The sequence below is a fragment of the Trichocoleus sp. AS-A1 genome (assembly GCF_039962015.1).
GTDB lineage: Bacteria > Cyanobacteriota > Cyanobacteriia > Cyanobacteriales > FACHB-T130 > FACHB-T130.
This window is the reverse complement of record NZ_JAMPKG010000021.1, coordinates 57672-109272: the sequence shown is the minus strand read 5'-3', so window position 1 is coordinate 109272 and position 51601 is coordinate 57672. Positions and strand designations below refer to the sequence as shown.

Genomic DNA, 51601 nt, shown 5'->3' with positions numbered 1-51601 from the left:
CTCAATCCAGGTGATGTCGCTGTTACCAACATCGACAACGACGCCGCCGGATTCACCATCACCCCGATTAGCGGCAACACTACCGAAGCCGGAGGCACTGCCAACTTCACCGTCAAACTCAATAGTCAACCTACAGCTAACGTCACCCTTGGTTTAGGAAGTTCCGACACCACCGAGGGCATTGTCTTCACCTCTAGCCTCACGTTCACCCCCAATAACTGGAATGTTGCTCAGAGTGTCACTGTTAAGGGTGTCAATGACCCAGATGTGGATGGCAACATCGCCTACAAAATTATCACTGCCCCAGCCGTCAGTGCCGACCTCAAATACAACGGGCTGAAACCAAATGATGTTGCTGTTGTCAACATTGATGACGACACTGCATTGATGCCGATTCTCAACGGCACATCAATTTCCGACTCCTTGGTGGCAACCTCTTTAAACGAACGCATCCTTGGCTTCGGCGGTCATGACACAATTATTGGGGGACTCGGAAGAGACCACATCTATGGCAGCGATGGCAACGATACCCTGATTGGCGACCTCAACAATAATCTCTTGACTGGGGGTTCGATGGGGATGGATGACCTGATTTACGGTGGCACAGGCAACGATCGCATCAACGGTTGTGGTGGCAATGATTATCTGTACGGTGAGTCTGGAGATGACCAAATCTGGGGAGATGGAGGCGATGACCGACTCTACGGAGGCTTGGGGAATGACATCCTCACCGGAGGTCTAGGGCGCGATATCTTCGCCGTTTCCAAAGGGGAAGGTACTGACACTATCCGCGACTTCCAGATTGGTCAAGACTACATAGGGTTAGGCGGGGGTTTGAAATTGAACCAGTTGTCGATTATTCAGCAAGGAAGCAATACCAGTATTATTGACAATTCCAACAACCAGACTTTGGCAATATTGGCTGGGGTGAATGCTGCTACGTTTATGAGTAATGCAGCTTCTACTTTTGTAAGTATCTAGTAAGATAAAGCAGCTTTAATTAATATTTAAAGCTGCGGATTTGGCAACTCTTGACAATGGGTTGCTGTGGATACGAGCCTGAAGCCAAGACAGAATTTAGTGGGGAGAAAAATGCTTTTAAAAATATCAACGCTGTACCTCTACACATTTTTACTGCTGTTAGGAACGTTAACCTCAACTGCCGCCGCCCAAACAATTGAACCCAAAACCAATCCATCAACCGAGACAACAGACTTTACAGGCGTTACAATCCTCCAGCTACCTGATGGCATTTCTGAATTAAATAATAAGACTCTAGGAGTATCTCTTGCCAATACCCTTGATGTAGCAGAACACCCACCAGGCGCGTTGGAACCCCCAGCCTTAAGCTTTGAGGACCAGAAATCTTTAGCCAAACCGTCTTTTTACACGCTAAAAGAAGGGCGTTTTCTTGCCCAAATATCTAATGTGGAAACTGCACTCCCCACACCAGAATCTAGCCCCAAAATCATACCTTCTCCAGAAACATTGGAGGTCGAAGTTCCTCAACCTTTAGCAGAAGTAAAAACACCTCCCCGCACTTTGCACGAAGCAGGATTACTCCAAGAAGCAATAATTCCAGAAAACGCATCTCCTATAACAGAGATAAGCGCTGACACCAAACAGACGACACAATCAGAACGAGTCCGTTTCCAGCGATTTTTGCCTCGTATTGGTGCTGAGTTTACCACTGGCCCAGGCGTGGGGTACGAAAGTTCTTTTGGTAGCATTGAAGGCTTTGTTCCTTTATGGCAAAATTCTAGCAACCTCACTTTCTTAGAAGGTCGGCTGCTGTTATCAACAGAAGACTCTCATACAAGCAGCAATATTGTTTTAGGACATCGCTTTTATAGTGCTAAAGATAACCGAATTTTGGGCGGCTATGTCGCCTTCGATACCCGCGACACGGGTAATAGCAACTTTAATCAAGTGGGTGCTGGATTTGAAAGTTTAGGAGAAAACTGGGATGTTCGCGCGAATGCTTACATTCCGGTTGGAGATACCCGCCAACTGACCCAAGAGAGGGTTTTTTCTACAGGTTTATCGTTTTCAGACCCTTTCTTTCAGGGTAATTTCTTGGGTCAAACTAGAAATCAACAACTTCAACGCGATCGCAATTTTGAAGCAGCGATGGCAGGATTTGATGTTGAAGCTGGCGTGAAAATCGCCCAGCTAGGTCAAACCGGCGACCTCCGAGGTTATGCCGGACTGTATTATTATGATGCCCCAGGCAGTTCGGAGATTTTAGGCTGGCGCACTCGGTTGGAAGCGCGTCCTACTGACACTTTTAGGCTGGGACTCTTGCTCTCAAATGATGCCACTTTTGGTACGAATTTGGTGCTGAATGTCGGGGCGAATTTTCCCGGCACTCGTCCCAGAGAGATAAGAAAAGAAGATCGAGTTCTGGCGCGTCTGGGGGAATCTGTGACCCGAAACGCGAATATCGTAGTCGATGAACAATCCGAATCTGAGTCTTTCAGCGTGCAGGATACGGTATTTGTTACGAATCCCGCGACGGGTCAACCGTGGAGATTTCGGCACGTCAATTTGGGAATTGGAACCGGGAACGGCACGTTCGAGAATCCGACTGCAACGGTTGCGGAAGCTTTGGCTGTGGCTCAATCCAATGATATTGTCTACGTGCAACCAGGGACAAATCTTGGGGTTCCTGCTTTCAAGATTCCCGACCAAGTGCAGGTGCTTTCAACTGGCCCTGTGCAGCGTATAGATACCGTGGAACTCGGCAATCTACAATTACCCTTATCTAATGCAGGGGTACTGCCAGACGTGACAGGAACAGTCACGATGGGGAATATGACAACGCTTTCGGGTTTCGCCATTAGCGCAACCACTGGTTCTGGCATCGCTGGAAGCAACATCAGCAATGCAATTATTCGAGACAATGCGATCGCGAATTCTGCCAGTGAGGGCATCTTACTTGAGAACGTGACTGGGCAGATACTAATTCAAGACAACGCGATCGCAAATTCTGCTTTGGAAGGCTTTTCCCTCAGCAATAATCAGGGGCAAGTTAACCTAATTCTTGTCAAAAACACGATCGCCAACAATGGTGCTTTAGCTAACGAAGGGGACGGCATCAATCTTGAACTTCGCAATACTGCAACTGGAACCTTTAATATCTCAGAGAATACGATTACTGGCAGTAACAGCTTCGGGAGCATCGCCGACGGAGTCGAGGTAAAACTGTTCGAGAGTGCTTCCGGAACCTTTACTCTGACTAATAACCAAATAACCGCAAATCAATTTAGTGGCATTAATATTGAACTTGAATCCAATACTTTGGGGACATTTGAGATTGCCAACAGCACAATCTCAGGCAATCAATTTGATGGAATTTCTATCAAGCTAAACGATAGCGCGACTGGAACGTTTAATATCACTAATACTCAAATTTCTAAAAACGGGTTTTATGGGATTGGGATACTTCTCTCAAATAACACCTCTGGAACCTTCAACATTACCAATAGCACCATTGCTGAAAATCAAGATAATGGAGTGAATATCGCACTTTCCGATGCAGCGATAGGAACAGTCAATATTTCTAACAATCAGCAAATTTCTAAAAATGGATTTTACGGAATTTTTACCAGCATCAATGGAAACGCCCAACTTCAATTCCTCAGTGAATCAAATCAAATTATAGATAATGCTTTTACCGGGCTTTCCCTCAACAGCTACGATACTGCTAAAATCTTTGCCGGAGTCCGGCTTAACACCATAACAGGCAGCGCAATCGGCGATTTCGAAGCAATAACCAGCGGTTCTGGCGATACAATTTGTCTCCAACCCCGCAATAATACGATTGGAAACTTTTTCTTAAATGACAGTTTTGGAGGAGCGATCCAGATAGAAACGGGAACGCTGTCTACAAATAATATCTCTGTCAGCGATCTTAACAATTGGTCTGGAACCACTGTATCGGCTGGAACTTGTGGTTTCCCTTAATCGGTAAACGATACCAGTTCACTTTTGTCGGATCTCACGTGTAATCCCCCAGATCCCCATTTTCAGGTGGGATTCGAGAATTGAAGTGCCTGTAGAGACGCGATTAATCGCGTCTCTACAGGAGTTCGCGAATTATTTAGGCGTAGCAATCCTACATGATTCGTGAAGGAGAGATCCCCAACTTCGAGAAAGAAGCCGGGGATCTGAACCACTGTATTCGCCAGTAGATGATTTGTAGGGAGAAGTTGTGTAACAAGATACAGAATGACTTTACATAAGATAATGCCTCAGATAGGTATATCGAGGAGCCATAACTACATCCTAGGACGAGGAATTTGTACCTCTGGCTTTCTAATATTGATCTCAAGCAAAAATAATAGGAGTAGTTTATGACCGAACAACCAGATCAACAAGTTAATAACTTACCTTCAGAAGTCCAAGAACTGCCTGAGGCTGCTCAGCAGATTTTCCAGGCTGCATTTAAGAGTGCTCATGAAGACGGGATGGACGAAGAAGCTGCCCGCAAGGTTGCGTGGAACACCATCAACAGCGAATACCGTCAAGGTGAAGATGGCAACTGGGAGCGGACTCCTGAAATGATAAACGAAGACAATTCAAATCCCGTAACCCGCGCTGCGGTTCAGTCTGGCGGCAATTAAACGCTTTTAAGTAGCAATCGTTTAGATTGATTGACAATAGAAGGCGGTCTGTGACTTGCACAGACCGCCTTTTGCCTATAGGTCTACGTTTAGCTTAATTTGCAGTAAAATGAACCGTTTCAAGTGCAGCGAACGATATATAGATAAATACCCTCAGATAGAACCTCACCCCTAGCCCCTCTCCCTCTGGGTTCACAAGGTAGGGTTACACCAGAGTGCATTCAATAAAGAATTTCCATCGTGGCGTCTGAAAGCAAATTGTTCGCGTCGCCAGTTGACTAAAGCAACTGCGCCCAAAAGATAAATTTGAATAAATTATGATAATTTATGGTTGTAGCTAGCTCAACCTTGCTAATTGTCTCAACTCCATGGTTGATCAATTAACCAGGTAAAAAAATAAAAGGAGGTAGAACATAATGAAAAAAACATTCAATAACCTATTGTTAACAGGTCTTGTAGTGTTTTCAATGGCGCTGGTCAGTGGTTGTGGTGGAGGCGAAAACTCTACTACTTCTCAGGCTTCTCCTTCCCCAAAATCTCCTACATCCCAGACTGCAACTACCTCTAAACCGACTTCTTCTCAACTGAAGTTTGAAAAATCTTTTTTGGTCAGAAAAACTCCCGATAAAAAAGTTGTGCCGGTTAATGATGGAGTTTATAAAAGGGGAGAAGATGTTCAGCTAGTCTTGCTCAATGTTGGCAAATTTAAGAAAGGTCAGGATGGGAAAAACTGGCTAGATATGGATATGGAAGTTAAAAATGCCAAGGGCGAAGTTATTTTGGTGAAAAAGAGCTTAATTGGAGAAAAAGGACATACAGCTTTAAAAGATGATGTAGCAGCCTCTCCCAATGGCACTGTTAATACAACTCCTAAAATTCAACCGGGAACTTACCAAATTCAGCTAACGATTTATGACAAGGTGGGTGGTGGTAGGGTAACAGAAACTAAAGCTTTTACTTTGAAATAAGGGCGGCGCAAACAAAAATCATCTACTGGATACGATACGGTAGATGATTTGTAATTCCCTTTAACACATTGCACCCCTCCCCGCAGGCAGGGAGGGGTGCCGGAGCCTCAGAAAATGGCAGGGAGGGGTTGGGAACGGTAGAAAATCAGACAAATTTTATCCCTAATTAAAGTTTGCACTTATACAAGCAAATTCATCTAAAGGATAACGCTAGTTATTTTTGAAATAGCCGAGTTTCCAAATTGGAGATTAAACCCAAAAATTCAAGCTTCGATGTTTTATCCCTGCTTGATAAACGCGCCCTCATTTTCGGATGAATAGCGGATATTGGCTTCTTTGAAACGCCGCAAAGCTTCAGCTAAGCGATCGCATTCAGCAATCAAACTCACCCGCACATATCCCTCACCAGCAGCTCCAAAGGCATTTCCGGGAGTCACGACCACGCCCGTCTGCTGCAAGACAGAGAGGGCAAAATCTGTTGAGGTCATTCCTACCGGACACGGAACCCACAGGTACATGGTGGCTTTTGGTTTGGGAACCGTCCAACCCAACTCAGCAAATCCCTCGATCAGAAAATCGCGGCGACGGCGATAGCGATCGCAGACCTGATTGACATAAACATCTGGAAGCTGTAAGGCGGTTTCGGCGGCAGATTGCAAGGCGGCAAAGATGCCATAATCCAGATTGGTTTTGAGTGTCCGCAACCCTTGAATGATGTGTTGGTTGCCTACGACAAAGCCGACGCGCCAGCCTGCCATGTTGTAAGTTTTAGACAGGGTATGAAACTCGACGCCGATTTCCTTCGCCCCTGGAATTTCTAACAAGCTGGTTGGTTGATAACCATCAAAAGCTAATTCTGCGTAGCACAAATCATGTACGAGTAAGATTTCGTGCTTCTTGGCAAAAGCAACGATATCTTTGAAGAACTCGCGGGGTGCGGTTGCGCCAGTAGGATTGCTGGGATAGTTGAAATAGAGAATCTTTGCTTGTTGGGCTACATCATCGGGAATGTCACCGAGATCGATCAACCAGTCATTTTCGGGTTTGAGAATCAGCGGGTAAATTTTGCCCCCAGCGATCGCTGGCCCGCGAAAATGTGGGGGATAAGAGGGACTGGGTACCAGAATCACATCGCCTGGGTTGATATAGGCAAAGGCGAGGTGAGTCAGCCCTTCCTTGGAACCGAGTAGCGGCAAGGCTTCGCTATCTGGATCGAGGTCAACATTATAGCGACGCCCGTACCAATTAGTGATGGCGCGGCGGAAGCTGAGAGTCCCTTCAAAGGGGGGATAGCCGTGATTTGTCGGATTTTGCAACGCTGCGATCGCAGCGTCTATCACTGGCTGAGGCGCTGGGCCATCTGGATTCCCCATTCCCAAGTCAATTAAATCCAGCCCTTGTTCGCGTGCCCTGGCTTTGAGTTCATCCAGACGGGCAAATACATAAGGGGGCAGTGATTGCAGGCGTTCCGCTGGGCTAATCCAATCTAACGTCATTGGTTAAGGCAGGAAAGTTGGCAGGTTGGCAGGCAGGATTGCAGGTTGGAGATTGGCAGGTTGATTAAAACTTTCAACTTTTGAGTTGCTTCAACCTTCAATGCGTTTAAACCTGCAATTTTTGAAATTCAAACATCGTTATGATTCGCCGCTGAGGTCAGCCCCAGATTTGGACGCCCTACCTCAACGGGTGCGGTTGTGGACACCATTGCCGCCATCAGCTGTTCGGGCACCACTCGGAAGGGTAGCCGGTGGATATCCGAGTTAGGGGCACAGGCAATTTCAGCGGCTTGTCGAAATTCTCCCAGTGTAATATTTCCCAAACCCAAATCATCCAAAGTTTGAGGCAGTCCAATTTCGGCGTAAAACTTCAATAACTGTTGCCTTGCGGTTGCTGCAAGTTGGTTGCTTTGCAGCATTTCTTCTAACCGCAACTGGACGAGAATGCCATAGGCGACTTTCTCACCATGTATGGCACCGTGGGCGGCGGGGATATGGGTCAAACCATTATGGACGGCGTGGGCGGCGACGGTACGGCACTGGGCACCACCTAAACCACCAATGACCCCGGCAAGTAAAACTGAGGCATCTACGACTTCTCGCCAAACTTCACTGCCCGGTTCTTTCAGCGCTGCTGCGGCTTTTTGGAAGAGAATATCCCGTAGCACTCGCGCTTGTTGCACGGCGGCGATCATCAAAGTTTGGTCGGAGTGACCGCTGCTGACAGAAGCTTCGTACCACTTCGCCAAGGCGTCGCCAATCCCAGCAATTAAGGTGCGTTGCGGTGCAGTCTGGATTAACTCGTAATCCAGCACTAGCAAATCCGGGCACCGATCGAGGCTGACATCATAGAGAAATGCCCCTTCGTCGGAATAGACGTTAGAAAGGGCTGTCCAAGCAGCGCAGGTCGCCCCTGAGGTGGGAATTGTGACGACTGGCAACTGGCATTGATGAGCCAGTAGTTTTGCGGTGTCTAATGCTTTGCCACCGCCGATGCCAATAATTACGTCGGCTTGATGGTCGGTGACAGCTTTCCGCAGAGATTCAAGCGATCGCGTACTGCAATCTGGGCTGTAAGATGCCTGGGCAACGTCTGTCTTTTGCTGTTTTAGGGCAAGCTGCAATCGCGGTAGCGTGACGGACAGCGTGCGATCGCCCCCTACAACCAAGGGACGCCGCCCAAAAGTCGCGATCGCGTCTCCCGCTTGTTCCAGCGCCCTCTGACCGCGCAGCACCCGACCGGGAGCCACCATCAGCGAAAATAACGAAGGAGCGGTTTGAGTAGACAACTCTGGTAAGGATTGATTGGGCATAGAATCAACCATTTTAGTTTAAAGAAGGGAATTGCTCAATACTGCTTATGAAAGAATTTATAACAAATTTCTCTAATAACTTTACTTTAGTAATTGAGGGAGGCAGCAGCCTATTTAACACTCGTTTCTAGGCACTCGTTTCTAGGCTCCGCCTCGCTTTGACTCTGAAAGACCCAATCTAGAGAAAATAGAGAAAGATCCGTAATTACGCGGTAGACTTTGGCAATTGTGCCAGGTTTTCTGGAAAGACTTGGATGTTAAGCTGTTCATCATCCCGGATGGCTAGCGATCGCTTCACCTCACCCAAGTAAAGCGGTTTAGAAGCGCCAGGGGAGGGATGAATAACGGTACGTACCCGAATGGTCAGTAAATTGTCTTTTGCCCGACCTAAACGACCATAAGAGTACAAATCGCTAGCAGCTTGACGCATCGTTGCATCTAATTGGGCGTTGGAAATCGTCGGCGGTACGGAAATCACCGTTTGCGCCCCGCCGGTGTCATAAACCAACTTATAGCGAACCGAACCTGGAACTGCTGTATGGGTAAGCGGTACCAAACTCAAAGAAAATAAACCGGCTGTTAGCACACCCATAAATCCAGTGCTACCCACCAGCCTAAACCGAATACCCCATTGGAAAATAAACCCCAGCACGGTTACAACTGCACTGGCGATGGTAAGAGCCGCCGACCATTTGGCTAGTTCTAGAAAAAAAGTAGTCGTTAACATGGCAACTTAAGCGTCTTCCTTTTCATTACTGACGAACCCATTTGGCTGATTGCCATTGGGTGATTCTAAGGCAGCTTTTAAAGTATGCCAGGTGAGGTTAGCACATTTGATCCGAACTGGAAATTGAGAAACGCCTTGCATCACATTGAGCTTGCGTTGCTCTTTGGGGAACTCGGCTTCCCCTTTCATCATGTTTTGGAAGCGTTCCACCATTTCCAAGGCTACATCTACTTTCTTTCCCCGCAAAGCATCCGCCATCAAGTCAGCAGAAGCCATTGCGATCGCGCAGCCTTCTCCTTCAAATTTCACATCTTCTATGACGTCGCCTGCTGCATTCATCTGCAATGTCAGCTCAATGGTATCGCCACAAGAAGGATTGTGCCCCCTCTGAGACCGATGCACGGGATTGGTTTGACCCTTGTGCCGTGGCTTCTTGTAGTGTTCTAAAATGACCTGTTGATAAAGGTCGCGTAGATTGCCCAAAGTCATGGCGAGATTGATAAGACGATATTCATCCATCTCGATCCTATCAGTGTCGCTTGATTTCCGGAGGGCTGAAAGCCGAGCATTGACTTCCTAACGCTGAATTTAGATAAAATTTCTAGCCGCGCAGTTCAGGCTAGAGTGCCCTTATAGCCTGCAATCGTTCGGCTGTTGGCACTCTTGATAAAGTAGTCGTCAAGCCAGTTTGGCAAGGGCAGCTTCATAACTTTCCTCAATATCAAACATTTCCTCAAGCTGAGCCACTTCAAAAAGTGTTTTGACTGGAGATTGCAAGTTACAAATTACAATATGGCACTGCTGTTTCCGGGCGGCTTTGAGTCCTGCCACTAAAGAAAATAGCCCCGAACTATCCACCCCGTTGATATGGGTCATATCTAGCACGCATAAAGCCGGAGCATCCAGTACGACGTTGTTCACAATCCATTGCTGTAAGAAAGCGCCATTACAGCGATTTAGAACCCCTTGTGGCTGAATCACAATTCGGGAGCTGGCTTTTAGGTTTTTTTGGACTTCAGTAAATTCACAGCAAGACTTTTGCCGCTTAATTACTGAGGAAAAAATCAATTCAGGAAGAAGTATGGTCGATTGCCAAAACTTGATAAGTCTAGAAACACCCATAGTTGTGGCTGAGGTAGACTAATTGGTTCTTTACAAAGATTAGTCCTCAGCTCAGTAATTTTTCGTATGAAGTTGATGAAGACAGCACAAGTTACGTAAAGGTAATGCAAAGTTTCGCCTTGCCCTTACGATCGGTCAGTCGGTAATATTGTCAGGGCTTACGCAGATATCTCCTAAATCCCTGCGAAGAGAGCGCCGCGATCGCGCATCCCTAACGCAAGTAAAAAGGGGGAGTGATTACTGTGCTTCTCCAATGAGGGTAAAAGCTGCCCAGTTGAGTGGCTCTGGATGTTGTTTCATCGTGACTAGCATTGCGCTTCGCAATGCCTGGGCTTTATTCGGGTTTTTTTGCACAGTTCGGTAAAACTCTGTCATGAGAAGGGTTGTCGGCTCGTCAGGAACCGCCCACAGGGACACGATCGCGCTGGGTACTCCCGATGAAATGAGCGATCGCGACAAACCGATGACGCCATCGCCGGTAATTTTGCCGCGTCCCGTGTGACAAGCACTCAACACTACAAGTTCAGCATTTAGCTTCAGGTCAAAGATTTCTCCAGCAGTGAGGAATCCATTATCGTTCTTGGATGGAGCCAGCGCGATCGCGCCAGGAATGCCTAATTCTTGAATATCATCCAGTAAGCCGTGCGTCGCTAGATGAATTACCCGCGCCTGGGGCATCTGTTGCACAATCTCAACTTTGGTTGCTTTGTCACCCACAATCGCTTGAGTGTTCAAGAGTTTAGCAATCGTCAGCGCTTCCCGTTCGGCACCCGGTAACGGTGCTAGTGGCTGAGGCGTCTGTCCAGCTTTAGTAGTAGGCATCTTGGGCATCGTCGGATTTCCCACCACTAGGACGTTTTTACTATCTAGAGATGTTCTATGCAACCCTTCTACACGTTGCTGTTGTTGCTGAGTGAGGTCTAGCACCTCAATGGCTGGAGCGGTTAGGATTGTGTGTTGCTCGATTAAGTATTTGCCATTCGGAGCTTTTAGCGCCGGGAAAGGCAACAAAAATAGCCCACCTTGCGGGATAAATATTACGTGGGAATTTGCGTCTTTCGGCAGAAAATCAGCAATTGGCTCAATCAACACTTGATGAAGTTGCGCTCTAGCAGTTTCTCCTTTGTGAATATTGGGACCGTATACAATGCGACTATTCGCTAGCAATTCTTCAAAGGAATTATTTTGCTGTCGCAGCGGTTTCAAGTCAACTCGGCGAAACGCTACTTTACCTGTAGGCTGAACGACCCAAATAAAGAGTTCTGATGCCTGACCTCTGAGTTTACCTTGAACTTTGAATTCTTCTTCAGGGACAATTGAATATTCAACTAGCGTGGCATTTTGTTCTTTGGCAATTTTTTTAATTTGTGCGATTGTCGGAGGATTTAAATTAGTTTGGGATCGAGCCGAAGCTTCAGGGGATAATCGTTGTTGTAGTAACGCTACAAAGGCACGGGCACGTCCCCGTTCGGAAATTTCCAGAGCCAATTCTGCTTTGTTCTGGGCAATCAGAATTTGTTGCAATAAGTTGTAAGTCAGAACTTGCGTATCGAAAACTGAGACATTTTGGATATCATTTAATCCTGGTCGCAGAGATTCCATAACCTCAACGGCATCGCGGAGTTTTTTCTCGGCTTCTGGAAGTTTGCCGGAAGCAAATAGCGTATGTCCCAGGTTATTGAGAGCCGCTCCCTCTCCTCGTTTGTCACCCAGCGATCGCGCAATCTCTAAACTTTTCTGGTGATGTTCAATCGCTTTGGGATAATCGCCTAAATCCCCATAAGCAATTCCTAAATTTCCGAGTGCCTTGTGCTGTAACTCGCGATTGCTAATTTCTTTTGCGATCGCTAAACTCTGCTGATAATAATCGAGAGCCTTAGTAAATTCGCCCTGAACATGATAAGCAGATCCGAGATTGGCTAGGGTGCTTCCTTGTCCTTCCTTGTCACTAATTTGTCGCGCGATCGCTAAACTCTGTTCGTAAGACTGAACGGCTTCCTTAGACTTGCCCAAATTAGCGTTAATTGCTCCCAAATTTCCTAATGCTCTCCCTTCGGCTGAGGGATCTTTAATTTCTCGCGCAATCGTTAAACTTTGTTGATAAGATTTTATTGCTTTGTCATATTCACCCAAAGCTTCGTAAGTGTTGCCTAAATTTACTGAAACCTGACCCTCTCCCTGACGGTCTTTGGTTTCCTGCATAATGGTCAAAGCTTGCTGATGAGATGCGATCGCGCTTGCATAGTTGCCTACGGCTTTGTAAGCAATTCCCAGATTTGAAAGTGCTTGTGCTTTAGCTGTAGGATTGCTATTTCCTGCTTCCATCGTCAAGAATGGCTCTAAGAGCGCGATCGCATCCTGATAGTTTTCCTGAACCAGAGAAGCCGCACCCAGAACCCCTCTAGCTGCAACTTCCCCCGGAACGTCTTTGAGTTCCTGGTAAATTCTTAATGCCTGTTGCCAAGACTGGACAGCCGATTCAACCTTATTCGGCTGATACTGTTCAAAGCCTTGCTGTAACAGTTGATCTGCCGCGACTTTACGGCTATCTTGCGCTGATGCTAATGCGACTGGCTGTTCTTGCAAGCAACGCGGATCTCGTAGTTGCGGATCTCGTAGTTGCAGATTTCGCGATCGCTGTTGCAGTTGTGCAGCGCAGACAGCAGATGTTTCAGCCGTTGACAATTTTAGCGTTCCATCGCTGTTGCGCGTCACCTTGTCAGCATGACGTAAACTTGAGCTGTTCTTGAGGCTATCATCGACAACAAGAATATCATTACCATCAGATTCCCGCGAGGCAGAAACACCATCCCTTAGTGCCATCAACTGTATATCTGTTGTTGTTGGTCTGTCAGCTTTATCCGTAGCCGTATCAGTGACACCAGTATTAGTAGTAACAGTAACAGGGGTAGTGACGGTACCCGGATTAGTCACAGGAACAGGGGTAGTGACAGTACCCGGATTAGTCACAGGAACAGGATTAGCCACAATAACAGGGTTAGTGACTGGTTTTGGTTCGGGAATTGTGGGTATAAAGGGTCTATTTTGAACCGATGTAGCTAAGTTTGAATTATTCCCAGCTCCGACAATGATAGCTCCACGGGTACCGCTAACAAAATTGGGGAACTCATCGGGAATATTCAAGAGGCGGTAACTTTCATTTCTTACCAGATAAAAACTAGAATTTGGATCGAAATTGCTTAAATTCTGGCCACCCGGTAGTACAAATGGATCGCCCACGCTAGTAGCGATTGGCCCTGCTACAAAAGGCTGATCTCCTCCTTTAATCAGGATGCGAGGGCCGTTGATTTCATCAGGGGTTTTGGTTGCACCTGCATACCGGATAATGATGCGTCCAGTATCTGGGCTATTAGGTCTAGCAATAATACTGACTGGAAGATTTCTTGTATCTACTCTACCGTTTGCTTGAGAATTGACTAATTGATCTCTGGGAATACCCTTGCTTTCAAGGAAGTCAATTAATCCGGGAATATTTTGGATTAGACCATATTCTTCAAAAGATCCTCCATTAAAGAACCGTGAACCTACAGCCCGGAAAAGTCCTCCAGCTGTAATATCAATACCGCCTGCTCCTGAACCAATAGTTTCAACTACAATGTTGCCTGCTGTAGCAGACAAAGTTACAGAGCTATCATTCTGGGAATTTGTATTGATGACTTCAATGTTTCCAGATGCAATGCTGCCATTAGTAGCTGTCAAGATTAGAGAATTCTTGGTGAACGTATCTCCCGTTATAATGTTGCCTGCTTTTAAATTTACAAAATCACCCCCAGAGATATTTTCTGTTTTGATGTTGCCCGTTGCATTCAAAGTTACAGAATTGCCAGGGTTGTAGGAGGTAATTAAGTTGCCTTTGAGGGTAATGTTACTGCTAGTAATGTTGATGCTATCAGCAGCGATCGCATCTTTAGCAGTTAAATTTCCCGCGCTGGTAGCGGTAATACTCAGGGTATCTAAAATAACTGAACTGGCTATACCGTTGCTTTGCCACAGTTGCGTCCCATTAATCCCATCATTAGCTGTAAAAAACAGCTTACCGTTGACATTGGTGATATTAGACACAAATGAAGTAGCAGCACCAGGATTAATATTCTGTACCAGTTGCGTCCCCGCCGCTGTGCCGTCACTGCGCCAGAGTTCTCCTCCCGACGTACCGTTATCGGCTTTAAAGAACAGCGTACCGTTTACATCAGTGAAAACTTTATCCCCTGAAGAAGTATAACCAAAAGCACTACCAGCACCAGGATTGATATCTTTTACCAGCTGAGTTCCCGTTGCAGTGCCGTCGCTTCTCCACAATTCTGTGCCAGAAGTGCCGTCATAGGCGCTGAAGAACAGCGTACCGCTGACATTAATCAGATTTTCTGGATCTGAATCTCCGAAAAAGCCACCAGGATTAATATCCTTGACTAATATTGTGCCAGATGTTGTACCGTCGCTCCTCCACAGTTCTGTGCCGCTGCCAGAAGCAGACCTGTCAGTAGCACTAAAGAATAAGGTGCCATTCACATTGGTAAGATAGGACGGCCATGAAGAAACAGCGCCAGGATTAATATCCCGCACCAGTTGAGTTCCCGCTGCTGTGCCGTCACTTTTCCACAGTTCTCTGCCATAGCTAACAGGATCTCCGAAGTCGCCGACATCAGCGGTAAAGAAAAGTGTTCCATTTACATCGGTTAAATTGAGTGGACCAGAGTTTCCAGAACCCGGCTCGATATCCCGCACCAGTTGAGTTCCCCCTGCTGTGCCATCGCTCTTCCACAGCTCATTCCCAGTGTTGCCGTCGTTAGCTGCGAAAAATAGCGTGTTGTTGACTGCGGTAAGCTGCGACGGGGACGAACCGTTAGAACCAGGATTGATATCTCTTACCAGCTGAGTTCCTGCTGCTGTGCCGTTGCTCTGCCACAATTCTGTTCCACTGATGCCGTCATTAGCGCTGAAGAATAGCGCGTTGTTCAAAAGCGCCAAATTAGATGGGGATGAGCTGGCAGCACCAGGATTGATATCGCGTACTAGCTGCGTCCCGCCTGCTGTACCGTCGCTCTTCCACAGTTCTACCCCCCTGCTGCCGTCATTGGCGCTGAAGAACAGCGTACCGTTGACGTTGGTGAGAGTGTCTGAAGAGAAATCGAAGGCAGAGGCAGCGCCAGGATTAATATCGCTTACCAATTGCGTTCCGCCTGCGCTGCCATCGCTTTTCCACAGTTCTCTACCAGAAATGCCGTCATTGGCGCTGAAATACAGCGTACCGTTGACATTGACGAGTCCGCCGGGAGAGGAATTACCCGCCGGGTCGATTTTTTTTACCTGAAATGTTAGCGACGTGCTACCTGGTAGCGTAATGTTAGAAGCGCCGACTGCGGCACCGAAAGTAATGTTACCTGTACCTGCGCTCAGAGTTAGCTCCTGGGGCGTATTAACTGCATTCAGAGTGCTTTTAAATACAATGTCACCTGAACCATTGCCTGTGCTAATGGTTTCGCTACTGCCAAGGAGAACCGGAGCTTCAAAGGTAATATTCCCGCCATTTAAGGTGATGGAGGCGTTTAAATTGATGGTGCCGGAAGTGAACGTAAGATCGGAGGAATTGGCATTGCTGCTGGCATCAATGTCGCTGTCAATGGTGATGTTATTTGTGGCGACAATTGAGACATCTCCTGTAGCCAGAATGTTCTCAATTTTGTCAGCAGAAATGAAAAATGTGTCGCCTGGATCGCTAGCCAGGATTTGTCCGTCGTCTAGCTGTGCATTATCTTGCCCAGTATCGCTAATAACAACGTTGGCTGGATCTAATAATAACTCACCCGCTTTTCCAGCAGTTGCCCCTACGTCTACAACGCCGTCAAAAGCTAGATTTTCCTTCCCAGATACTTCAACGAATCCGCCGTTACCGGAATTGGTGCCGCCTTTGTTACTAATATTTCCGGAGAAATCAGTTGTCTCATCTGCCCAAACAATAACTCTACCACCATTGCCATTGTTAATAGCATCAGCTTTAATCGTTGCGTTTTTACCTACATACGTTTGAGTGGCGTTCGGTACTTTTCCCTTACCTTGATAATCACCGCCAATAAAGGCAATACCTCCCTTCCCATCTCCAGAGACATTAATTTGAGCCTGCTCAACTAAGGCAACTTTGTTACCCAGCACTTCCACAGCGCCTCCGGCTGCACTTGGTGCTTTATTTGCCGCATCGAGAGTACCGGACACAATAGTAGTACCCGCTTCACCCTTTATCTGGACGCCAGATCCAGTTAATATTACCTGTCCATTACTGTTAACTTTCAGCCCGGTAGCATTGCCCCCACTTCCACCAGTCAGCAGTTGGGGTAATGTGGGAATCGGCAATGTCCAGTTTTCAGGTTGAGTGCCTGCCGTTGCCAAGGGTTGAATATCCAAACCTAGCAGCAGTCCTTGCTGAGTGATGCGGACTACACTTTCACCAGGGATGGCAGCTACCGTAATGTTACCCCCTGGTGCGGAGAGTTGCCCGGTACTGATGACCGTTCCGCCCAGTAAAGTTAAGAAGTTTTGTCCCGGCTGTAAGCTGAGGTTGCCAGCGTTGATAATGGCTCCTGGCTGACTGGTGGTGAAAGCAAAAGCGTTGGGGTTTCCTGTCAGTGCAGCGTAGTTGTTAGAACCTGCTGCATTGAACCAATTTGAGCCGATCCCAATTCCGGTTGCTGTTGTCGCGGTGAAGGAAGCAGGCACGTTGAGGCTGGCTCCTGCGCCGAAGATAATGCCTGCGGGATTCATCAAGAAGAGGTTAGAATTCCCGCCTGTTACCTGAATCAGTCCATTAATCATGGAGGCATCTCCACCAACAACGCGACCCAGGATATTTTGAATCTCTGGTTGGGAGAGAAAGTTAGCAATCTGGTTTGAGTTCAGTCCAAATTTCTCAAAGCTGTGGAAAAGATTCGCTCCAGATTGCTGTCCGCCACTGATGTCGAAGCGATCGCCCTCAAGGACAACATTGGTGCCAGTGCCATCAGTTGCTGGGACAATGGATTGCCCGTGTGCTGCTTGGGTATTAATCGCTCCTACCAAAGGAAAAACTACCAGCAACCGACCGATGCTTCTCACCACATTCATAGGATTCTCGCTCAGGATTATCTAATTTTGCAAAACTTAAAATTTTTTTGGCTGCAAGAATAACGCTTAACTTTTAGTCAAGCGTTAACTTATTTTTGCTTGCAGCTATTTATTTTTTACTTTTTTAGCAATTTCACCAACATTATAAACACTGCTTTTTTAAAATGACTCTTCTTTTACGTATCTTTACTTAATCTTCATCAAATCTTTATAAAAAAGTTAGTTTGATTCCGAAGAATTACTCGTTGATTGTAAATATAATCGTCTTCAAGAATTTGTAAAGCTGAGATTCCCGACATCACAAAGAAGCCTGGGAATATGAACTGGTAGAATCTCATGACTTAAATGGATTGCTATAGAGTGGTTTGCGCTAACCGTTAACTCTATGTTTGAGCGAACGGGACTTAAATAAAGTTTGCGTGGATTGCTTATAAATGCAGCGAACAAATGCAAAATTTCTATCGAGAGGAGTGTCCCTAGTTCGAGTTTTTCCCTGACTTGTGGCAGAGGTAGCTAGAAAAAATAGGTGGCATTCTATGAATATATACCTCTGTAGAAAAGAGGGGAAAAACAAAAAAGAGAAACAATATGAAACTAACAAATTGGATAAAAATATTACCGGCTTTCCTAGCGATCGCTTTCGTTGTCCCCGCCCAACGAACCCAAGCTCAGACAACAACCGTCGCTGTTCCTCAACCCACACAGACTGTGGTTCCCACACCGGCAACGGCTCCCGATGGAACCCCGACTTATGGTGCTGAATATGCCTATGACCAGTACATGAGACTGGGGTATGCAGCGACACAAAGAAAGGATTATCCAGCCGCTTTGTCTTACTTTCGGTCAGCACTTGCCGAACGCCCAACTGACCGCTATGCCACACTCGCTTACTGGAATATTACAGACTATTTAAAAGGGCAAGATCCCCCGCCAGCAAGTGCCCCAGCAGCAACAAATTATGACAAATACATGAGAGTTGGCTACGAGGCTTCCAAGAAAGGCGATTATCACACCGCGCTGATTAATTTCCAAAGGGCATTGAAGCAGCGTCCGGGCGATTATTATGCGAGCCAAGCACTGCGGAATGTCCAGACCTATGTCAATCGTGGTCAGGGATTATCCCGCAGATAAAAGGCTAAATTACAACGTTTCAGGAAGTTTTTTCCAAGGTTCTAACCGTTAAAACTTGGGGCGGCGTGGCGTCTGGGGGATAAATAAAATCAACTTTTACCAGTCGGCGATCGCCCGGTAGCATCTTCAAGGTTATCAAAGGTTCGCCTTGCTGACCGCGCCGTTGAACTAAATGCACGTAACGAATTTGCGGTAAGCCTCGGTCATCAGTGTATTGGATCTGGACGGTGCCCCGGAAAAAAACTTGCTGAGGCGGTGGTTCTAGAAAACGCAGTCCTCCTTGCAAGCGATCCTGTTTGATTGGTGTCTGTATTGCCAAGGTTACAGTCTGGCTGTCGTTTGTATCGTTCATCAACGGCAAGGTGAGGCTGTATTGCACTCCATAGTTGCCGTGAGCCATATAAGCGGTATCTGGGTAGCGCACCAACATGGGGGCACTTTGCACTCGTTCGGTGCCGAGAGTGCCGCGAGGAACGGTGCTGAGGCTATAGGAAAACGCTTTTCCTGGTTGGGGAATGCTCAAATTCACTGCACCCGGTCTTTCTACCAGTCTGGCTTTCCACTGAGAACCTTGTGCGACACCAGCAACACGACCGTAGATTAATTGCCCCTTATTTGCTTCCGGAGGGGTCGGAACGCGATCGCGCGGCTGTGCTAAATTACCAGAATTCAGAAGTGTCTGCCATTCTTCGAGCGTCGGTGCGCGTTCGCTCTTATTGGGATTTTGACGCGCATACATCGCTAAACTAGCCATATAGACTTTGGCATTGCTTCGCAACCGCATCAATGTCGAGCGACCATTCAGCGGCGGCGTCAGCGTCTTTACAGGAATCGGATGATTCATCAACATTCGGCTTTCCCCCGGCGGAATCGTCAACTGAGGGGGAAAGTCGGCTTGACGCTGTTCTCGCAAAATCTCATTGCTGACGCGATCGCCAGGGCCAGCATACACTGTACCCAAGGGATTCTCAATGTGGGATGCCATCGGTATAAATGGCGCATCTGGTTGACTGAGATAACTGGCTGCTTGCAAGATATCCACCGTGACGGCTTGCTTACCAGGATTATGCACGATGATTCCCAAGTAGAGAGTCCGTAAGTCTTCCGGCGTCGGTGGCTTAGCAATATGATGGGCAAACACATCAAAACGCCCTTGGAAGGGAAAATTTAAATGAGCCGCCGAGGTGCTTTTTTTGCTGGGGGGAAAGGTTGAAAGTAAAATTCCCTCTGTCTGGACTAATTCCGGGCTGTTGCTATTAAAAACTGGCACATCATCCAGTTTGCCCGGTAAAGCGCGGACTTCCTGCGGTTGCACGACCTCAAGTGGTGGTGCAGGGGGTGCAGGTGTCGGGATCGGATTTGTTTGCGCGAGAAGAAAAAGCGGCAAAAAAGTCAGCATGAAGCGATTTCGGAGTCTCACGGTTAGCACTCACCATTTTCTCCGCTGTCGAATGCGATCGCACCCCTATTCTTCTAACTGAGGCAATTCACGCAGGAAGGAGGGGCTTTCGCAGTCGCTAAATCAGCGATTGGAACCAGAAATCGTCGCCCGTAGGCGTAAGCCTTCCCGAAGGGTATGCGAAAGCCCAGAGAAAATTATGCCCTTGTCAATAACATTTCCTCAATTTCTGCAAGAAATTCAAAAGTAATCGTTGTAAATTTATCTGGAAAAAACAGGTTCCATTCGTGGTATCCTTCCGCTACTACTTTCAATTTAGAACCTTTAATTCCTTGTGATAACTCTTGGGCAAATTTTACCGGAGTTAGAACATCGTTCTCTCCCCACAAAATTAAACAAGGGGATTCAACGTTTTGCAAAATTGGTCTGATATCTTCTTGTAACGCGATGAATCCCATCTTTATCGTATTTTCAGGGTTAAATAAGCTGTTATAAAACAAGTTTTTAAAAATAGCACTAACAGGCTGAAGCTTCATTTGCCAAGATTGTGCAGGCATTTCAATTGCCCTTTTCAATACAACTTCCGGTATAGAACCCAGAGGAATTCCTGTACTATCTACGACGATGAGGCTGCGGACAATCGACGGTATCAAAGCTGCCAATGCTATGGCAATTGCGCCTCCTAGTGAATGTCCAACTACATGAACTTTCTTTAAATTTAACTTTTTTACAAAATTACCAATAATCTTTGCATAGTCATTAGAATTTTGAATTTTTTCAGGTGCGGTTGAGTTTCCTAAACCTGGTAAAACAGGCGCAATTACCTGATAACGCTTAGATAAAATATCTAAACTGTCTTGATAAGGTTCAACTAATACTCCCCATCCGTGTATAAAAAGTATTGGATCTAAATTTGAGGCAATTCCTCCTTCATAGTAGGAAAGACAACAGTTATCCAAATTAACTTGCTTTTCGATGAATTTACTTTTCACTGAATTGACCTTCAATTTTTTGAGACAGAGAGCACTAATTCAGGGATTTTGGACAAATGCCTAAATTAGAGGCTGTTACATAAGTTAACAATGTTTACCTAGTTGTCTCGTCTGTCTAAAGTAAGGGCACGGCAATGCCGTGTCCCTACGCCTGGAATCCCTACACCTGGAAATAGGGAAGCGAGGCAAACCCCGCAGCCAATACATCAGGAAATTTTTTAACTAAAGTACAAATCGAATTCCATACAGGACACGCATCAATTCCACTAATGACGTGTCACTTACATTCGCTGAGGTATTTTCTAAAGTTCGCACAGTCAGGACTTGCGGCGGCGTCGCATCTGGTGGGTATATCAAATCGACTTGCACCTGGCGGCGACTTGCCGGTGGCATTTTTAGCGTTAGCAGTGGTTCTATTACCTGACCCGTTTGGTGCCACAAATGCACGTAGCGCGTCAGGGGTTTTCCTTGGTCATCGTTGTAGCGCAACCGTACCGTACCTCGGAAAATTGGAAAATGCGGGGGTTGCTGGAAACGCAATCCTCCTTTTGCTAGCTTGTCTTCCTTCAAAGGCGTTTCTAGCGTCAGGGTGACAGTTTGGGGTTGTTTCGTGGAGTTGATTAAGGGCACGCTGAGGTTGTATTCAACTCCGTAGTTCCCATGTGCTTCGTAAGCGGTATCCGGATAGCGCACCAGCATCTTTGCAGTTTGCACTTGACTTGTACCGAGGGTGCCTAACTTGAGGGAACTGATGGGATAGGAGATAGCGTTACCGGGTTGGGGGATGGTGAGATTTTGGGCATTGGGTTTATCCACCAGTTGCCCTTTCCAGGCAGAACCTTCAGAGACTCCTGCCACGCGACTGTAAATAAATTGCCCGCTGGTTTGCCCTGGAGGAGAGGGGGCTTTATCTCTGGGTCCGGCTAAAGTGCCTGTATCGAGTAAAGTCTGCCATTCTGCTTGGGTTGGTTTCCGTTCGCTGCCATCTGCATTTTTCTTGGCATACATCGCTAAACTGGCTGCATAAATCTTGCCATTACTCTGCAACCGCATTAGTGTAGACCGACCATTGATGGGCTTTTCTAGATCCCGAACCGGAATCGGATGATTCATCAACAAACGGCTTTGTCCCGGTGGTATCACTAGCTGGGCAGGAAAATCAGCTTGTCGCTTGCCTCGCATGACATCGTTGACTGCGCGATCGCCATGACCGGAATATACGTCTCCGCTGGGATTTTCGACATAAGTCGGCAGTTTGATATAGGGCGCATTCTGCATTAGCTGACTTGCCGCTTGCAATACTTCCACTTTGACGGGTTTTGTACCCGGATTATGCAAGATTACGCCCAGATAAAGCGTCTGCAAATCCTTGGGAGTGTGGCTAAAGTGGTGGGCAAATAAATCAAATCTTCCCTGGAAAGGGAAATTAAGATGAGCCGCTGGCACCTTTTTACCATTTGGAGGAAAAGTAGAAAGTAAAATCCCTTCACTTTTCACCCATTCTGGGCTGTTACTGTTAAACATTGGCACTTTATCCAGTTGTCCGGGTAAAGGCATAACTGGCTGGGGTCGCACAATCTCTTGAGGGGCTGGTTTGGGTGGCGGCGGTGGTGTTTGAGCAAGGGGTAAAAAGGGCAAGAATGGCAACATGGGAAGATTAATATTTAAAAACGATAACGACCTTATCCGGAAAAATCGTCTGACTAGACTTCTTAAGAAGTGTGCCCTCAGACTAAATGGGACGACACAAACAAAGCCTGCCTCCGCAAGCTAAATTCACTGTTAGTTCAGTGTAGGCGGACTTCGTCCGTGAAGCCACAACTTTACTGAGTCGTTCTTGTACGTTCGCTGAGGATGCTAACCAAAGATTTTCCGGATGGGTGCTAAGACATCAAGGACTTTAAGAAAGTGCCAGGTTCTTCAGAATACATAAAAAATCTGCCATGATTCCCGAAGAGTTTTCCGGAGTTAGGATTGGAACGTGAACGAAGATACAGCGGCTGTTAATTTGGCGTTCTTGTAAGTAGTCTAATACTGAGTAATACAGCCCTTCGCAGACAAATTTACCCGCATCATCGCTGATTTCAGTTGCGACTGAGCCTGTTAATAGTTTTTCTAGATTTACCGATGTTTTTAGCAGTGTGGTTCCACAAGCCGCACAGGATTCTACGCTCAATTGAGTCCGAGACTCTGCCATACCGCAGCAGATAATGGCATCCGGCTGTAATTCGTTAATTTTGGCAAAGACGCGATCGCTTGCTTGAGCAACATCAACGGGTAGCTGTCTTAAAAAACTCAATGATAGCGATAAAGAGTCTAGGTTGCCAACTTCCAGTAATAGATCGTCGGAAGCATTAGAGTTTTGATGGGGAAGCCAGGTAGTAAAAGACGTTAGCAGAATTTTTCGATTCATAAGTAGCTTTGTGGGATGCGTAGATTAGCTTAATCTAACCACTTACCTGCCTGACAGCAACAAATGTTTAGAGAGATGCGTCTTTCCTCTAATAGACGCAAATGTAACAAATGTTGAAATGAGGCTGAGGTAGAAAGTGCGACGATTACTTCTTGTTTTAGGAGTGGTGCTTCTGGCATCAGGCTGTAATTTAGAAAAGGCTGTCCAGACACAGACTGTCAATCTGAATCAAGAAAAAATTACAAAAGAAGAAAAGGTTTTACTTGAGCGGCTGAAGAAAGACAAATTGCTGAAAGCAATCGAGTGCCCATCTAGAGAAGAATTAACTAATTTTGATGAAAACAATTCAACCAAGTCTTTGCTGAGCTGGGTATTCAAGTTAAAAAAAGGTAATCTTGGGGCAAAAAAAATCTGTATCACCCAAGAGGGAGATCCTGTCACAGAATACATAATCGTTGAAAATGATAAAATAAAGATAGTTTTAGATTCTTCCGAAGATAGATTTGGGACAAGGGATGTAGAAGTATATAATCCCATTCAAATTAATCGGGGATACTTTGAGGAAGATGACAAAAACTTAAAAATTTTCAAGATTTCGGAATTACAACTGCCTGAAGGTAAAGAAATATTCATTCAGTATGAATTGCCGAACGGTGAAAAGAGATATTTTTGAAATTTTTAACAAAAGAATGTAAAGTTAAAAGAAGGGAACTAGACACCCAACACAAACAACAAAAGTCAGCAAAGGCGCATATTAATGTCAGTCATTGCAGTCATCGACTACGACATGGGAAATCTGCACTCTGCCTGTAAGGGATTGGAAAAAGCGGGTGCAACCCCTAAAATTACGGATTCACCGGCAGACATTGCACGGGCGGATGCTGTAGTCCTGCCTGGTGTGGGAGCTTTCGATCCAGCGGTGCAACACTTGCGATCGCGCCACCTAGTAGAACCCATCAAAGAAGCGATCGCATCCGGCAAACCTTTCTTAGGGATCTGTCTGGGATTGCAAATTCTATTCGATTCCAGCGAAGAAGGCAAAGAACCCGGTTTAGGCATTATCCCCGGTGTGGTGCGACGATTTCGACCTGAACCTAACTTGACGATTCCCCACATGGGTTGGAATCAACTAGAAATCGCCCAACCGGATGCCCAAATCTGGCGGCAGTTACCGTCTCAGCCTTGGGTTTATTTTGTCCATTCTTACTACGTCGATCCCGTCGATCCTCAAATCCGCGCCGCCACCATTACCCACGGAAGTCAAACGGTGACGGCTGCGATCGCGCGTGATAACTTGATGGCTGTGCAGTTCCACCCGGAAAAATCTTCTACCAGCGGACTGCAAATATTATCCAACTTTGTCGCCCAGGTACGAACCGAAGTTGCCGCATAGTAAAGTTGCGTTAGCGTAGCGGCACGTCTGATACCAAATCCGGTTATGTTATGCTACTAACAATTAATCATAGTTAAACCAATGATAATTGGTGAGATTTCTGATTTCATCATTCATTTGTTGCAGAACACAGCATCGAGCAGCTAACACATCTTCTAACTCATTAATACTTTCAAAATGCTCGTTAACTAAAGGTTCATCTACTAACGACCATAATCTTTCTGCTGGTTGTAGTTCTGGAGAATATGGGGGCAAAAGTTCGCATATTATTGCTGTTGGTAACTCAACCTTGGTGCTGGTATGCCATCCAGCTCTATCTTGAACTAAAAGAATAATTTTTTGATCACCAGCACCTACCTCGGTCGCAAATGTTGTCAATACCAGGTTCAGCCACTTCGTATTTACTCTGGGAATTAAATACCAATATGTTCTACCGGTTTTTGGTTCGACAAACCCATAAACATATACCCACTCATACCGATGCTGTACTACAGCTATGGGTCTTGCTCCGATGGGCGACCACACTTTTCTCAGTATCGGTTTAAGTCCAACTCTATGTTCATCAAAGAACCACACTTCTATTTGAGCGCCAGGATATTGCTGTTGCAGTTGTTTCACTTTGAGCGGCAACTCAACTTTAAATTCCTCCTGAGCTTTTTCATCACAAGCGCGATGTTTCGGTCTCGGTTGCTGCCAGGAGTAATTGCACTTTTTTAGATAATCCCACCCTCTCTGATTGGCTACTTTTTCTCGATAGGTTTCTTTTTCTATCCACCTGGCTACCTTTGGTCCTGTCCAGATGCCCCCATCTGATGGTCTTGAACGTAGCTGTGTCAGTAATTTCTGCAATTGTTCCTGATTGAGCAATGCCGCTTTTCCTCGCACATGAGTTTGACTGACTTTTCTCTTATTTTTGACTCCTTCTATTCCTAACTCGTTATACCTTTTGAGTATCTTTTTTACATATTCATAATCTAGCCCCACTACTATCGCACTATCTTTAATTGTCCATCCCAATGCCACTAGCCAGATTACGTGCCATCTCCTTGCTTCTACTGGGTCAAGATTAGTTATATACTTTTGTTTAATTTCATTTGGCTCCAGATGATTTGCTAAATACGCTTTTTTTGGCATCTGTTTAATTTTTGACTTTTTTGTGATTATAAGTAGCCTAACATAACCGGATTTAGTATGACCTAATTATGAGCCTCAGAATCTACGGCAATCGCTTACTCAAAACTTTACCAGGTCAAGAAACCCGACCCACACTAGGGCGAGTGCGGGAAGCAGTATTTAACATTTGGCAGGGCAGCATCAGTGGTTGTCGCTGGCTGGATTTGTGTGCTGGTAGTGGTTCGATGGGTGCAGAGGCATTGTGTCGAGGTGCCAGCTACGTCGTCGGAATTGAACAGTGGAGTCGCGCTTGCGCCATTATCCAGGAAAACTGGCAGCAAGTCGCTCAAGACGAGCAAAAATTTCAGGTGTTGCGGGGAGATGTCGTGCAACGGTTGAAAACCCTTGCGGATCAGCAGTTCGACCGAATATATTTTGACCCACCCTATGCGAGTGAATTATATCAGCCGGTGCTGGAAGCGATCGCGCAGCATCAACTACTGGCTGAAGGCGGTGAATTCGCAGTGGAACATAGTCCTAACAACTGGACGGTTGAACCCGTTCCCGCACTGGAAATCTGTCGCCAAAAGGTTTACGGCAACACTGCCCTTAGCTTCTATTGCCCAGCCAGCATCTGAAAGTTTACAACCATTTAAAAAGGTGGGCTGTGCCCACCTCACTCAGCTGACTCAGGAGGGCGGGAGAACCGCGCCCCTACAGCACTTTTATACTCCTAGTTTGTTGTCGCGCTTTTTCTGCATATAGGCAGCGAAGAATAGTCCCGCGAGGGTGACTAAAATCAAACCAAGCACGATACCAGAAAGCAGGGGTTCTACCACGTCAGTACTCCTTTGTTAACGTTTCTTGCCTGTTTCTCATCCTACAAGCTAGAGCGGAAGAACGGGTGAGCCTGTAGCGACACAATTTCAAGGCATCTCCGATTCCAGTAGCAGGCTGGAGAAAACTACGCTTGCCTCGACTCTCTAGAAAATTTAAGCTATGTATATGAATCGAAATCTTTATCGATACACAACCACACATATCGCTATACTCGTTCATTGCATAGCGATCGCTTGCGCCCCGATCAAAAACTGCCCTTACATCTCACTTTCAAAAACCTTTGGATAACCAGCTACCTAAACCTGAAATCCTGATGCAGCGCCTCAGCTTGATGGCATTGGCTGCTTTCCTGGTCATCCTCTTAGCACTTGTTGGGGTTAACCTGTTTCGCGTCTCCGATCCTTATGTCAAGACAGTTTTGACCCTAACGGGCGACTCCGTGAAGGGACACGCGATTTTTCAAATGAACTGTGCGGGATGTCATGGATTGGAAGCACACGGTCGAGTGGGGCCAAGTCTGGAAGCCATCTCTAAGCGCAAGTCTCGCGTAAGAATCATTCACCAAGTCATCAGTGGGGATACACCGCCCATGCCCCAGTTTCAGCCCAGTACCCAAGAAATGGCAGACTTACTGCGTTATTTAGAGGAATTGTAGATGGGAGTGGGCATGGATAATCGCTCATTCATCATCAGCCTAGACCTGACTGAACTGTTGTGCGTAAAATCGGGCATAGCGATCGCCCTTTTGCAGCAATTCTTCATGGGTTCCCGATTCCATAATCTGCCCCTGTTCCACAACCAGAATTCGATCAGCGCGGCGCACTGTGGCAAGGCGGTGGGCGATGATGAAAACAGTCCGGTCTTGCATGATCCGTTCTAGGGCTTCCTGCACCAAGGCTTCTGATTCCGAATCCAGGGCAGAGGTTGCTTCATCCAGGATGAGGATTCGAGGATTCAGCAAAACAGCACGCGCGATCGCAATTCTCTGCTTCTGCCCCCCCGATAAATTTACCCCTCTCTCCCCCACCCAGGTATGATAACCCTGTGTAAATTGGGTAATGAACTGGTGGGCGTTGGCAATCTCTGCCGCCACCTGCACGTCCTTGAGGTCAAACTGCGCTTGTCCAAAAGCAATATTTTGAGCAATCGTCCCAGAAAATAGAATCGTTTCCTGCGGCACAATCCCAATTTGCCGCCGCAGACTCCGCAGCGTCACATCCTGAATATTAGTCCCGTCAATCAAAATTTCACCCGCTTGGGTGTCATAAAAGCGGGGAAGAAGATTCACCAAAGTCGTTTTACCCGCACCCGACGCACCCACTAAGGCAATCATTTCTCCGGAGTGTGCCAGCAAATTCAAATTTTGCAGCACCGGAGTTCCTCCTTGCCCCGACTTAGAAAGAGGTTGCACTCCTTCTTTGTCATCCTCTGAGAAGGTAGGACTTGGGGAATTTAGTGCCGGATAGGCAAAGGTAACGTTACAGTATTCCACCTTACCCGTGACCGCCGGAAGCTCAACGGCACCCGGCTTTTCCACCACGGTTGGCTGAATCGCCATCAGTTCAAAAATCCGATCGACCGATGCCTGACCCTGTTTAAATTCGTTGTAATTGCTAGTGAGATGGGCAATCGGGTCAATCAGTAACGCCACTGCTGCGATATAGCTAACAAATTCTGCCCCAGTCAGATTATTAATCGAAATTTGCCAGCCACCGAGGAAAAACAGCAGTAAAACGCTCATCGCGTACAAAAATCCAACCACAGGATTCTGAATCGCCTTTAGCCGTTCAGTTGCATACTTCGCTTTCCGGTTTTCTTCAGCTTCCTGGGCAAAACGGGCAATTTCATAATCTTGGGCGGCGAAAGCTTGTACTAGACGAATTCCGCTAAACACCTCTGTCAGCAACGCCGATAAATTAGAGACGCGATTTTGGCTGCGGCGAGAAAACTTTAGCATCTGTTCGCCAAACCAGCCAATTAAAACGCCCATCAGCGGTGCGACGATAAACGTTGCCAGCGTCAGCTGCCAGTTGAGATAAATCATGTAGCCCAGTACAACGATTAGCTGCAACACGCAGGGAATAAAGTCATGGAAAACTTTATTGACGACTTCCCCAACTCGGTCAATATCCTCGGTGAGACGGTAAGTTAAATCGCCGGTTTGTGCAGTTTCAAAGTAGCCAAAGTTGAGACGATGTAGGTGAGTATAAACTTGCTTGCGTAAGTTAAAGGCAACGAAAAGGGCGGCTTTCGCCATCAGCGAATCCTGTCCATACATCAGGATTTTCTGCACGAGAAAAACGACTGCCAGCACTGCTGCTAACTGGGCAAGTGCTGCCATATCGCCTTGTCCAATGAAATTGGCGATTTTGCCTGCAAGTGCCGCCTGGATGGGCCAGAATACTGTAACCCCTAATGTGCAAGCGAAAGCTTGCGCGATGGTTTTCCACTGGGGGCGGATGTATGGCAGTAGATGCCAGTAACTAGAGCGCGTTTTCAAACCTTAACGTCCTGTAATAATCGTCTCCTTTGTCTGACGCTACCAGTTTTCGGTTGTTTCTGAGCGATTATTCTTCAGCCTATTTTAGGGATAGGAAGCGATCGCTTCCCCCTTCCGCAAGGAAAATAAGGGCAATCCCGCTTTCTGTCTGCTAGCGGGGAGGGTTTCATTTCAGCTTGTGTGTATCGACGAGGTAGACGAAGTTGCGATCGCTCGATGTCAGCACCAACAATGTCAGCATTCAGACACATTTTTTTATACTTTTTCGTTGCCAAACATCCTGTTTTGTGCCTTCTCCATTAAGTCAGAAATTACAATCAATACAGTTGCCAAAATTTCAAGAATTGCTAACCCTGAAATCGCTAATACTTTCAGGATTCCAAAAACGAATAGCCAAATTAATCCAATAATTTTTGATTCAGTTAATACAATTCTCAAAGCACGTAAAACTATCCTAGCAATCCTAATTTTTTGACTAAGTTTCAGATCCGCAGGTTGCGGATCTTGTGCTAGTAGATATTTCTTGATTTGTCTTACTATCGTATCCACTTCTGCTTCCGTAATTTCTACATTGCAGTATTGGTGTAACCAAGTAATTCCACAAATCCGCCCCAATAGAAAATCATGATCTCGATAACGTTTGTCAAAAAAACCACCAAATGCACCCAGGAAATCTGATGCGAGTAGTTCTGCGGCGCTTCCTTCTTGCAGAGAAGCTTTAATATTTTTGGGTAGATTATCGTAGATGGGTTGCAGCCTGCTTATTCCATTACTTCTAGAATTAGCAATTTCGCCGATAATTGCTGGAGTAATTGGACGAAGCTTTATGTGCCGATAAGGGATTGCTTCTTCGATAATTTTCTCAATCTGGCTGATATCTCCAAAATTTTTATCTTCAATTGCTTCTATTAATTTTTCCTTTGCTAAGGCTAATTGATTTCGTTTTTGAATTTCTCTTAAGCGGAGCGAGTCATGTTCTGATTTTGGCAGCGTTAAGCCACTCAATCCAACTTCTAGTGTCGAAAATTCCCCTTGGGTTAGGCGTTTTGCACTATTCAAATTTTCTACGGGAACTGGACGGATATACACGTGCAATCGTTCTGTATTAATTGATGGCTGTTGTGCCGTAAATTCCTCCTGAAACTGACTTGAACGCTCCTTTTTGTGTATTTGATTGGAGCGCAAATCATTTTCTAGTTCAATTCCTTTTAGAATAGGTAGACCATCTAGGATGCCTCCATCCGTATACAGAAATACTAAATGTGTATCATCTGCCTTGCTTTCACGTACAGCGCCTAGCCCTTCTTCCTTCAGTTCTTGTCTTTTGGGTGTTTTAAAGTAGTCATCACTGAGGTCTTTAAGATTGATACTACTAATATCAGAATGATCCCAAATGGGTGGAAAAGCAACCGGAAAAGCGCCGGAAGCGCGACCCCCCATTACTGCCTTGGCCCACATCTTATTCATTGTTTCTTGAGGAATTCCTGAATGAAAAAGAAATTGACGAGTCTCTGAACTGGTAATCGTTTCAATTTCTTGTTCCAAATGTCCTTGTGCATCGGTGAGATTGATTTGTTCAAGAAGTCCTTGCAAGTTGGTAAGCGTCATTAAAAGCGCCAGGGGTTTCGTATTTTCTGTAATTTGGGGAGGCTTGATAACAAGTTCGGCAATTTTTTCAATTGCTTCACCAGAAAGAACGCTGAGATTGGTTTTTTCGCGTTTTGTTTGGGGAGTAGATTTAGAGGCTTTAGAACGATGAAAAAGCTTATAAAAACCTTTTCTAAGTGGATTAGAACTCTTTTTATATTTCTCTAGGGTTGCTTCAAAGCTATCGGCAAAACTTTCTATCGTCGCTTGAAATCCATCTTTAAAACTAGATAGCATTACCGAAAAGCTATCGATTTTTTGAATATCGGCTTGTTGAACCCAGGCTTGATACAAAGGGCTTTTATGCTCTTCTTCTGAAAATTTGAGTCGTTGATCGAATTTAAAAGGTGGATCTACCTTTCCTTGAAGTAAGCAGTAGGCGGCGATGACACCAGACATTGCCCCTGCTGAAGATCCAGTAATAATATCAATAATCACTTTCGGTTCAGGCTTGACGGATTCTTTCGTCAATTCATAAAAAACTCCTGCCATATAAGCACCCAATGAAATGCCACCAGAGCAGTTGAGTGTAATCAGTTTGGGAGTTTGTGCAGATTTGGTTTCGGTTTTCATGACAATATACTTGGCGGTGAAAATAACTTGAAGTTTAGTTTAATTCAGCGAACTTCTGTTATGAGGTTCTTGGCATAAGAGTATTGCTTGGAATTCTAGAAAATTGTTTTGCTTGGCAACAGAAGAGATAAAAGCTGGGTTCTGGTTGTACATAGCATTGAGCAAACAAAGTGATATTGCTAAGCTGGCATTTTGAGCTAGCGTCTTGCTTCTCTGGCGACAGCCATTCCTATAAATAGCCGGATGCTGCTCTAAGTAGCCGTTTGTTTCTCGACAACTTCACTATTTTATATGAGCAGAGAATAATTAAAACTTTTTCGCGAAAGAATCGCAAGCGTTTCCTCTCCTGCTGGTAACTTGCGGCTGAGACTACTTCCAGAACTAAGTCAGGACGCCTGAATTTAACCGTGTAATTTTGGAAGCTGCGTTGAGTTCTGGATATTGTTCGTGAAAGTATTACAAATACATCCTCTGCCGTGTTACACCTTTTGGTGGGGAACGAAATATCCATATATTCAATGGCTGAAGTCATTGTCACATTTGCGTAATTATTTTGTATTATAAGTGCCGACAGTATCAGTGACTCCAATCTTGGCAAAGGTTTGATGGGTTCTGCTTCTGCTCTACCCATCCTGTCAATAATAAAGTTAGTTGACTTAAGCGCGATCGCTCTCTTGAGCCGAACAATTAAAGGAGTTAGATGAGCGATCGCTACTTTATGAATAATTAAGAAAGATTAATTTTTTTGCTCTATTTCTTATGACGAAATATAAATTTATGAATTAGTCCATAATGGCACTTTAAAAGAAAGACGTTTAAAATAAAAGAAGAATTACCAATAAAATTCTTCCTGCATTCAAGAACCTCTCTCCAATTAGTTTCAGTTTAGCTAGGAATAAAGCTAAAGAAATAAATACTTTATAGCGATTGCTCAGATTGCAATGGCTTCCTCACCAAGGAAAAATAAATTCTAGAACTCAAAATTCGGGCAACAGCTTTAGAGAAAGCCTTGTATCCGCCTGAAAAACTCCTGCGCTCAATCGCCGCTCATCGGTAGCGCTCGCTAACGCTCTTCTAGTGAATTCTTGACAGAATACAATACACTCACGAATTAAACATCTTTGCAACAACCGATTTATACAGGCTAAATCTATGCAGACATTAGACATTCCTATCAATATTCCCCAGCCGCCGACCTTTGCTTCTGTCGAAGATGAACGCCTCCACCGCAAACAACGGCTAGCCGCTGCATTTCGCCTGTTTGCTCGCTTCGGCTTTAGTGAAGGCATCGCCGGACACATCACCGCCCGCGATCCCGAACACCGCGATCGCTTTTGGGTCAATCCCTTCGGGATGCACTTCAGTCTCATCCGAGTCAGCGATCTGCTTCTAGTCAACGAGCAAGGTGAGGTCGTTGAGGGAAATAAGCCTGTCAATCAAGCAGCCTTTGCCATCCACTCCCGCATCCACGCCGCCCGTCCCGACGTTGTAGCAGCCGCACACTCCCATTCAACCTACGGTAAAAGCTGGTCAAGCCTGGGTCGCCTCCTCGACCCTCTCACGCAAGATGCCTGTAGCTTCTACGAAGACCACGGGCTGTTTGATGACTACACGGGTGTCGTTCTCAAACTAGAGGAGGGCAAGCGGATTGCGGAAGCTTTAGGCAACAAAAAAGCTCTCATCCTCCGCAACCACGGGCTGCTTACAGTGGGACACTCAGTCGATGAAGCTGCCTGGTGGTTTATCACAATGGATCGCTCCTGTCAGGCACAGCTAATGGCAGAGGCGGCTGGGAAGCCTGTCCTGATTGACTCGGATATGGCTCGTTTGACGTATCGCCAAGTGGGGTCGCACCACATGGGATGGTTTAGTTTTCAACCACTCTACGACATGATTGTGCGTCAACAACCGGAGCTGCTGGAGTAAGTGTTTTTAAAAGTGTGGAGTGAGGAAGCTTCTAACAAAGGCTGGATTTACAAACCAGCATCTACCGATTGGATTTAAAGAAAAATGAGGGTAGATAAATGACGAAATTAGAGCTACCTAAAGGAAACGACAAAACTTTGAATTCCGGCCTAGACTCACCTTTTTCCCAAAAAGATGGCTTATTGGAGTTCAAGGCAGAATTGACCACTCCTGATTTTTTCAAACGCTGGTCATTTGTCACCAATGTGTATGGTGAACGAGTGCAAGTGGATCACTTTGTCCTGACTTTTCCTGATTTTACACGTCTCAAAAATTACGCTGAAGCTTTGTGTCAATTGGGCGGTCAGATTGTTGAAGGGCCAGGACTCTTTCCTATCGAATTTTTTCCTGAAACTTATGTAATTACCAATGATTTATGGTTGCACTTGTTGACAATATTGATGCCGTCGGGGGGGTTGGTGGTTCTAGCTGCGCCCCACGCACCAGACGATCAACTTGACCGATTCCTACATGAGCGGGGAAACACTGGCGTCCACCATATTGCGATTCGCGTAGACAATGTGCAGAGTGCTGGTTTAGTTTGGGAGAAAAAAGGGTTTCATCCATTGTCTAGAGAGCCTCTTAAGGGTGATTCTCTATGCCAATGGTTTTGGCAAAACTCAGCAGGACAAATTATCGAGCTAATTGGTCGTAGTCCTGAAAATCACGCAACTTTTTACTGCCAAAATATAGGGGGTCTTCGGCTCTCGGAAGTCGCAGGGATTAACGCAAAATGAGTATTGATTTAAGTAGCTAGTTGCCGGTGATTGATCCAAAGGCCTTTTAGAATTGATGATGATGCGATCGCTATCTGTTCTGGGATGAAATCAGAGAAAAGCGATCGCTCATTTGCTTCTTGATGCCTAAGTATTAAGATAACAGCGACCTAAGCCCATAATTCCCCTATCCAATCATCCCCTTGTTCCCAATCCCGACAAGGTTCTTCTTTGGGGCCAGAAGGATGAACCGCACAGACAATTTCGCACTGTCCGTAGTAAAAACGGCATCTTCGACAGGTCTGGAGCGCTTCTATATGAACGGTTTCAATGACTCCACCCTCAGACGGAATCGTGTCTCGAAGCTCTTGCTGACAGGAAAAGGTTGGTAGCCACACGCCTATCGAGAGCTGGTCGTTGATTCCCTCTGGTTCCCCGAAAAAGTGGTCGTTGATAGCACCCGGTATGCATTGGCAACCCGTGATTCTGCCTCCGACTTTACTGACAGCTTGACGAATGACTTTAAGAGTACATTTAGCTTCAACCGTAAAATAACCACATATATCAATCCGTTGCGTTCCCGCCGTGGCTACGAGAGTCAGATTGGTGCGAACAAATCCTGCTTGAATAACCAGCAATCTCAAGTGATTGTCGAGTTCTTGAAAAACTGGCTCAACCTCCGACATAATTTTGCCTGTTATTTCTTCAGTTAGACCAAGCGCTCTTTGTAACTGCTGCCAAAGTGCCTGTAGCGTCTTCAAAAGCCGCAACAAGAATGAATCTAGCTTTTGATCAACCTGAATTGGATACTCTTTTATAACCTGGAATCCCTTTTCTAAATGGTGAGCAGTTTCTTGAATACTTGTGAGTCCCAACATCGCTGCTCCGCTTTTAATCGAATGAGCGGCACAAAAAAGCTGGTTGATTTCTTCTGGGTCTTTAATCGTGCTTGTTCCGGACAGCAAACCTTGCTCAATTGTCTGGATATATTCTCTTGTTCCTTCAATAAACAAGTGATTGAGGTGATTATTAAGTTCTTCAAAAACTGGCTCAACTTTCGACATCATCTTGTGAGTCAGCTCATCATTCAACCCACAAGACCAAGAAAGCTCCTGCATCAGAGCTTTTAGGGTATCCAAAACCCGTTGTAAGAGTGACTCTAGCTTTTGATCGATCCTAACGGGACAAGCATTGAAGACCTGGAAACATCTTTCTAGGCGGTAAGCCGTTTTCTGAATGCTGAGGAATCCCAGCATTGCTGCACCACCTTTGATACAATGAGCAGCTCGAAAAACCTGATTAATCTTTTCTGGGTCTTCGATAGTGCCTTGTAGATCCAGGAGACCTTGCTCAAGTGTATTGAGGTGGTCAATTGCCTCTTCAATAAAGTAGCCAATAATTCGCTGATGTTGTCCCGACATCATTCTCTTTTCTCCTTGTTTTCGCGTAGGGTATTTTCTACCGCAACGCGCTAGGCTTCGCTCAAGGGAAAACTCCGCAGGGGTCGCGTAGCGTATGCGCTCTGTTTACCGATCTCTCCGGTTTTAACACAGCTTGAGACTGATGGAAGTTTTTTCAATAATTGTTGTCAGCGATCGCTCCACTCAATTGCGATCGCTTCCCTGTTTCTAAAGTTTTAATATAAAGTTTTAAAAATGCCAGATCCAGTTGTAAGCTAAAAACGTTAGCGATTGCACAGCGCTAATACGGCAATTTTGGAGCAAAAGTGCGAAAAGTGCGAAAATTTTGTGAAAAACGTTCCAATATAACTCCTTTCTTGCTTATACCCTTTCGCTCTATTTCTGCAAGAGTTCGGTCTGGCACCCCTTTGTTGATTGCTTTAAGAAATTCAGATATTTAGCATCGAAAAAGTGAATTGGTATTGGGGAGTTTTTAACATTTTTATAAAAAAAATTCCGCTTGCAACAAAATCCCTTGAGCAAGTAGGGTTAAGGGTAGTTATTGAGTAAATTTGGCTCAAACCAATTAAATTTTTTCGGAAAGTACCCTAGTTCTTGAATATTTTTTTATAGAAATCCTATTTAAGTTATAAACGGATATTTGCTTGTAGAGACGCGATATATCGCGTCTCTACAGAGATTCACAAATCATTGAGGATGGCTACACCTATAAAATGACTTAGCCATTCTGGGAATCAATGATTCTTTGTAAATAACCAAGCTTTTCCTCTTCACGCTTGCTTGTTGCCTTTGTTTTTTTGCTTTTTCCTAACTAACCAGACAACAAAAGCGACAATAAGAATCACAAACACAATTTTAGAAACAGGCCCAAGATGCTCATCTACAAGCTCATAGTTTTCGCCTAGTGCGTATCCGGCATAAGTCAGCAAACCCACCCATAATGTAGTGCCAAGGGTTGAGTAGATTAAAAAAGGCAATAAAGGCATCCCGCTGATGCCTGCTGGAAGCGAAATTAAAGTGCGAACTCCAGGAACCAAACGGCAGAAAAACACTGCTTTACCGCCGTGCTTATCAAACCAATTATCTGCCTTGTCAATATCCTTGCTGGATAACCCGATCCACCTGCCATACTTATTCGCTAATCGCTTTAAGTTTTCTTCGCCTACGAGTTTACCCACGTAGTACCACGGCAATGCACCCAGCATCGTGCCGATTACCCCTGCTGCGATCGCTCCAAAAAAGTGGATTTTGCTATTTGGTTGCGTTGAGACATACCCTGCCAAGGGCATAATCAGTTCGGAAGGGATGGGGGGAAAAAGATTTTCCAAAAACATCAGCAGTCCAATTCCCAAGTGACCGAGGGAATTCATGGTGTTCGTGATCCATTCCTGCATAAGATCAGTGTTGGGTATTAGGGGACAGTTATTTTAATTGAAAATTTCAATACTTCTCGCAATCGCATTGTCTTAACGTCACAATTAAACTGTTAAGTTTAGTGAACAAGCTAAGTTTGCTTAACTTTATCAGGTTTTCGAGAATCTGAAAATTGATTTATCTAAATCTTCATCGTAAATTTGCAATATCCAATTTTTGCGGTGAAAGTTTTATTGGCAATTTGAAGTGGCAATCATTCTTTCAATTGCCCTTTTTTACTAAAGACAGGGTTCAGTTTTTAGCAAGCTCAGCTTGACTGCCTTAAAAATCTCGTGAGGTTGAAAAGCTGTTGAGTAACCCTAACGTTTTCTGGGTCAGTTTCTACAACTGAGGCTGTTCTTGCAAAATTTTCGGTAATACAAACAAACAATCCGGATAAGTGGCAATCCTGAGTTGTTACTACATGATGACGAAGGGTGGGCATTGCCCACCCTTACCGATTTAGGTTCCAGAAGTCCAAGAATTGATGTACTCAATTTGGTCGGGTGTCAAGCTATCAATTTGAACACCCATTGCTTGCAACTTCAGCCGTGCAATTTCTTTGTCAACCTCGACTGGAATGGAGTGCAATCCAGGTTCCAGGTTGCCTTTGTTCTTGACGAGGTGTTCGCAAGCTAAAGCTTGGTTTGCAAAGCTCATATCCATCACTGCGCTGGGATGTCCTTCCGCAGCCGCCAAGTTAATTAAACGCCCTTCGCCCAGCACAATAACCGATTTACCATTCTGGAGGCGGTATTCTTGGGTGAAGTTCCGCGCTTCCTTGACTTCAGTCGCTTTGGCACCCAACGACTTGAGGTCAATTTCAATATCAAAGTGACCGGAGTTGCAAACCATTGCCCCGTCTTTCATCACATCGAAATGCTCGGCGCGAATGACGTGCTTGTTGCCAGTGACAGTAATAAACAAATCGCCTACGGGGGCGGCTTCTGCCATTGGCAGCACTCGGAAGCCATCCATCACCGCTTCAATTGCTTTAGTGGGGTCAATTTCGGTGACAATCACATTGGCACCCATTCCCCGCGCCCGGAGTGCCGTGCCTTTGCCGCACCAGCCATAACCGGCGACAACAATCGTTTTACCAGCGAGCAGAACGTTGGTGGCGCGAATAATCCCATCCAGAGTAGATTGCCCGGTACCGTAGCGGTTATCGAAGAAGTGCTTGGTGTCAGCGTCGTTAACATTGATGGCGGGGAAAGTGAGAACGCCATCTTTGAACATGGCACGAAGACGGACAATGCCCGTTGTGGTTTCTTCGGTGGTGCCAATCAAATCTGCAATCTGGTGTTGACGTTCCTGAATCAGAGTAGCGACCACATCACTACCATCGTCAATGATGATGTTGGGTTTGTGATCCAAGGCGATTCGCACGTGCCGACTGTAGGTATCAGCGTCTTCGCCTTTGATGGCAAATACGGGAATGCCATGATCGGCAACCAGGCTAGCAGCCACGTCATCTTGAGTGGAGAGGGGGTTGCTGGCAATGAGGAGGGCATCAGCACCAGCGGCTTTGAGAGCGATCGCCAAGTGCGCGGTTTCAGTTGTGACGTGGCAGCAGGCGACTAACCGAATCCCAGCGAGGGGTTTTTCTTGGGCAAAGCGATCGCGTATTTGTCTCAACACGGGCATCTCTCTACCCGCCCATTCGATGCGTTGTTTACCGAGAGGCGCGAGGGAGAGGTCTTTGACTTCGTGCTTGGGCTGAGTAACAGTTGCAGTCATGAAATTGCTTGCTCAACAAATATTTAAGTTGCGGGTTTTTACTAGGTTACTCGACTAGACCGCTAAAAAGGTAGCCTGATTTTTTAGCCCCACCCCACCAGCCACACAAAGGTTTGAGGCTGGAAGAAATTCAAAATCGAGCCAGAACCCTTACTCTGCCAAGTTGTTGCTTAACTTCTCGCTTTGGTGTGAAGTTACCTGACAAAGGGGTTGTTAGGCTGAGTGGGGATTATTTAAGTAAGCAAATGTACTTAAGTTTACCCAAATACCTGTGTTCAATGCATTTCGGAGGTTTGAAATGCCTTCTCAATCTTCTTGGGCGATCGCTGGAACAATTCTGTTGACTGGTTGGGTAGCATCTCCAATCCAAGCTCAAATTCCACTTCCGCAGAATTTGGAACTGCCCGCGCTTAGCCTACCCAGTAGCGATGCACAAAGCCGAATCATGTCTGGTTGCATCCGCTTGGATGGTCGCTGTCTGTTTCAAGTCGCCGCACCCCAGTCGGAATTACCCGCGCGTATCCAAGATATTCAGCAGAGATTGGAAACAATTAGCAACCAATATTTGCAGGAGGATGCCTCAAAACTCCAAATTGAGAGCAAAAAGCAAAATAATTTGCCAGTCATCTATGTCAATGACCAACCCCTGCTAACCGTGACACGACCCGATGCCGACTTACAAGGGGGAGACTTAGATACACGGGCAGAAAAGCTCAAAGAATCCTTGCAAGAAGGACTGAAACGGGCGAAACGGGAGCGACAACCGCAGTTTTTAACTCGTCGAGGTGCGATCGCGGGCGGGTTTTTGGTAGCAATGATTGTGAGTAGCTGCGCGATTAACAGTAGTTCCAAGCGATCGCGACAACGGTTAACCGGCACCACCACTACACCTACAGGTCATCCGGTCACAACCCAGCTGGCTCAACAACAACAAGGGAATTTACAAGAAGTTCAGCGCCGCTTGTATCAAATGGCGCAAGCCAGTATTTGGGGCGGGGGAACCCTCATCGGGCTTGGTTTATTTCCCTACACCCGCATCCTACAGGTTTTGATGCTCAACGTTCTCCAAATCCCTTTGCGACTGGGGATTGTCGGACTAGGGACTTATGTTGTCATACGTTTGAGCTACGTCTTGATCGACCGCTTCGCTGGCGCTTTAGCCAACAGCTATTTACTCACGCCCGAAGCCTCCCGCCGTTTGCAACTGCGAGTTTCGACAATTTCCGGTGTCACCAAAAGTATTACCACCCTAGTCTTGTTAGGAGTGGGTAGCTTGGTCGCCCTGACGACATTAGGTGTGGAGATTGCCCCCTTACTTGCTGGTGCTGGCTTGGTTGGCGTTGCGGTGTCTCTTGCCTCCCAAAACCTGATTAAGGACGCGATTAATGGGTTTTTAATCATTGTGGAAGACCAGTATGCGGTTGGCGATGTGATTGCTGTAGGCGACGTAGGCGGTTTGGTAGAAAACATCAATCTGCGGATTACTCAGGTACGCGATGCTGAGGGTCGATTGATTACGATTCCCAACAGTGAAATCAAAATTGTCGCTAATCTTTCCAGCAACTGGTCGCGGGCAGACTTAAATATCCCTGTCGCCTACCATGCCGATGTCGATCAGGCGCTGAAGCTGATTGACACCATTGCCCAAGAAATGAGCCGTGACGTGACATGGCAAGAGCAAATTCTGGAAAAACCCCAAGTCCTAGGAGTCGATAATTTTGGGGAACGGGGCGTCACGATTCGGGTATGGATTAAAACCCAGCCCTTGAAACAATGGGATGTGGCGCGGGAGTTCCGCCGCCGCCTGAAAATTGCCTTTGATGAGGCGGGTGTTCCAATCCCGCTACCCCAACAGGAGATTTGGTTTAACCGTTCTCTGCCTGCAAAATCTCAGATGGATGAACACGAATCTCAGTCGCCAATTTAGTACGAATGTACTATAATAGAAGGGTAGGCAAATCCAGTCGAGAAACCGCCTGAACCCCACATGGAGTCAAGTATTCAAGCCATGACCAAGCACTACATTCTCAGCCTGAATCCGACTGCTCAGCATGACTGGGATCGTTGCACTCTCAGAAACCCTATCACTGCTGAACGCCCAGACTTGGCGAGTTTGATTGCCGAAGCGGTGGGAGCGGATGCCGGTTCTTACCTGGTAGCTGTCCATATTGAAGTCCAAGTTTTGGAAAAAGCACCAAATCTGCAACCAGAGCGCGTTCATCTGGATGTGCAAGTGACGCCGAAGCAGCTCAAGGAATTAGTCGCGTAGAGGCGGAATACCAACTAATTTAGCATTTCAGCAATCGTTGTTGTAAACCCGCCCTCCGGTTTGAAGTCGAAATCCGGCGAGGGTGGGGCTACAAGAACGCAGCCGCCTTTCATGAAGGCTAGTACAAATTTTTTACAGCTTCTCATGTCCGGACGACACTAGGACAAGGCAGTGCCGTTCGCCTACCGACGCTACGGAAGTCCGCTTTTGGTGGCCTAGTACAGATTTTTTTTTACAACAAGTATTCTTCAAGAAGAAGATGCAAATGAAACTGAGTCAATATCCCGCTGCGATCGCTCAAGCTGCTCATACTGTAAATGAAGTGGATGCTCAGCTTGCCGCCGCTCATCTGGTGATTAACCGCATGGAAGGCAATGCTGACAAAACGGTGGCATTTGAGCAAGATTTGAAAAATGACAATCAACGCAAGGCGCGTCGCTTTGAATTACTGATGGTGAATTTGGAGTATCAGCAGGCGCTGAATACGATGATGCGCTTAAGTGCTGAAAAAGCCAATGCGGTGGCTCACCTGGAGTATCTCCGCAACCAGTTTAGCGTTGCCAAGCTGGAAACACGTCTTGCGATCGCCCGACAGCTTGCTGGTTCCGAAGCCTTGGAACTGGTGGGTGTGTAAGCGATAAAAGCTTCACCGATGACCAGAAGATGGGATAAATCGGTGTTTCTACAAACAAGTGGGGGTGGGCACTGCCCGCCCTTTTTTTTTCGCACAATGGCAATGCTTTGGCACAATAGTTGTAATTGCCTATCTGAGTTCCAGATTGGCTACTTTTAACAACAATCTCATGACTATCGTTACATCAGCAGAAATTGAAAATTTTCGCTCCGAATTGGCAGATTATCCAGACGCTCTAGCAGCTTTGGATGTAATCGAGGATTGTGAAGGAGATTTAGAAGATGCGGCGATGGTGCTGGCAATTCGAGTCGGACAGCAACCAGAGATAGCAAACGCAGAATGGTTGCCGATTTTAACTAAAAAATGCCGCGCTGTTATCTGCCAACAAGAATTTCGCGATGAGCTGGTTAATGGAAAATTTGCCCGGATGATGGGGCATTTGGCAGCCACAAAACTTTGCCCAAGCCCTTTAGTAACGCCCGTTTTGATGTATGTGGCTCAGCAGGGTGTGAAAAATTTTTGCGAACCTTTCGATCCGGTATCCTAGCCACACAAGCTTGTTTTTAAATGCAAAGAACCCAAAAGTTAAGAACGCCAAGGTACGCAGAAGAAGGATTCTCTTTGCGTACCTTGGCGTTGAAATAAGAATTTTAGGAATGCTGTTTAGGATTGTGGGGAATCTGGAAATTGACGCGATCGCACTTCGCTACCGTAATTCTGCACTGCTTGGGTAATTGTTTCTCGCAAATTGGCGTAAGATTTAGCAAAGGGCGGCTGGCGTTCGGAGAGTCCCAGCAAATCGGCGGTAACGAGTACCTGTCCATCGCAATGCACCCCAGCCCCAATTCCTATCGTCGGAATCGATAATTTTTGGGTAATCTGCAATCCCAAATCGGATGGGATATGCTCCAAAAGCATCGCAAAAGCACCTGCTTGTTCCAGCGCGATCGCTTCTTGTAAAATTTTCTCTGCCGCTTCTGGTGTTTTTCCCTGCTGTCGGTAGCCTAACTGATGTACCGATTGAGGAGTCAGACCCACATGACCCATTACCGGAATGCCTGCTTGCACGACTCTGGCAATCGTTTCCACCATTGCCGGATATCCTCCCTCCATTTTCACCGCCTGAGCGCCGGTTTCTTTTAATACTCTCCCAGCTGAGTGAATCGCTTGCTGAGGACTTTCTTGATAACTCAAGAATGGTAAATCGCACACGACTAACGCCTGTTTGACACCGCGACGCACGGAGGAGGCATGGTGTAGGATTTCATCTAGCGTCACCGGCAGGGTTGTCTGATAACCGAGTGCCACCATCCCTAGGGAATCCCCCACCAGAATCACATCCACTCCAGCGGCGTCTATAAGTTGCGCGATCGCATAATCCCAAGCTGTCAACACGACAATGGGACGCCCCTGTTGTTTCCACTGGATTAATTGCTGGGTGGTGACTGCCATTTTTTAGATGCGATTTTGAGAAGGTTGTTAATCATTGGTAGGGATAGGCTAGAACCCACCCTACTTGTAAAAATTAACAACTATTTCAGCGCTCCGGTTTCATCGTTTGCACAAATCTTAGAAAATCGTCAGTTTCCCACCCGTCTTCAATATCTAGGGTCTGTACGTTAAAAACTCCTACAGAACCGTCAGTCAGTTCGACTTCCATCGGCACTGTTCCACCAAGACCATAGGTGTTCACTACCTGCTCTACCAGAGTACAAGGCATATTGAACGTACCCATATCGATTCTGCCATTGTTGGCTCGGTAGTCCCAAACGACTACCTTTTCAATTCCAGCAGAGTAGGGTTGCTGACAGTAGAATCGATGACTCAAGGCAATCATCCGCGCCATGTGGACATCGTAGCGGCGCATCTCACCCCCGAAAGCAGAAACAGTTGTGTTTCGATCGGGGACTTCAAAGTAACCCAGTCGTACGTTAGCACTGGCATCGAGGGTATTTTCTAATCGGATGGTATTGATCCGGATGTCTGCTGGACTAGCAGCTTGAGCGATCGCAGAGAAAGCCGTGGCAGCGATCGCTGCACTCACAACAGTTTTGGCAAATTTTTTCAGCATGGAAGCGTCAACCTGTTAATGACTCAAACAACCTGTAACAGACTTCAACTTCCGGCTGACTTATTCCGTTAAACTAGACCCTGACAAATTGTTTACTCTTCTCCCCGAACGAAAGCTAAGTGCGGGGTCACGCGCCCCGTCGTCAAGCTAATCCAAGCGAGTCCTTCACTGGTTCCCACCCACAACTTATCGGCGACATCCGTTGATAAAGAGAGTATCCGACTGGAGGGGAGGTCGCCAACTCGATCCAGAACCGCACCCGTATCCGGATTCAATCTCAATAAACCATTATCTGTCCCCACCCAAACGCTCCGATCTTGGGCAAAGCGCACAGCGGTAACGTTGCGCCCCCTGAGTGGCGTCACCGACCGCAGCACATCCCCGGTTTTCGGGTCAATGACTAGCAAACTGCTGGGTGTTCCTGCCCAAATCCGTCCCTGTGGATCTAGGGTGAGAGCTTGCACTGTGGTGCCGGGAATATCCCTCAGCCGCTTCATCACAAAGGCATTGGCGGTATTAATTCGCACTAATCCTTCTAAGGTTCCAACCCATAACTGACCTTCGCGGTCGAGGGTGAGGGCATTCGCTGACACTCCGGGAAGCTTTTGCACCGTTGTCATTAACAATCCCTGGTCGGGACTGATCATGGCAAGACCGCGATCGCTTCCTACCCACAGATAACCCCGTTGGTCAGTCAATAGCGACAACACCCGGTTAGACGGTAAGGTGAAATTTTGCGCCGTCACTTCATTGCTACGGGGATCTACACGCAACAGTCCTTCGTAAGTTCCCACCCAAACCCGTCCCACTCGGTCTTGCGCTAACGCGCCGATGGTATAGTTCGGTAGAGCAATCCGAGCCAAAACATTGCCTGTCCTCGGATTTATCCGCGCTAAACTCTGCCAGGAACCAACCCAGAGACTGCCGGTATAACCCGGTTGCAATGCAGTGACGCGAAAATCTGCGGGTAGGGGGGTGGCTTCTTGCCGTCGGCGTTCGGGGGGCAAGGGACGACCTCCAGGCGGCGGCGATGAGGGTGGATAGGTGAGTAGGTCATCTCCCCGGTCTACCTCCGTAGATTGTTGAGCTAGTACGCCACTACCACGGGTCTGTGAATCTGATTGGATGATTCCCCATACTGGTAGGCTTAAAGAAAGCAGCGTAGCACTAATAAACAAACCGATACGCTCACTCAAGAATGCCATCGCTAATCTCCTTAGAAGAGGCTTTGCTAACGTGCCTCTCTTCATTTAGCTGAAATATAAGTTCCTACTACATTTAAGCCTGTGTTAGCGACAGATTGAAAAATTAGAACGAAGTCGCGATCGCAGATTGCATAACTTGAGTATATTTACTCAACAAATTAATCACAAACGCCAAATGTTTTTAGTTTGCCATTGACAAAGTAGAAAGCATTTGAACAGTATGCAAGGGTGCCAATTTCTAAATATTGAGGGACACCGGCTGAATCAGTTGGTAGTGCTTTCCAGAGTTCAATTGCTGGTTTTGCTTTAAAAATTTGCTGTTCGGATGTTCCAGATTTCAAAGGAGAATATTCGCGGGCGGCTGGTCCGAGTTCTCCGGATGGTTTGAAGCTAATCGCTGTGTAAATAGTGCCTTCTGAGGAGTCTGGAAGATGGCTGAAATCCTTAACCACGGCTGAATCAAACTGTCCGCTGCTCTGGCTAATGGCGATCAAAAATCGAAAATTATTATTTTTAGGGTTGACTAACAATAGAGCGTAATCTTTCTGCTTGTCTTCGTTGAAGTCAGCGGTAAAAATGCTACAAGTCTTGCGCTGTCCGGGATTTTCCTGCTCATAGGCACGAATGGAAGCGACAAAGTCCGATTCTTGCGCCAAGCGATACTCACCCAAGCTTGCTTCGAGCGATTTGGGAATTTCTCCTTGGCACTGAGGTTCTGGTAGCGCTGTCATGGATGGGGCTGCTTGAGTCCCGATGGAAGCGGGATCGCGGCGAGAGGCGGTCACATCGGTTAATGTACTCAGCGGCAGATGGTTGGATACAGCGATCGCACTACACGCTGCCACCATCAAGGATGCGGCTAGGAGAGAAACTTTTTTTAGCATTCCCAACAAAAAACAACGACCCTATAATATTCGGTGCGCGATCGCTATTTTCAGTGATTTTTATTCGTTTACTAATTGTTTCCAAAAGTCAAGTCTTTATTTGTAACAAAACCTATAGATTTATAGGCAATAAGTAAAGCTTATGTTTACAAAAAGAAGATTAGAATATCAACTTATTACCTTGCTGGTATAGTTAAAAATTAATAAAGAAAAAAGTTATGGGATCGCTTAAACCCGTAACAACATTCAGGATTCCCTCAGGAAGGAAGACATGTCTTACTCTCAAACAAAAACTCAGACAAAGACTGGGTATAAGGCCGGGGTTCAAGATTACAAACTCACCTATTACACCCCAGACTATACCCCCAAAGATACTGATGTCTTGGCGGCTTTCCGGGTTACGCCTCAGCCTGGTGTTCCTCCAGAAGAAGCTGGAGCTGCTGTTGCTGCTGAATCTTCCACAGGTACCTGGACAACAGTATGGACAGACCTGCTGACAGACCTGGATCGTTACAAGGGTCGTTGCTACAACATCGAGCCAGTACCAGGCGAAGACAACCAATATTTTTGCTATATTGCTTATCCCCTGGATTTGTTTGAAGAAGGTTCTGTTACCAACTTGTTGACCTCTCTGGTGGGTAACGTGTTTGGTTTCAAAGCCTTACGTGCGCTGCGCTTGGAAGACTTAAGAATTCCTGTTGCGTACCTCAAAACCTTCCAAGGCCCTCCTCACGGGATTACCGTTGAGCGCGACAAACTGAACAAGTACGGTCGTCCTTTGCTGGGTTGTACGATTAAGCCGAAGCTCGGTTTATCAGCTAAGAACTACGGTCGTGCAGTCTATGAAGTCCTGCGCGGTGGTTTGGACTTCACCAAAGACGACGAAAACATTAACTCCCAGCCTTTCATGCGCTGGCGCGATCGCTTCCTGTTCGTTCAAGAAGCCATCGAAAAAGCTCAAGCTGAAACAGGTGAAATCAAAGGTCACTACCTAAACGTGACGGCTCCCACCTGCGAAGAAATGATGGAACGGGCTGAATTCGCTAAGGAAATCGGCACACCGATCATCATGCACGACTACCTGACGGGTGGCTTCACCGCTAACACCACCCTCGCTAAGTGGTGCCGCCGCAACGGTATCCTGCTGCACATTCACCGCGCTATGCACGCTGTGATTGACCGTCAAAAGAACCACGGTATTCACTTCCGCGTTCTCGCCAAGTGTCTGCGGATGTCTGGTGGAGACCACCTGCACTCCGGTACCGTCGTTGGTAAACTGGAAGGCGAAAAAGGCATCACGATGGGCTTTGTTGACCTAATGCGTGAAGACCACATTGAAGAAGATCGCTCTCGCGGTATTTTCTTCACCCAAGACTGGGCTTCTATGCCTGGTGTGATGCCCGTGGCTTCTGGTGGTATCCACATTTGGCACATGCCTGCTCTGGTGGAAATCTTTGGTGACGACTCCTGCTTGCAGTTCGGTGGTGGAACCCTTGGGCACCCCTGGGGTAACGCACCTGGTGCAACCGCCAACCGTGTTGCTTTGGAAGCTTGTGTCCAAGCTCGTAACGAAGGTCGCAACCTGATGCGCGAAGGCGGCGACGTGATCCGCGAAGCTTGTAAGTGGAGTCCTGAGTTGGCGGTTGCTTGCGAACTTTGGAAGGAAATCAAGTTCGAGTTCGAGGCAATGGATACTCTGTAATCTAATGACAGAGTCATGATTGTTGAGTGCTGAGTTAAACTTAAACAAACTCAACACTCAAAATTCAGAACTCTTTAGGTCTGGGGTCAAATATGGATCTCAAGCAAATTGCCAAAGACACGGCTAAGACACTGATTAGCTACCTGACTTATCAGGCAGTGAAAAATATCGTGGCTCAGTTGAGCGAAACAAATCCTCCTTTGGCAATTTGGCTGAGTAACTTTTCTAAAACGGGCGTCATCCAAGATGGAGAAGCTTACGTCAAGGAATTACTCAAAGAAAATCCAGAGTTAGCGCTTCGGATTATGACTGTGCGCCAGCATCTTGCAGAGGAAGTAGCAGACTTTTTACCTGAGATGACTCGCACTGGTATTGAGAAATCTAATATCGAATATCGGCGTCAACATCTCGAGCGAATTACGCTACTTACTTTACCTGACCCCAGCTTCCAGCCGGAACAACAAACTGAATCACCAGGCGAGTCTGGATAACCTCGACCGTCATCTGACAGAACTCTTCAACTTTGGACGTTAGACCGCATCAAGCGTCCACTTAGCAGACATACCTACAAGGAAGACCACACAACTATGAGAACTCTGCCTAAAGAGATTCGTTTCGAGACTCTTTCCTATTTGCCAGCGCTTACCGACGCGCAAATCAACAAGCAAATCCAATACATCCTCGACCAAGGCTATATTGCAGGGGTTGAATTCAGCGATAGTTCTGCACCGGAACAGCACTACTGGACATTGTGGAAACTGCCTCTGTTCAATGCTACGACAACCCAAGAAGTTCTCACTGAAATCAAAGCTTGCCGTTCTGAGAACCCCAACGCCTATGTCCGAGTCATGGGCTTTGATAACATCAAGCAGTGCCAAGTTCTCAGCTTCATCGTTGGGAAACCAAACCAAAGAGGTTACTAAACCTTAATTAGTCAGGTGGGCGCTGCCTAACCGACTCACTTTTAACTCGTTCGTGCAAAATTGGAGAGGCAGAGCAATCTACCTCTCCAATTTGTTTGTTTGATGCCTAGCAATCGGAGCATTCACTTTAACAGACTATGACCTACTACATTTCTCCCCGCTTTTTAGACAAGCTGGCGGTTCATATCACCAAAAATTTTCTTGACCTCCCTGGAGTACGAGTTCCTCTGATTCTCGGAGTTCATGGACGGAAGGGAGAGGGAAAATCTTTTCAGTGTGAATTAGTATTTGAGCGGATGGGCATTGAAGCTGTCCATATGTCGGCAGGGGAACTGGAAAGTCCAGATGCAGGAGATCCCGGGCGTTTGATCCGCCTGCGCTATCGGGAAGCAGCAGACTTGATCAAGGTGCGCGGCAAGATGTGCGTGCTAATGATCAATGATTTGGATGCTGGGGCAGGGCGCTTCGATCAAGGCACCCAATATACGGTGAATACTCAGCTGGTGAATGGCACGCTGATGAATATTGCTGATAAACCTACAGATGTGCAACTTCCTGGCAGTTATGATTCCACGCCGCTACCCAGAGTGCCGATTATTGTCACAGGCAATGACTTCGCCACCCTGTATGCGCCGTTGATTCGGGATGGTCGGATGGAAAAATTCCACTGGGAACCCGATAGAGATGACAAGATTGGCATCGTCGGAGGCATTTTTGAGCCAGATGGATTATCTCGCAGTCAGATTGAACAGTTAGTCGATCGTTTTCCCGATCAAGCGATTGATTTCTTTGGTGCAGTGCGATCGCGCATTTACGATGAACAAATCCGCTCTTTCATCCACGACATTGGGATTAACCGGGTTTCTACTAGGGTAGTAAACAGTGCTGAAGGACCACCAGTGTTCAAAAAGCCTGATTTCACTCTTTCTCGCTTAATCGAGTTTGGCAACCTGATGGTTCAAGAACAGCAGCGAGTTCAGAATTCACGCTTGGTAGAGGAGTACAATACAAGCCGACGCTCCGTGACTCCAGAAGTTAGGGATGTGCCTCAGATGTCATCCATACCCCCGGAAAATCGGAAGACCGTTGTCCGTAATGAACTGGCGAACGAGCCATCGCACCCCCATGAGTCCGACCGAGGTAACGGTCACAGCAGCAACACTCAGGTAAATAGTGCCCGAATTAGTCCACAGGTGCAGCAACAGATCCGGGATCTACTTGCCCAAGGCTATCGCATTGGTATAGAACACGCAAATGCACGTCGGTTCCGCAGCCAATCTTGGCAAAGCGGCGATCCCATTCAGACAACAAATGCGTCGGAAGCGATCGCTGCTTTGGAAGCTAGCTTAAGCGAGCATAATGGGGAGTACGTGCGCTTCATTGGCATTGACCCCAAAGCCAAGCGGCGCGTTGCAGAAACGATTATCCAACGTCCGAATAGTTAACGTTTGTAGTGTAGTATTTGCGGGGAAAGCGATCGCTCTGTTGGGGCGATCGCTTTTGTTTATCCTGGCGAATCGATAATTCAATAAGAGCGGCATGGGAACAAAAATTTGTTAATTTCGTCGCCCTTTGCGGTATAAATTTACAGTAACGAAGTGAGCGATCGTGATTAAGATATAGAGGCTCATCGAATCACAAAATCAATCCAACTTCTGTAAAGTTTAGGTGAAGTTGCACGATTTTTGTGCAATTTTTGATGAAGTTTTCATTGCTGAGATAGCGATCGCTTAATCACTTTACTTGTCACCGTAACAGAGCGATCGCTATCTCACGAGCAATTGCTCAAACAACCTGCCTGTGCCTCTTTCAACACGTTTTTAGTTCGCTAGATTTGCACTTTGGTTAAAAAAAATCATGCAGTCCATAATCATCCTCTGGACTGATGTTTCGCTATGTAAAGCCCCTTACGATGAGATGACACTAAAATTATGTTTAATGATTCCTTGAACCGAATCATTTCATTGAAATCTAGGCTGTTCTTAAATACGAGTAACTAAGCTTTTTCCGGGTGTTTCTAATGCGAAAAGCGAATGACTAGCGAAAAACAAATTATAGGGTGGATAGAAAAACATTCTATGTTGCAATTGCAGTCAATCAAAAGGCTTTTTAGTAGTTTCTAAATAGCTCTTAAAATTGCATTTTAGCTATTGTTTGAAACTGAAAATATCAAAGCGTTTTATCTCAATCTCTTCACGAGAGCAATGATAAACCACTCCTAAAAAGTAGCGAAGTAAAGGCTGTGTATACTCTAATAAGCGAAGGTTATACAAAACTATTGAATCAAGATTGCCATTCAGTCCTTGAGCCTAGCTATTCAAAGAGACAAACAATCGCAATAACCCTAGTGTAAGCCTAATTCTTTGACTATGAAACGCCCGATTACCTCTCCCCATGAAGATTTGGCTATTACTGACTCTGCAAGTATTTCTAAATCTTCCCCAAAATCAGCAAGGTCTCAAGGAAATTGGATGCGTTACTTAGTCTTAGGACTATTAACTAATGCAGCTATTTGGGGAGGAGCTTTATATTATATAAAAGTTACCAAACCCAATTACAGCACTGAGTTAGCGCTTAGTTTACCCTCAGCCGGTTCAGCCAGCAATATCAACCTGCCAGGGATTGGGCAAGCTTCCTCTAAAAGCGACTCTCCGTACATGAGTACGAATCAAGATCCCAGAGAGAATTATAAATTTCTAGCTCTCAGTAAGCCGGTCTTGGAGACTGCTGCTAATAAGCTCAATATGCCCTTGCAAGATTTTGGTAAACCCAGAGCTAAAGTATTAGACAACACTACGCTGATGACTTTTGAGTTTCAAGGAACGACTCCCGAAGAAGCTTATAAAAAATCTTTAGCGCTCTACGAAGCCTTGCAAGTAAAAATCAACGAACTGAGAATTAAAGAAGCCGCTCAGCAGGATAAAACGCTACAATCCACCCTTGGGGAGTCCCAAAAAAAATTAAAAGCAGCGCAAACACGCCTATCTGAGTACAAAGCGCGTTCGGGTTTAACTTCTACGGATCAACTTACGAACCTTTCACAAAATATTGAACAGCTACGCCGACAGCGGGCTGAAGTATTAGCTAAACAGCAAGATGCGAATGCTCGTTTGCAAGGACTATCTAGTAGCTTAGATTTATCGGCTAAACAAGCAGCAGATGCTTTTGTTCTTCAAGCCGACTCCCTATTTCAACAATACTTACAAGACTATAGTGAAGCGAACAGCCTCTTCGTTGCTTTGCAATCAAAGTTTTTACCCGATCATCCTGCTCTAATTCAGCAGCAGGCA

At 46.2% G+C, this 51601-nt stretch carries 42 protein-coding genes (1 of these 42 running past the window's edge); 20 read left to right on the top strand and 22 right to left on the bottom strand.

What is annotated here, in order from left to right:
- The 4 genes from NC994_RS17215 to NC994_RS17200 form a co-directional block, all read left to right on the top strand.
- Positions 1-981: calcium-binding protein (locus NC994_RS17215; protein WP_277881131.1), on the top strand; the 981-nt coding region annotated here is incomplete at its 5' end.
- A gap of 111 nt (positions 982-1092) precedes the next feature.
- The gene (locus NC994_RS17210) at positions 1093-3966 is read left to right on the top strand and encodes a right-handed parallel beta-helix repeat-containing protein (protein WP_190435535.1); all 2874 of its coding nucleotides are present in this window, start codon (positions 1093-1095) and stop codon (positions 3964-3966) included.
- 389 nt (positions 3967-4355) lie between these two features.
- Positions 4356-4625, top strand: coding sequence for a ChaB family protein (locus NC994_RS17205; RefSeq protein ID WP_190428293.1), 270 nt, complete (start codon positions 4356-4358; stop codon positions 4623-4625).
- A gap of 416 nt (positions 4626-5041) precedes the next feature.
- A complete protein-coding gene (locus NC994_RS17200) occupies positions 5042-5593 on the top strand; it encodes a hypothetical protein (protein WP_190411134.1) in 552 nt (183 codons plus the stop codon).
- A 278-nt stretch (positions 5594-5871) separates the two neighbouring features.
- On the opposite strand, the gene NC994_RS17195 is transcribed toward NC994_RS17200, so the two are convergent.
- The 6 genes from NC994_RS17195 to NC994_RS17170 form a co-directional block, all read right to left on the bottom strand.
- Complete coding sequence (locus NC994_RS17195) at positions 5872-7089, bottom strand: aspartate aminotransferase (protein ID WP_190435532.1); 1218 nt, start codon at positions 7087-7089, stop codon at positions 5872-5874.
- A gap of 128 nt (positions 7090-7217) precedes the next feature.
- The gene (locus NC994_RS17190) at positions 7218-8402 is read right to left on the bottom strand and encodes an iron-containing alcohol dehydrogenase family protein (RefSeq protein WP_190435529.1); all 1185 of its coding nucleotides are present in this window, start codon (positions 8400-8402) and stop codon (positions 7218-7220) included.
- 205 nt (positions 8403-8607) lie between these two features.
- Positions 8608-9129 carry a Ycf51 family protein gene (locus tag NC994_RS17185; RefSeq protein WP_190435526.1) on the bottom strand — a complete coding sequence of 174 codons (522 nt, stop codon included), beginning with the start codon at positions 9127-9129 and terminating at the stop codon, positions 8608-8610.
- 6 nt (positions 9130-9135) lie between these two features.
- Positions 9136-9618, bottom strand: coding sequence for a Fe-S cluster assembly sulfur transfer protein SufU (sufU, locus tag NC994_RS17180; RefSeq protein ID WP_190426735.1), 483 nt, complete (start codon positions 9616-9618; stop codon positions 9136-9138).
- 189 nt (positions 9619-9807) lie between these two features.
- Positions 9808-10110, bottom strand: coding sequence for an STAS domain-containing protein (locus NC994_RS17175; protein WP_190435523.1), 303 nt, complete (start codon positions 10108-10110; stop codon positions 9808-9810).
- Positions 10111-10488: 378 nt separating this feature from the next.
- Complete coding sequence (locus tag NC994_RS17170) at positions 10489-17367, bottom strand: ELWxxDGT repeat protein (RefSeq protein WP_190435520.1); 6879 nt, start codon at positions 17365-17367, stop codon at positions 10489-10491.
- A gap of 588 nt (positions 17368-17955) precedes the next feature.
- On the opposite strand from NC994_RS17170, the gene NC994_RS17165 reads away from it, so the two are divergent.
- Positions 17956-18498, top strand: coding sequence for a hypothetical protein (locus NC994_RS17165; RefSeq protein ID WP_190435517.1), 543 nt, complete (start codon positions 17956-17958; stop codon positions 18496-18498).
- Positions 18499-18517: 19 nt separating this feature from the next.
- Here NC994_RS17165 and NC994_RS17160 read toward each other — a convergent pair whose 3' ends face one another.
- The 4 genes from NC994_RS17160 to NC994_RS17145 all read right to left on the bottom strand — a co-directional run bounded on the left by NC994_RS17160 (position 18518) and on the right by NC994_RS17145 (position 23302).
- On the bottom strand, positions 18518-19897 hold the full coding sequence (locus tag NC994_RS17160; RefSeq protein WP_190435550.1) for a DUF3370 domain-containing protein: 1380 nt from the start codon (positions 19895-19897) through the stop codon (positions 18518-18520).
- 197 nt (positions 19898-20094) lie between these two features.
- Positions 20095-20889: an alpha/beta hydrolase gene (locus NC994_RS17155; RefSeq protein WP_190435514.1), complete on the bottom strand. Its 795-nt coding sequence runs from the start codon at positions 20887-20889 to the stop codon at positions 20095-20097.
- 222 nt (positions 20890-21111) lie between these two features.
- Complete coding sequence (locus tag NC994_RS17150) at positions 21112-22539, bottom strand: DUF3370 domain-containing protein (protein ID WP_190435511.1); 1428 nt, start codon at positions 22537-22539, stop codon at positions 21112-21114.
- A gap of 250 nt (positions 22540-22789) precedes the next feature.
- Positions 22790-23302, bottom strand: a complete 513-nt coding sequence (locus NC994_RS17145; protein ID WP_190429079.1) for a peptidase C15 — start codon at positions 23300-23302, stop codon at positions 22790-22792.
- A 136-nt stretch (positions 23303-23438) separates the two neighbouring features.
- On the opposite strand from NC994_RS17145, the gene NC994_RS17140 reads away from it, so the two are divergent.
- Entirely contained in the window at positions 23439-23975 is a 537-nt protein-coding gene (locus NC994_RS17140) for a DUF4362 domain-containing protein (RefSeq protein ID WP_190435509.1), read from the top strand.
- Between the two features lie 84 nt (positions 23976-24059).
- Positions 24060-24695: an imidazole glycerol phosphate synthase subunit HisH gene (gene hisH, locus NC994_RS17135; protein WP_190435506.1), complete on the top strand. Its 636-nt coding sequence runs from the start codon at positions 24060-24062 to the stop codon at positions 24693-24695.
- A gap of 63 nt (positions 24696-24758) precedes the next feature.
- On the opposite strand, the gene NC994_RS17130 is transcribed toward hisH, so the two are convergent.
- Positions 24759-25829, bottom strand: coding sequence for an IS630 family transposase (locus NC994_RS17130; RefSeq protein WP_190435504.1), 1071 nt, complete (start codon positions 25827-25829; stop codon positions 24759-24761).
- 68 nt (positions 25830-25897) lie between these two features.
- On the opposite strand from NC994_RS17130, the gene rsmD reads away from it, so the two are divergent.
- On the top strand, positions 25898-26446 hold the full coding sequence (rsmD, locus tag NC994_RS17125) for a 16S rRNA (guanine(966)-N(2))-methyltransferase RsmD (protein ID WP_190435501.1): 549 nt from the start codon (positions 25898-25900) through the stop codon (positions 26444-26446).
- A gap of 87 nt (positions 26447-26533) precedes the next feature.
- On the opposite strand, the gene petG is transcribed toward rsmD, so the two are convergent.
- Positions 26534-26647 carry a cytochrome b6-f complex subunit V gene (gene petG / locus NC994_RS17120; protein WP_190411146.1) on the bottom strand — a complete coding sequence of 38 codons (114 nt, stop codon included), beginning with the start codon at positions 26645-26647 and terminating at the stop codon, positions 26534-26536.
- A 281-nt stretch (positions 26648-26928) separates the two neighbouring features.
- Between petG and NC994_RS17115 the strand changes: the two genes are divergently transcribed.
- A complete protein-coding gene (locus NC994_RS17115; protein WP_190411147.1) occupies positions 26929-27303 on the top strand; it encodes a cytochrome c in 375 nt (124 codons plus the stop codon).
- Positions 27304-27342: 39 nt separating this feature from the next.
- Here NC994_RS17115 and NC994_RS17110 read toward each other — a convergent pair whose 3' ends face one another.
- The 3 genes from NC994_RS17110 to NC994_RS17100 all read right to left on the bottom strand — a co-directional run bounded on the left by NC994_RS17110 (position 27343) and on the right by NC994_RS17100 (position 31368).
- Positions 27343-29148: an ABC transporter ATP-binding protein gene (locus tag NC994_RS17110; RefSeq protein WP_190435498.1), complete on the bottom strand. Its 1806-nt coding sequence runs from the start codon at positions 29146-29148 to the stop codon at positions 27343-27345.
- A gap of 74 nt (positions 29149-29222) precedes the next feature.
- On the bottom strand, positions 29223-29423 hold the full coding sequence (locus NC994_RS17105) for a hypothetical protein (protein WP_348225589.1): 201 nt from the start codon (positions 29421-29423) through the stop codon (positions 29223-29225).
- Positions 29404-31368 (bottom strand): patatin-like phospholipase family protein, encoded by a 1965-nt coding sequence (locus NC994_RS17100; RefSeq protein ID WP_190435495.1) that lies wholly within the window; start codon positions 31366-31368, stop codon positions 29404-29406. Before NC994_RS17100 ends, NC994_RS17105 begins: the two co-directional genes overlap by 20 nt.
- Before the next feature lie 1152 nt (positions 31369-32520).
- Between NC994_RS17100 and NC994_RS17095 the strand changes: the two genes are divergently transcribed.
- Positions 32521-33294, top strand: coding sequence for a class II aldolase/adducin family protein (locus NC994_RS17095; RefSeq protein ID WP_190435493.1), 774 nt, complete (start codon positions 32521-32523; stop codon positions 33292-33294).
- A 98-nt stretch (positions 33295-33392) separates the two neighbouring features.
- Entirely contained in the window at positions 33393-34070 is a 678-nt protein-coding gene (locus NC994_RS17090; protein WP_190435489.1) for a hypothetical protein, read from the top strand.
- A gap of 149 nt (positions 34071-34219) precedes the next feature.
- Here NC994_RS17090 and NC994_RS17085 read toward each other — a convergent pair whose 3' ends face one another.
- From NC994_RS17085 to ahcY, 3 genes are all read right to left on the bottom strand, one after another.
- Positions 34220-35473, bottom strand: a complete 1254-nt coding sequence (locus NC994_RS17085; RefSeq protein WP_190435487.1) for an Hpt domain-containing protein — start codon at positions 35471-35473, stop codon at positions 34220-34222.
- Positions 35474-36240: 767 nt separating this feature from the next.
- Positions 36241-36864 carry a DedA family protein gene (locus NC994_RS17080; protein ID WP_190430793.1) on the bottom strand — a complete coding sequence of 208 codons (624 nt, stop codon included), beginning with the start codon at positions 36862-36864 and terminating at the stop codon, positions 36241-36243.
- A 481-nt stretch (positions 36865-37345) separates the two neighbouring features.
- A complete protein-coding gene (ahcY, locus tag NC994_RS17075; RefSeq protein ID WP_190411155.1) occupies positions 37346-38623 on the bottom strand; it encodes an adenosylhomocysteinase in 1278 nt (425 codons plus the stop codon).
- Positions 38624-38921: 298 nt separating this feature from the next.
- On the opposite strand from ahcY, the gene NC994_RS17070 reads away from it, so the two are divergent.
- The 4 genes from NC994_RS17070 (at position 38922) to NC994_RS17055 (ending at position 42073) form a co-directional block, all read left to right on the top strand.
- Entirely contained in the window at positions 38922-40550 is a 1629-nt protein-coding gene (locus NC994_RS17070) for a mechanosensitive ion channel family protein (protein WP_190435484.1), read from the top strand.
- 81 nt (positions 40551-40631) lie between these two features.
- The gene (locus tag NC994_RS17065; RefSeq protein ID WP_190411235.1) at positions 40632-40892 is read left to right on the top strand and encodes a hypothetical protein; all 261 of its coding nucleotides are present in this window, start codon (positions 40632-40634) and stop codon (positions 40890-40892) included.
- Between the two features lie 265 nt (positions 40893-41157).
- Entirely contained in the window at positions 41158-41526 is a 369-nt protein-coding gene (locus tag NC994_RS17060) for a hypothetical protein (RefSeq protein WP_190411157.1), read from the top strand.
- A gap of 169 nt (positions 41527-41695) precedes the next feature.
- Positions 41696-42073: a hypothetical protein gene (locus tag NC994_RS17055; protein ID WP_190411158.1), complete on the top strand. Its 378-nt coding sequence runs from the start codon at positions 41696-41698 to the stop codon at positions 42071-42073.
- Between the two features lie 116 nt (positions 42074-42189).
- On the opposite strand, the gene panB is transcribed toward NC994_RS17055, so the two are convergent.
- The 4 genes from panB to NC994_RS17035 all read right to left on the bottom strand — a co-directional run bounded on the left by panB (position 42190) and on the right by NC994_RS17035 (position 45686).
- Positions 42190-42978, bottom strand: a complete 789-nt coding sequence (gene panB, locus NC994_RS17050; protein WP_190435481.1) for a 3-methyl-2-oxobutanoate hydroxymethyltransferase — start codon at positions 42976-42978, stop codon at positions 42190-42192.
- Between the two features lie 85 nt (positions 42979-43063).
- Positions 43064-43597, bottom strand: a complete 534-nt coding sequence (locus NC994_RS17045; protein WP_190435478.1) for a hypothetical protein — start codon at positions 43595-43597, stop codon at positions 43064-43066.
- A 92-nt stretch (positions 43598-43689) separates the two neighbouring features.
- The gene (locus NC994_RS17040) at positions 43690-44802 is read right to left on the bottom strand and encodes a two-component regulator propeller domain-containing protein (RefSeq protein ID WP_190428494.1); all 1113 of its coding nucleotides are present in this window, start codon (positions 44800-44802) and stop codon (positions 43690-43692) included.
- A gap of 158 nt (positions 44803-44960) precedes the next feature.
- Positions 44961-45686 (bottom strand): hypothetical protein, encoded by a 726-nt coding sequence (locus NC994_RS17035; protein WP_190435474.1) that lies wholly within the window; start codon positions 45684-45686, stop codon positions 44961-44963.
- A gap of 271 nt (positions 45687-45957) precedes the next feature.
- On the opposite strand from NC994_RS17035, the gene NC994_RS17030 reads away from it, so the two are divergent.
- The 5 genes from NC994_RS17030 to NC994_RS17010 all read left to right on the top strand — a co-directional run.
- A complete protein-coding gene (locus tag NC994_RS17030; protein ID WP_190411163.1) occupies positions 45958-47388 on the top strand; it encodes a form I ribulose bisphosphate carboxylase large subunit in 1431 nt (476 codons plus the stop codon).
- 92 nt (positions 47389-47480) lie between these two features.
- Entirely contained in the window at positions 47481-47879 is a 399-nt protein-coding gene (locus NC994_RS17025) for a chaperonin family protein RbcX (RefSeq protein WP_190411164.1), read from the top strand.
- 96 nt (positions 47880-47975) lie between these two features.
- Positions 47976-48311: a ribulose bisphosphate carboxylase small subunit gene (locus NC994_RS17020; protein WP_190411165.1), complete on the top strand. Its 336-nt coding sequence runs from the start codon at positions 47976-47978 to the stop codon at positions 48309-48311.
- Positions 48312-48448: 137 nt separating this feature from the next.
- Positions 48449-49756 carry a ribulose bisphosphate carboxylase small subunit gene (locus tag NC994_RS17015; RefSeq protein WP_190435472.1) on the top strand — a complete coding sequence of 436 codons (1308 nt, stop codon included), beginning with the start codon at positions 48449-48451 and terminating at the stop codon, positions 49754-49756.
- 924 nt (positions 49757-50680) lie between these two features.
- Positions 50681-51601, top strand: the 5' portion of a protein-coding gene (locus tag NC994_RS17010; RefSeq protein WP_199299608.1) for a hypothetical protein. It continues 549 nt past the right edge of the window; only the first 921 of its 1470 coding nucleotides appear in the window; its start codon is at positions 50681-50683; the stop codon falls past the right edge of the window.

Coding starts and splice junctions, on each gene's coding strand:
- NC994_RS17025 (WP_190411164.1), top strand. CDS start 47,481: ATGGATCTCAAGCAAATTGCCAAAGACACGGCTAAGACACTGATTAGC.
- ahcY (WP_190411155.1), bottom strand. CDS start 38,623: ATGACTGCAACTGTTACTCAGCCCAAGCACGAAGTCAAAGACCTCTCC.
- hisH (WP_190435506.1), top strand. CDS start 24,060: ATGTCAGTCATTGCAGTCATCGACTACGACATGGGAAATCTGCACTCT.
- NC994_RS17065 (WP_190411235.1), top strand. CDS start 40,632: ATGACCAAGCACTACATTCTCAGCCTGAATCCGACTGCTCAGCATGAC.
- NC994_RS17060 (WP_190411157.1), top strand. CDS start 41,158: ATGAAACTGAGTCAATATCCCGCTGCGATCGCTCAAGCTGCTCATACT.
- NC994_RS17160 (WP_190435550.1), bottom strand. CDS start 19,897: ATGCTGACTTTTTTGCCGCTTTTTCTTCTCGCGCAAACAAATCCGATC.
- NC994_RS17150 (WP_190435511.1), bottom strand. CDS start 22,539: ATGTTGCCATTCTTGCCCTTTTTACCCCTTGCTCAAACACCACCGCCG.
- NC994_RS17185 (WP_190435526.1), bottom strand. CDS start 9,129: ATGTTAACGACTACTTTTTTTCTAGAACTAGCCAAATGGTCGGCGGCT.
- NC994_RS17100 (WP_190435495.1), bottom strand. CDS start 31,368: ATGAAAACCGAAACCAAATCTGCACAAACTCCCAAACTGATTACACTC.
- NC994_RS17145 (WP_190429079.1), bottom strand. CDS start 23,302: ATGAATCGAAAAATTCTGCTAACGTCTTTTACTACCTGGCTTCCCCAT.
- NC994_RS17130 (WP_190435504.1), bottom strand. CDS start 25,829: ATGCCAAAAAAAGCGTATTTAGCAAATCATCTGGAGCCAAATGAAATT.
- NC994_RS17205 (WP_190428293.1), top strand. CDS start 4,356: ATGACCGAACAACCAGATCAACAAGTTAATAACTTACCTTCAGAAGTC.
- NC994_RS17085 (WP_190435487.1), bottom strand. CDS start 35,473: ATGATGTCGGGACAACATCAGCGAATTATTGGCTACTTTATTGAAGAG.
- NC994_RS17080 (WP_190430793.1), bottom strand. CDS start 36,864: ATGCAGGAATGGATCACGAACACCATGAATTCCCTCGGTCACTTGGGA.
- NC994_RS17095 (WP_190435493.1), top strand. CDS start 32,521: ATGCAGACATTAGACATTCCTATCAATATTCCCCAGCCGCCGACCTTT.
- sufU (WP_190426735.1), bottom strand. CDS start 9,618: ATGACTTTGGGCAATCTACGCGACCTTTATCAACAGGTCATTTTAGAA.
- NC994_RS17070 (WP_190435484.1), top strand. CDS start 38,922: ATGCCTTCTCAATCTTCTTGGGCGATCGCTGGAACAATTCTGTTGACT.
- NC994_RS17195 (WP_190435532.1), bottom strand. CDS start 7,089: ATGACGTTAGATTGGATTAGCCCAGCGGAACGCCTGCAATCACTGCCC.
- rsmD (WP_190435501.1), top strand. CDS start 25,898: ATGAGCCTCAGAATCTACGGCAATCGCTTACTCAAAACTTTACCAGGT.
- NC994_RS17040 (WP_190428494.1), bottom strand. CDS start 44,802: ATGGCATTCTTGAGTGAGCGTATCGGTTTGTTTATTAGTGCTACGCTG.
- NC994_RS17035 (WP_190435474.1), bottom strand. CDS start 45,686: ATGCTAAAAAAAGTTTCTCTCCTAGCCGCATCCTTGATGGTGGCAGCG.
- NC994_RS17190 (WP_190435529.1), bottom strand. CDS start 8,402: ATGCCCAATCAATCCTTACCAGAGTTGTCTACTCAAACCGCTCCTTCG.
- NC994_RS17030 (WP_190411163.1), top strand. CDS start 45,958: ATGTCTTACTCTCAAACAAAAACTCAGACAAAGACTGGGTATAAGGCC.
- NC994_RS17045 (WP_190435478.1), bottom strand. CDS start 43,597: ATGCTGAAAAAATTTGCCAAAACTGTTGTGAGTGCAGCGATCGCTGCC.
- NC994_RS17210 (WP_190435535.1), top strand. CDS start 1,093: ATGCTTTTAAAAATATCAACGCTGTACCTCTACACATTTTTACTGCTG.
- NC994_RS17020 (WP_190411165.1), top strand. CDS start 47,976: ATGAGAACTCTGCCTAAAGAGATTCGTTTCGAGACTCTTTCCTATTTG.
- NC994_RS17165 (WP_190435517.1), top strand. CDS start 17,956: ATGAAACTAACAAATTGGATAAAAATATTACCGGCTTTCCTAGCGATC.
- panB (WP_190435481.1), bottom strand. CDS start 42,978: ATGGCAGTCACCACCCAGCAATTAATCCAGTGGAAACAACAGGGGCGT.
- NC994_RS17170 (WP_190435520.1), bottom strand. CDS start 17,367: ATGAATGTGGTGAGAAGCATCGGTCGGTTGCTGGTAGTTTTTCCTTTG.
- NC994_RS17015 (WP_190435472.1), top strand. CDS start 48,449: ATGACCTACTACATTTCTCCCCGCTTTTTAGACAAGCTGGCGGTTCAT.
- NC994_RS17090 (WP_190435489.1), top strand. CDS start 33,393: ATGACGAAATTAGAGCTACCTAAAGGAAACGACAAAACTTTGAATTCC.
- NC994_RS17055 (WP_190411158.1), top strand. CDS start 41,696: ATGACTATCGTTACATCAGCAGAAATTGAAAATTTTCGCTCCGAATTG.
- NC994_RS17200 (WP_190411134.1), top strand. CDS start 5,042: ATGAAAAAAACATTCAATAACCTATTGTTAACAGGTCTTGTAGTGTTT.